50 protein-coding genes (2 of these 50 running past the window's edge) are annotated in these 57032 nt (G+C 66.2%); 31 read left to right on the top strand and 19 right to left on the bottom strand.

Going from position 1 to position 57032, the window contains the following annotated elements; all coding sequences use genetic code 11:
• From ACPEH1_RS08920 to ACPEH1_RS08885, 8 genes are all read left to right on the top strand, one after another.
• A protein-coding gene (locus ACPEH1_RS08920; protein ID WP_423715664.1) for an AMP-binding protein crosses the window boundary here: on the top strand, nt 1–505 show its end. It extends 992 nt beyond the left edge of the window; the window shows 505 of its 1497 coding nt (coding positions 993–1497); its start codon lies beyond the left edge, outside the window; its stop codon occupies nt 503–505.
• Nucleotides 502–1176 carry a TenA family transcriptional regulator gene (locus ACPEH1_RS08915; RefSeq protein WP_017354348.1) on the top strand — a complete coding sequence of 225 codons (675 nt, stop codon included), beginning with the start codon at nt 502–504 and terminating at the stop codon, nt 1174–1176. The genes ACPEH1_RS08920 and ACPEH1_RS08915 overlap by 4 nt, the downstream gene beginning before the upstream one ends.
• Nucleotides 1176–2012 carry an SDR family oxidoreductase gene (locus ACPEH1_RS08910; protein ID WP_153164593.1) on the top strand — a complete coding sequence of 279 codons (837 nt, stop codon included), beginning with the start codon at nt 1176–1178 and terminating at the stop codon, nt 2010–2012. The genes ACPEH1_RS08915 and ACPEH1_RS08910 overlap by 1 nt, the downstream gene beginning before the upstream one ends.
• A complete protein-coding gene (locus ACPEH1_RS08905) occupies nt 1993–2661 on the top strand; it encodes a hypothetical protein (RefSeq protein WP_423667174.1) in 669 nt (222 codons plus the stop codon). The genes ACPEH1_RS08910 and ACPEH1_RS08905 overlap by 20 nt, the downstream gene beginning before the upstream one ends.
• 24 nt (nt 2662–2685) lie before the next feature.
• The gene (locus tag ACPEH1_RS08900) at nt 2686–3360 is read left to right on the top strand and encodes a response regulator (RefSeq protein ID WP_312708017.1); all 675 of its coding nucleotides are present in this window, start codon (nt 2686–2688) and stop codon (nt 3358–3360) included.
• A 17-nt stretch (nt 3361–3377) separates the two neighbouring features.
• On the top strand, nt 3378–4769 hold the full coding sequence (locus tag ACPEH1_RS08895; RefSeq protein WP_051008546.1) for an ATP-binding protein: 1392 nt from the start codon (nt 3378–3380) through the stop codon (nt 4767–4769).
• A gap of 119 nt (nt 4770–4888) precedes the next feature.
• On the top strand, nt 4889–5608 hold the full coding sequence (locus tag ACPEH1_RS08890) for a winged helix-turn-helix domain-containing protein (protein WP_423715663.1): 720 nt from the start codon (nt 4889–4891) through the stop codon (nt 5606–5608).
• On the top strand, nt 5605–7584 hold the full coding sequence (locus ACPEH1_RS08885; RefSeq protein ID WP_423715662.1) for a PAS domain S-box protein: 1980 nt from the start codon (nt 5605–5607) through the stop codon (nt 7582–7584). The genes ACPEH1_RS08890 and ACPEH1_RS08885 overlap by 4 nt, the downstream gene beginning before the upstream one ends.
• Nucleotides 7585–7620: 36 nt before the next feature.
• Here the strand turns inward: ACPEH1_RS08885 and ACPEH1_RS08880 are convergent, their stop codons facing one another.
• Entirely contained in the window at nt 7621–8340 is a 720-nt protein-coding gene (locus ACPEH1_RS08880; protein WP_423715661.1) for a helix-turn-helix domain-containing protein, read from the bottom strand.
• A gap of 199 nt (nt 8341–8539) precedes the next feature.
• Here ACPEH1_RS08880 and ACPEH1_RS08875 point away from each other — a divergent pair, with 199 nt between their 5' ends.
• Both ACPEH1_RS08875 and ACPEH1_RS08870 read left to right on the top strand, forming a co-directional pair.
• A complete protein-coding gene (locus ACPEH1_RS08875) occupies nt 8540–9313 on the top strand; it encodes an SDR family NAD(P)-dependent oxidoreductase (protein ID WP_136004969.1) in 774 nt (257 codons plus the stop codon).
• Between the two features lie 153 nt (nt 9314–9466).
• Nucleotides 9467–9970, top strand: a complete 504-nt coding sequence (locus ACPEH1_RS08870) for an N-acetyltransferase family protein (RefSeq protein WP_423715660.1) — start codon at nt 9467–9469, stop codon at nt 9968–9970.
• A 21-nt stretch (nt 9971–9991) separates the two neighbouring features.
• Here the strand turns inward: ACPEH1_RS08870 and ACPEH1_RS08865 are convergent, their stop codons facing one another.
• From ACPEH1_RS08865 to ACPEH1_RS08855, 3 genes are all read right to left on the bottom strand, one after another.
• Complete coding sequence (locus ACPEH1_RS08865; protein WP_423715659.1) at nt 9992–10690, bottom strand: hypothetical protein; 699 nt, start codon at nt 10688–10690, stop codon at nt 9992–9994.
• A gap of 92 nt (nt 10691–10782) precedes the next feature.
• Nucleotides 10783–12177, bottom strand: coding sequence for an MBL fold metallo-hydrolase RNA specificity domain-containing protein (locus ACPEH1_RS08860; RefSeq protein WP_423715658.1), 1395 nt, complete (start codon nt 12175–12177; stop codon nt 10783–10785).
• 117 nt (nt 12178–12294) lie between these two features.
• A complete protein-coding gene (locus tag ACPEH1_RS08855) occupies nt 12295–13122 on the bottom strand; it encodes a universal stress protein (protein WP_136004767.1) in 828 nt (275 codons plus the stop codon).
• Nucleotides 13123–13173: 51 nt separating this feature from the next.
• On the opposite strand from ACPEH1_RS08855, the gene ACPEH1_RS08850 reads away from it, so the two are divergent.
• From ACPEH1_RS08850 to ACPEH1_RS08835, 4 genes are all read left to right on the top strand, one after another.
• On the top strand, nt 13174–14568 hold the full coding sequence (locus ACPEH1_RS08850; protein ID WP_423715657.1) for an MgtC/SapB family protein: 1395 nt from the start codon (nt 13174–13176) through the stop codon (nt 14566–14568).
• Between the two features lie 73 nt (nt 14569–14641).
• Nucleotides 14642–15412, top strand: coding sequence for a hypothetical protein (locus tag ACPEH1_RS08845; protein WP_423715656.1), 771 nt, complete (start codon nt 14642–14644; stop codon nt 15410–15412).
• A 21-nt stretch (nt 15413–15433) separates the two neighbouring features.
• A complete protein-coding gene (locus ACPEH1_RS08840; protein ID WP_312708014.1) occupies nt 15434–16270 on the top strand; it encodes a universal stress protein in 837 nt (278 codons plus the stop codon).
• Nucleotides 16260–16970, top strand: coding sequence for a DUF2238 domain-containing protein (locus ACPEH1_RS08835; RefSeq protein ID WP_423715655.1), 711 nt, complete (start codon nt 16260–16262; stop codon nt 16968–16970). Before ACPEH1_RS08840 ends, ACPEH1_RS08835 begins: the two co-directional genes overlap by 11 nt.
• Here the strand turns inward: ACPEH1_RS08835 and ACPEH1_RS08830 are convergent.
• Nucleotides 16949–17248, bottom strand: coding sequence for an ArsR/SmtB family transcription factor (locus ACPEH1_RS08830; RefSeq protein WP_026070483.1), 300 nt, complete (start codon nt 17246–17248; stop codon nt 16949–16951). The two genes, ACPEH1_RS08835 and ACPEH1_RS08830, sit on opposite strands and share 22 nt — an antisense overlap.
• Nucleotides 17249–17456: 208 nt before the next feature.
• Between ACPEH1_RS08830 and ACPEH1_RS08825 the strand changes: the two genes are divergently transcribed.
• From ACPEH1_RS08825 to ACPEH1_RS08805, 5 genes are read left to right on the top strand one after another with little or no spacing between them, the layout of a single operon-like run.
• Nucleotides 17457–18368, top strand: a complete 912-nt coding sequence (locus tag ACPEH1_RS08825) for an MBL fold metallo-hydrolase (protein WP_017354339.1) — start codon at nt 17457–17459, stop codon at nt 18366–18368.
• Entirely contained in the window at nt 18365–18805 is a 441-nt protein-coding gene (locus ACPEH1_RS08820) for a YeeE/YedE family protein (RefSeq protein WP_287251179.1), read from the top strand. Before ACPEH1_RS08825 ends, ACPEH1_RS08820 begins: the two co-directional genes overlap by 4 nt.
• On the top strand, nt 18802–19233 hold the full coding sequence (locus tag ACPEH1_RS08815) for a YeeE/YedE family protein (RefSeq protein WP_017354337.1): 432 nt from the start codon (nt 18802–18804) through the stop codon (nt 19231–19233). The genes ACPEH1_RS08820 and ACPEH1_RS08815 overlap by 4 nt, the downstream gene beginning before the upstream one ends.
• The gene (locus tag ACPEH1_RS08810; RefSeq protein WP_026070481.1) at nt 19230–19667 is read left to right on the top strand and encodes a TIGR01244 family sulfur transferase; all 438 of its coding nucleotides are present in this window, start codon (nt 19230–19232) and stop codon (nt 19665–19667) included. Before ACPEH1_RS08815 ends, ACPEH1_RS08810 begins: the two co-directional genes overlap by 4 nt.
• 27 nt (nt 19668–19694) lie before the next feature.
• Nucleotides 19695–20456, top strand: coding sequence for a sulfite exporter TauE/SafE family protein (locus tag ACPEH1_RS08805; protein WP_287251214.1), 762 nt, complete (start codon nt 19695–19697; stop codon nt 20454–20456).
• Nucleotides 20457–20650: 194 nt separating this feature from the next.
• Here ACPEH1_RS08805 and ACPEH1_RS08800 read toward each other — a convergent pair whose 3' ends face one another.
• The gene (locus tag ACPEH1_RS08800) at nt 20651–20944 is read right to left on the bottom strand and encodes a hypothetical protein (RefSeq protein WP_017354334.1); all 294 of its coding nucleotides are present in this window, start codon (nt 20942–20944) and stop codon (nt 20651–20653) included.
• Nucleotides 20945–21459: 515 nt separating this feature from the next.
• Here ACPEH1_RS08800 and ACPEH1_RS08795 point away from each other — a divergent pair.
• Nucleotides 21460–21738, top strand: coding sequence for a hypothetical protein (locus tag ACPEH1_RS08795; RefSeq protein WP_136004781.1), 279 nt, complete (start codon nt 21460–21462; stop codon nt 21736–21738).
• A 237-nt stretch (nt 21739–21975) separates the two neighbouring features.
• Here ACPEH1_RS08795 and ACPEH1_RS08790 read toward each other — a convergent pair whose 3' ends face one another.
• Together ACPEH1_RS08790 and ACPEH1_RS08785 are read right to left on the bottom strand one after the other, a co-directional pair.
• A complete protein-coding gene (locus ACPEH1_RS08790; RefSeq protein ID WP_026070479.1) occupies nt 21976–22980 on the bottom strand; it encodes an alpha/beta hydrolase family esterase in 1005 nt (334 codons plus the stop codon).
• Between the two features lie 87 nt (nt 22981–23067).
• Nucleotides 23068–24471, bottom strand: coding sequence for a GntP family permease (locus ACPEH1_RS08785; RefSeq protein ID WP_423715654.1), 1404 nt, complete (start codon nt 24469–24471; stop codon nt 23068–23070).
• A 157-nt stretch (nt 24472–24628) separates the two neighbouring features.
• On the opposite strand from ACPEH1_RS08785, the gene ACPEH1_RS08780 reads away from it, so the two are divergent.
• From ACPEH1_RS08780 to ACPEH1_RS08765, 4 genes are all read left to right on the top strand, one after another.
• On the top strand, nt 24629–26827 hold the full coding sequence (locus tag ACPEH1_RS08780) for a TonB-dependent receptor (protein WP_423715653.1): 2199 nt from the start codon (nt 24629–24631) through the stop codon (nt 26825–26827).
• An 11-nt stretch (nt 26828–26838) separates the two neighbouring features.
• Complete coding sequence (locus ACPEH1_RS08775; protein ID WP_423715652.1) at nt 26839–27717, top strand: alpha/beta fold hydrolase; 879 nt, start codon at nt 26839–26841, stop codon at nt 27715–27717.
• Nucleotides 27714–28199 carry a MaoC family dehydratase gene (locus tag ACPEH1_RS08770; protein ID WP_423715651.1) on the top strand — a complete coding sequence of 162 codons (486 nt, stop codon included), beginning with the start codon at nt 27714–27716 and terminating at the stop codon, nt 28197–28199. Before ACPEH1_RS08775 ends, ACPEH1_RS08770 begins: the two co-directional genes overlap by 4 nt.
• Before the next feature lie 72 nt (nt 28200–28271).
• Nucleotides 28272–31607, top strand: a complete 3336-nt coding sequence (locus ACPEH1_RS08765) for a hybrid sensor histidine kinase/response regulator (RefSeq protein ID WP_423715650.1) — start codon at nt 28272–28274, stop codon at nt 31605–31607.
• Between the two features lie 24 nt (nt 31608–31631).
• Here the strand turns inward: ACPEH1_RS08765 and ACPEH1_RS08760 are convergent, their stop codons facing one another.
• Nucleotides 31632–32306: a response regulator transcription factor gene (locus tag ACPEH1_RS08760; RefSeq protein ID WP_017354326.1), complete on the bottom strand. Its 675-nt coding sequence runs from the start codon at nt 32304–32306 to the stop codon at nt 31632–31634.
• Between the two features lie 88 nt (nt 32307–32394).
• Between ACPEH1_RS08760 and ACPEH1_RS08755 the strand changes: the two genes are divergently transcribed.
• A complete protein-coding gene (locus ACPEH1_RS08755) occupies nt 32395–34239 on the top strand; it encodes a 3-hydroxybutyrate oligomer hydrolase family protein (RefSeq protein ID WP_423715649.1) in 1845 nt (614 codons plus the stop codon).
• Between the two features lie 24 nt (nt 34240–34263).
• Complete coding sequence (locus tag ACPEH1_RS08750; protein WP_313218081.1) at nt 34264–35904, top strand: fatty acid--CoA ligase; 1641 nt, start codon at nt 34264–34266, stop codon at nt 35902–35904.
• Between the two features lie 74 nt (nt 35905–35978).
• Here ACPEH1_RS08750 and ACPEH1_RS08745 read toward each other — a convergent pair whose 3' ends face one another.
• The 3 genes from ACPEH1_RS08745 to ACPEH1_RS08735 all read right to left on the bottom strand — a co-directional run bounded on the left by ACPEH1_RS08745 (nt 35979) and on the right by ACPEH1_RS08735 (nt 41470).
• On the bottom strand, nt 35979–37361 hold the full coding sequence (locus ACPEH1_RS08745) for an aldehyde dehydrogenase family protein (RefSeq protein ID WP_423715648.1): 1383 nt from the start codon (nt 37359–37361) through the stop codon (nt 35979–35981).
• Between the two features lie 30 nt (nt 37362–37391).
• The gene (locus ACPEH1_RS08740; protein ID WP_136004795.1) at nt 37392–39047 is read right to left on the bottom strand and encodes an acetolactate synthase large subunit; all 1656 of its coding nucleotides are present in this window, start codon (nt 39045–39047) and stop codon (nt 37392–37394) included.
• A 92-nt stretch (nt 39048–39139) separates the two neighbouring features.
• Nucleotides 39140–41470: a TonB-dependent receptor gene (locus tag ACPEH1_RS08735; protein WP_423715647.1), complete on the bottom strand. Its 2331-nt coding sequence runs from the start codon at nt 41468–41470 to the stop codon at nt 39140–39142.
• A gap of 320 nt (nt 41471–41790) precedes the next feature.
• On the opposite strand from ACPEH1_RS08735, the gene ACPEH1_RS08730 reads away from it, so the two are divergent.
• Entirely contained in the window at nt 41791–43347 is a 1557-nt protein-coding gene (locus ACPEH1_RS08730; protein ID WP_423715646.1) for an EAL domain-containing protein, read from the top strand.
• Here the strand turns inward: ACPEH1_RS08730 and ACPEH1_RS08725 are convergent.
• Both ACPEH1_RS08725 and ACPEH1_RS08720 read right to left on the bottom strand, forming a co-directional pair.
• On the bottom strand, nt 43293–43739 hold the full coding sequence (locus ACPEH1_RS08725) for a DUF6713 family protein (protein WP_262071451.1): 447 nt from the start codon (nt 43737–43739) through the stop codon (nt 43293–43295). The two genes, ACPEH1_RS08730 and ACPEH1_RS08725, sit on opposite strands and share 55 nt — an antisense overlap.
• Before the next feature lie 134 nt (nt 43740–43873).
• Complete coding sequence (locus ACPEH1_RS08720) at nt 43874–44434, bottom strand: M48 family metalloprotease (RefSeq protein WP_026070795.1); 561 nt, start codon at nt 44432–44434, stop codon at nt 43874–43876.
• 247 nt (nt 44435–44681) lie between these two features.
• Here ACPEH1_RS08720 and ACPEH1_RS08715 point away from each other — a divergent pair, with 247 nt between their 5' ends.
• The 4 genes from ACPEH1_RS08715 to ACPEH1_RS08700 all read left to right on the top strand — a co-directional run bounded on the left by ACPEH1_RS08715 (nt 44682) and on the right by ACPEH1_RS08700 (nt 49648).
• A complete protein-coding gene (locus ACPEH1_RS08715; RefSeq protein ID WP_423715645.1) occupies nt 44682–46742 on the top strand; it encodes a TonB-dependent receptor domain-containing protein in 2061 nt (686 codons plus the stop codon).
• A 153-nt stretch (nt 46743–46895) separates the two neighbouring features.
• Nucleotides 46896–48035, top strand: coding sequence for an SPFH domain-containing protein (locus tag ACPEH1_RS08710; RefSeq protein WP_136004799.1), 1140 nt, complete (start codon nt 46896–46898; stop codon nt 48033–48035).
• Nucleotides 48036–48056: 21 nt separating this feature from the next.
• Nucleotides 48057–49403, top strand: coding sequence for a TFIIB-type zinc ribbon-containing protein (locus ACPEH1_RS08705; protein ID WP_423715644.1), 1347 nt, complete (start codon nt 48057–48059; stop codon nt 49401–49403).
• Complete coding sequence (locus ACPEH1_RS08700) at nt 49400–49648, top strand: hypothetical protein (RefSeq protein ID WP_017356252.1); 249 nt, start codon at nt 49400–49402, stop codon at nt 49646–49648. The genes ACPEH1_RS08705 and ACPEH1_RS08700 overlap by 4 nt, the downstream gene beginning before the upstream one ends.
• An 18-nt stretch (nt 49649–49666) precedes the next feature.
• Here ACPEH1_RS08700 and ACPEH1_RS08695 read toward each other — a convergent pair whose 3' ends face one another.
• From ACPEH1_RS08695 to ACPEH1_RS08675, 5 genes are all read right to left on the bottom strand, one after another.
• Complete coding sequence (locus ACPEH1_RS08695; RefSeq protein WP_423715643.1) at nt 49667–52309, bottom strand: helicase-related protein; 2643 nt, start codon at nt 52307–52309, stop codon at nt 49667–49669.
• The gene (locus ACPEH1_RS08690) at nt 52306–54225 is read right to left on the bottom strand and encodes a hypothetical protein (RefSeq protein WP_423715642.1); all 1920 of its coding nucleotides are present in this window, start codon (nt 54223–54225) and stop codon (nt 52306–52308) included. Before ACPEH1_RS08690 ends, ACPEH1_RS08695 begins: the two co-directional genes overlap by 4 nt.
• Nucleotides 54226–54287: 62 nt before the next feature.
• Nucleotides 54288–55607, bottom strand: a complete 1320-nt coding sequence (locus ACPEH1_RS08685; protein ID WP_423715641.1) for a hypothetical protein — start codon at nt 55605–55607, stop codon at nt 54288–54290.
• A gap of 182 nt (nt 55608–55789) precedes the next feature.
• The gene (locus ACPEH1_RS08680; protein WP_423715640.1) at nt 55790–56986 is read right to left on the bottom strand and encodes an MFS transporter; all 1197 of its coding nucleotides are present in this window, start codon (nt 56984–56986) and stop codon (nt 55790–55792) included.
• Between the two features lie 37 nt (nt 56987–57023).
• On the bottom strand, nt 57024–57032 hold the end of the coding sequence (locus tag ACPEH1_RS08675; RefSeq protein ID WP_423715639.1) for an MFS transporter. It continues 1197 nt past the right edge of the window; the window shows 9 of its 1206 coding nt (coding positions 1198–1206); its start codon lies beyond the right edge, outside the window; its stop codon occupies nt 57024–57026.

The raw sequence follows: 57032 nt of genomic DNA, 5'->3' as shown, positions 1-57032 counted from the left end.
CCAGGTCGAGGGGGCACGTGCGCTGGGCTACCTGGGGTCGGAACCGCTCCCGGACGGGCCGATCCGTACAGGTGATCTTGGCCACGTGGACGCTGACGGATTCGTCCACGTCACGGGCCGCCGCAAGAATGTCTTCATTACCGCGTTTGGCCGCAATGTCTCACCCGAATGGGTGGAGAGCGAGCTGCTCTCCCATCCGGACCTGGCCCAGGCGGTGGTTTGGGGCGAAGCACAGGCCGACAACGTCGCCGTGCTGGTGCCGCGTCGCGCCGACCTTGACGATGCCGCCCTCGCCCGCGCCGTGGCCCAGGTCAACGCAGGTCTGCCTGACTACGCACGCGTCTCGCGCATCGTGCGGGCACCGGCGCCGTTCTCTGCCAGCGCCGGGCTGCTTACCCCCAACGGACGCCCACGCCGCGACGCCATCCTGTCCCATTTCCAGGCCGAGGTCGATGCGAGCTATCGCCGTCCCGCCGCCGTTCCTTCCACGGGAGTATCCGCATGAGTTTCCATTCCGAACTGCTCGCCCAGACCCAGCAGGAACGGGCCACCCTGATCTCCGTGCCTATCATCCAGTCCGCGCTGGGGGGGCAGATCGCCCGCGAAGATTACGTCGCTTTTCTCGGACAGGCTTACCACCACGTGCGGCACACCGTCCCGTTGCTGATGGCCTGCGGGGCGCGCCTGCCGGCCCGGCTGGAATGGCTGCGCACGGCCATTGGTGAGTACATCGAAGAAGAGATGGGCCACCAGGAGTGGGTGCTGGACGACCTGGCGGCCTGCGGTGCCGACCGCGCCGAAGCCGCCGCCAGCCGTCCCTCACTGGCGACCGAACTGATGGTCAGCTATGCGTACGACACCATCCACCGCGGCAACCCGGTCGGCTTCTTCGGCATGGTCCTGGTGCTGGAGGGAACCAGTGTGGCGCTGGCAACCCGCGCAGCCAACACGATCCAGTCCTCGCTCGACCTGCCGCGCAACGCCTTCAGCTACCTGCTGTCCCACGGCGATCTGGACATCGAGCATGTCGGTTTCTTCGAAGGGCTGATGGACCGACTGGACGATCCGTCTGATCAACAGGCCGTCATCCACGCCGCCCGGCGCTTCTACGTGCTGTACGGGGACATCTTCCGCACGCTTCGCCCGAACGGCGTGCGCTGGGCGGAGGCCGCGTGATGAACCTTGCCGGCAGGACCGTCATCGTCACCGGCGCCAGCGGCGGCATCGGCGTGGCGCTGTGTCACGCGCTGGTCCACGCGGGTGCCTCGATCCTGGCCGTCGGGCGCAGCCGCAGTCGCCTCACCGCCCTTGCCGCAGGGCTGCCGATGGGGCGCGTGCACACCGTGGTCGCCGACCTGTCCACGTCACTGGGCCGTTCGCACCTGCTTGCTGCGATCCGACAGGCCGATGCGCCCCCGTCCGTCCTGGTGCTCGGCCACGCCCAGAGCGCGTTCGGGCTGTTCGAAGACCAGCATCCCGATGCGCTGGAACATCTGTTGCAGACCAACCTGGTCGGCTCCGCCCTGCTGATCCACGCCCTTCTTCCCGTACTGCGCCGCCACGAGCAGGCCAGCGTCGTGGCCATCGGCTCCACCTTCGGCAGCATCGGCTTCGCCGGATTTGCCACCTACAGCGCCAGCAAATTCGGCCTTCGCGGCCTCATGGAGGCGCTTGCCCGTGAACACGACGGCACCGGCCTGAGCTTCCAGTATCTCTCTCCGCGCGCCACGCGCACCGCCTTCAATACGCCTGCCGTCGATGCGCTCAACGCAGAGCTCAAGGTGGGCAGCGATGCTCCGGAGGCGGTGGCCCGTGCGCTTGTCCACGCCATCGGCCAAGGCGATCGGCGCCGCCAGCTCGGATGGCCGGAAAAGCTCTTCGCCCGCATCAACGGCATGTTCCCCGCGCTGGTCGACCGCAGCCTGCGCGCCCAGCTTCCCATCATCAGGCGCCACGCCTCGCAGGCGCAGCCCATCCACGAGGACTCCTCCCATGAAGCAACGTCACGGTAAAGCCATGTTCATCCTGCTCATCAGCGCGTTGGTCATGTTGGTCGGCATTGCCTGTGCCGCCGAGCAAGGAACGCCCATGACGGTTGCCCAGTTGCGGGACCGCTGGGCCCAGATCAACTACCAGACCAGCAAGCCGCAACGACAGGCCGCGTTCGAGGCGCTGGCCAGTCAGGCGGCGAAGACCCGGCAGACCGAGCCACGGAATGCCAGCGCACTGATCTGGGAAGGTATCGTCCTTTCCAGTCTCGCCGGCGAGAAGGGGGGCATGGGGGCGCTCAGTCTGGTCAAGCAGGCACGCGCGGACTTCGAGGCTGCCCTGAAGATGGACCCCAACGCACTGCAGGGGGCGGCCTATACCAGCCTGGGCGCCCTCTACTACCAGGTTCCCGGGTGGCCACTGGGGTTCGGCAATGACGAAACCGCGGCGGCCATGCTGAAGAAGGGGTTGGTCGTCGACCCGACCGGCATCGATGCCAACTACTTCTACGGCGACTTCCTGCGCGACCAGAAGGACTGGCACGGCGCCCAGGCAGCCTTCGAGAAGGCGCTTGCTGCACCTGCCCGCCCCGGCCGTGACATCGCCGATGCCGGACGCCGGGCCGAAGCGTCCGCCAAACTCAAGGAGGTCCGGGCCCACCTTGCCAAGTGAATCCGGGACGACGAGACTGCCTGCATGCGCATTCTGCTCGCCGAAGACGACGCATCACTGGGTGAAGGCATCCGGACTGCTCTGCGCCGCGCTGCCTATGCCGTGGACTGGGTGCAGGATGGTGCCGCCGCGCTTACCGCCATCGGCGGCGGCGACATCGACCTGGTCATCCTCGACCTGGGCTTGCCACGGCTGGACGGGATCGAGGTCATCCGGAAGGTGCGCGCAGCGGGCGGCAACGTCCCCATCCTGGTCCTCAGCGCCCGCGAGCGGGCGGCTGACCGCACCCTGGGGCTGGACGTGGGTGCGGACGACTATCTGGGCAAGCCGTTTGACACCCCCGAACTGCTTGCCCGCGTCCGCGCCCTGCTCCGCCGCAGCGTGGGGCGTGCAGCACCGACTCTGGAGGCAGGTGCGCTGTGCCTGGACCCGGCCCGCCTGACCGCTGTCTGGAAGGGGCACGCGCTGGACCTGACCCGCAGGGAGTTCGCTCTGTTGAGATTGCTCATGGAACAACACGGCAGGCCGCTTGGGCGCGAGACCATCCAGCAGCACCTGTATGGCTGGGATGAGGACGTGGCGAGCAATGCCGTCGATGTGCATGTCCACCAACTGCGCAGGAAACTGGATCCCGGCATCATCCGCACCGTGCGGGGAATCGGCTACGCCTTGGGTGACCCCTCGGATGCGGCTGCATGACGTCCATCCGTCGCCGCCTGCTGGTCGTGTTGCTGGGCGTGCTCTCCCTGCTCATGCTGCTGGCGGCCGGCCTGAGCTACCGGGCCGGGTTGCAGGAGGCCGGGGAGATGTTCGACGCCCGGCTGGTGCAGTCCTCACGGGTGCTGTTGAGCCTGGTGGACGAGCCGCTCAGCGATCTGAGCGCGTTCCCTGGCGACCCCATCGTCCTGCGCGGTTGGCACGGGCGCGCCGAGGGCGTGGGCGAGGCACTGGCCTTCAAAGACGGGCATGCCTACGAGAACAAGCTGGCTTTTCAGATATGGACGCCGGAGGGTCGCCTGCTCCTTCGATCGGACAGTGCGCCCACTGCCCCAATGGCGAGCCTGTCGCCGGGCTACGCGGATGTCGATATTGACGGGGCGCAGTGGCGCACGTTCACGCTGCGCTCGCCACAGGGTCGATGGTTTCAGTCCGCCGAGCGTTCGGACATCCGCCAGGAACTGGCCGAGGACATTGCCATCGGCACGCTGCTGCCGCTGTTGTTTGCGCTTCCGGTGATGGCCGTGGTGATCTGGCTGACGGTCGCCTGGGCGACGCGCTCGTTGCGGAAAGTCTCCACGGACATCGGTGAGCGCGATCCCGACCGCATGACGCCCTTGGATGACACCCAGCTCCCGGAGGAGGTCCACGGCCTGGTTCGCGCGGTCAACGAGCTGCTGCAGCGACTCGATCTCGCGTTGGCGCGCGAGCGCCGCTTCATCGCAGACGCTGCGCATGAGCTGCGCACGCCCATCAGTGCGGTCAAGGTTCACGCAGACAATGCACGCCTCGCCACGCTGGATGAAGAGCGCCAGGAGTCACAGCGGTTGCTTGCGCGAGGAGTAGAGCGTGTCGAACGACTGGTATCGCAACTGCTGTCGCTGAGCCGGACCGAGCGCGGTATCGGCAAGGACGCGTTTCGCAAGCTGAGTCTGGACGCCCTGGTGAGCAGCGAGGTTGAAGAGCTCCGGGGCTTGGCCGCGTCCAAGCGTCAGGTCATGAATCTCGTTCTCGACAACGCCAACGTCTTCGGTGACGAGTTCTCGCTGGGCTTGCTGGTTCGCAACCTCGTGGAGAACGCCATCCGCTACACACCCGAGCATGGCGTCGTGGTGGTGTCCACCGAACAGACGGGGGAACACTGCGTACTCACGGTGGAAGACTCTGGACCTGGCATTCCCAACGATCTGCAGGACCGCGTCTTCGACCGCTTCTACCGGGTGATCGGAAGCGGCGCGGAGGGCAGCGGATTGGGCCTGTCCATCGTCCAGGAGACATTGGACGCGCATGGCGGGGAGATCAGCCTTGGCACGTCGCAATGCCTCAACGGGTTGAAGGTGACCGTGAGACTGCATGCCAGCGCCTCGCCACACGCCCGGGACACGTCATGAGGGGTGTTTCAACCGTGCCGGACTACCCTTGAGTCTTCGCAAAGATGAATGAGGGGCGTGCCGTGTGCCGCCGTCAGCCGAGGGTATGATCATTGAAACCAAGCTTGAAGGGCGCGTCGATGGCAGTGCTCGAACGACCCCTGATCGCCCGGCCACGCATCCTCCTGGTCGAAGACGATGCTGCCGTTGCCGGCCTCACGGCCCGCTTCCTGCAGAATCACGGCATTGAGTGCCACATGGCCGCGGGCGTTGCGGCGGCGGAGCAATGCCTGTCCCGCGAGGTGGTGGATCTGATCCTGCTCGACCTCGGCCTGCCCGATGGGGATGGGTTGACGATGCTGCGACGTCAGTCCTCCCAGATTCCCGTCATCGTGGTGACCGGCCGAGGCGACTCGGTGGATAGAGTCGTGGGCCTTGAGCTCGGTGCCGATGACTATGTCGCCAAGCCGTTCGACTACCGCGAGCTGCTGGCCCGCATACATTCGGTGCTGCGGCGGGCACAGCGCCCTCTGGTCCCAGCCGGACATGTGTTGCGCTTTGACGGGTTGCTCCTCGACGCGTCTGCGCGGGTTGTATTTGATCGTGACGGCGATGCGATCCGCTTGACGTCGGCTGAGTTCGATCTGCTTTACGCGCTGGTTCAAGCCGCCGGCAAGGTACAGAGCAGAGATCAGCTGATGAACGCGCTACACGGACGCGACGCGGGCCCGTTCGATCGTGCTATCGACGTCCACATCGGCAGGCTGAGGCGCAAGCTTGAGCGTGATCCGTCGCAGCCTCAGCTGATCCAGGCGACTCGAGGGGTCGGCTATCGGTTGGCTGCCAGCGTGTCGATGTGACCGGACTGATGCTCCCGCAGTTGTTTGATATCGTTCCTGACGCGCTGCTGCTGGTGGATGCAGAGGGGCGTATCAGCCGCGCCAATGGCAACGCAGAGCGTCTTTTCGGTTATGGCAACGACGGGCTGATTGGACTCGCTGTAGAGGCCCTGATGCCGACCGACGCGCGAGGGCGGCATCTTCAGCATCGCCTGGGTTACATGGCTTCCCCGCGCGTCCGACCGATGGGCCAATCCGACCAGGTGCTGGTCGGCCAGAAGGCGAACGGTCAGCAGTTTCCGGTGGAAATCGCGTTGAGTCCGATCGAGACTGCACACGGACGACACTTCCTCGCCTCGGTGCGCGATATCTCTGAGAGTCAACGCGTTCGGCAAGCCTTGGTGCGGGCCAGCTATGATGCCTTCATTGCACGGCTGGGACAGATGGCCTTGGACGCGGGTAGCGAGCAACAGCTCGTTCGCGCATTGCCTGGCATGCTTATCGATGAGCTCAAGGCCGACGCAGTTGCGTTGGCCTTTCCTGAGTCGGATGGTCATGCGATCGATGTGCGCGTTGCCGGACAGATCAATGGTGAGGCCCTTCGCCACATACTGTCGTCGCGCTGGGACCTGCTCCAAGCATCGCTTCCAGCGGACCGTGCCACCATTCTGGATGATGGGCAGTTGGAGCTGCTGGCCGAAGCAGGTGATGGGTTTGCGTGTGGTGCGGCAACGCTGCTCCGTGACCGCGACCACCCGACAGGGATTCTGATGGTGCTTTCCGCAGATGCGCGACCGATCCAGCATGACATCCTTCATCTGATTCAGGGCGTCGCAGTCCTTGTCGCGGCGATAATGCAGCGCCGCAGAACGGCGGAGCAACTCGCCCATGCGCAACGCCTGGACGCACTCGGTCAGTTGACCGGCGGCATCGCGCACGATTTCAACAACCTGTTGACCATCATCTCCGGCAGCCTACAGCTTCTTGATGACGAGTATGCCGCTCACGAGGGTGCGCGCGATCTTATCGCAGGCGCCCTCCACTCCGTGGCGCGCGGAGCATCTCTCACGTCCAAGCTGCTTGCCTTTGCAAGACGCCAACCTCTGGCACCCCAATCGGTCAAGCTTCACCAGCTGGTTCATGATCTCGGCACCATGCTGCAACGAACCTTGGGTGAGTCATTCTCACTGACGATTGAATGCCACCGCGGCCTCCCACCTGCGCATGTTGATCCCTGCCAGCTTGAGACAGCATTGGTCAACGTGGTCTTGAATGCGCGCGATGCCCTTCCGGGAAACGGCGAGATACTGCTCTCGGTTGAGGAGCAGTGGGTCAGTCCGCAGGAGATGGAGGAGCTGCAGGCCGGGCACTACATTGTCATCAGCATCACAGACCACGGCATGGGCATGTCCGCCAGTACCGCTCGGCGCGCGGTTGAACCCTTCTTCACCACCAAGTCGATGGGTCAAGGGAACGGACTTGGCCTCAGCATGGTGTATGGCTTCACGAGGCAGAGTCGAGGCATGTTGCACATCGACACCGTCCACGGTCGAGGCACAACGGTAAGCATGTACCTCCCGGTTGCCACGTCCCAGCCAGAGCGGTCGCTGCCCCCGCGACATCGGGTGGAGGGCGCGCGGCAGACCATCCTGGTGGTGGAAGACGATCCGGGCGTGCGACGGATTGCCGTCTCGTTTCTCCAGGCTGCCGGTTACGTCACGTTGGAAGCATCTGACGCGGCCGAGGCACTTGCGATCGCACGGAAGCACCCGGAAACAGCCCTGGTCTTCAGTGACGTCATGCTCGGAGGCGCGACGAACGGCCATGCGCTGGCCTCTGCCTTGCGCGGGCAGCTGCCGGGCCTGGCGGTACTCCTGACCACGGGCCATGACGACGCGCCCGAGATCAATGCCGACACCGGGCACTGCGGCACCTTGCTACGCAAGCCGTATCGGCGCGAGGATCTCTTGCTAGCGGTCCAGCAACTGATCGCTTGACGGCGGTTCCGCATGCGACATCGGCACAGCAGGACGTCAGTTCTGTGTTTTTGACTGGGCGCGAAGGCTCGGTAGATCGACGATGCGGATATGGGAACGACTGATCTCGATCAGCCCTTGATCCTGCAACCTGTGCAACGTGCGGACAACGGTCTCGATCTGCATGGCAAGGAAACTGCCGATGTCGGCACGCGTCATGCAAAGCAGCATCTGTGTCGCGCTGAAGCCGCGCTCGGCCAGTCGCGTGGAGTAATCAAGCAGGAACGATGTCACCCGCTGCTCGGCATTCAGGCTGCCGAGCGCCAGCATCCATTGCCAGTCACGTCTTATCTCCGAGGCGAGCATCCCGCTCAAGCGCTCTTGGAATCCGGGAATGCACTGACGCAGAAGGAACGGCTGCAGCTCCCAGACCTCACCGTCGTCCAGCGCTGTCACGTGGCATGGGTAGACAGCCAGGTCCAGTGCTTCCTGCCCAAGGAGCTCGCCGCGCATCGGGAACGCCGTCACACGTTCTCGGCCATCCTCACTGATCAGAGCACTTTTGAAGACGCCCGACTGCACCAGGAACAGTCCGCGAAATGGCTGGCCTGCGCGGATGACGTGCTGCTTCCTGCGAACGCGGCGTTTGACAAGGGGCGTGCCCTGCAGCAGGCGCTCCCAGCTCCCGCCACTACCGCCCACGACGTCGCCTTGAACGCCGAGAAAGGGTGCCACACCCGCTGTGTCGAGCATGACGTGACTGGCAGTGTCCCACATATCCAATCCTCCACTTGACCCACACCCAATCTAGGCGCGGCCGGAGGCTGACGGATGGCGGTGGATGGTCGTTTTGTAACGATATGTAAAGAACCGCGTTTCTTGATGCAGGTCAACACGCCCTCTCCCGGTGCGCCGCCAAATGGACATGCGCCCCGGCGATGCCGTGCATACGTCCGACCTGAGGAGGACGCTTGAGATGAATCGATTGAAAGGAAAGGTGTGCATAATCACCGGTGCGTCTGTGGGTATTGGCCGCGCCTGCGCAGTTCGCATGGCCGAAGAAGGCGCCGCGGTGGCCCTGTTCGACATACATGACGGAGAAGGCAACGCATTGGTCAATCAGCTGGCTGGCGCCGGTTCTGCCGCGATCTACTGGCACGTCGACGTTCGGAGCGAAACCAGTGTGCAGGATGCCATCGACGCCGTCGTGGATCGGTTCGGGCGTCTGGATGTCATGGTCAACAATGCCGGAATTGCAGGCGCCAACCGCCCGACCCACGAGCTCAGTGAGGCCGATTGGGACCAGGTCCAGGCCGTGAATGTCAAAGGCGTCTTCTTCTGTACCAAGCATGCCCTGCCCCACATGCGCAGACATCGTACCGGCAGCATCATCAATCTGTCTTCAATCTATGGTTTGGTGGGCGCAGCGGACCTTCCCGCCTACCACGCATCCAAGGGCGCGGTCACGCTGATGTCCAAGACCGACGCATTGATCTACGCGAGCGACGGCATTCGGGTCAACTCGGTACACCCAGGCTTCATCTGGACGCCGCTTGTCGAGCACCACTTGCAAGACAGTGGTATCGCTGATCTGGTGGCCGGCAGGCACACGCTGGATCAACTGCACCCGTTGGGCCATGTGGGTACGCCCGACGATGTTGCCTGGGGGGTCGTGTACCTTGCATCGGAGGAATCCAGATTCGTCACGGGGTCATCCCTGGTGATCGATGGCGGCTACACGGCGCGCTGAGCTCGCACGTAGTGCCGTGTACGTTGATCTGCGTCAACTTGCCGGTTCCGCCAGGGTACTAGCCTGCATGCGTCCCCATCAGCCCTGGCTGCCATGACCACTCCAGACCTCCCGTCTCCCCTGTCCCCCGAGCTCTTTCCACGCTGGATAGAGGTGCTGCGCGACCGTACGAGGGTACTGATTCGACCCATCACGGCGGCGGACAGGGATATCGAGCGCGCGTTCATTGAAGGCTTGTCCCCGCAGGCCCGCCGTTTCCGGTTTCTGGGCCAGATTTGCTCGCCCAGCGAACAATTGCTGACGCAGCTGACGGTGCTGGACGATGCTCACCAGGTCGCCTTTGCCGCCGTCATTTCCGACGCGTCGCGTGAGCAGCTCATCGGAGTAAGCCGTTACAGCACCAATGCCTCCGGGGATGCCTGCGAGTGCGCGGTGACGGTCGCCGACGAATGGCAGGGACGCGGGCTGGGGGTGATCCTCATGAACCACCTGATTGCCATTGCCAGGTCGCGAGGAATCAAGCGGATGTATTCGATTGACGACGCCCAGAACACACATATGCGGGAACTGGCCAAGCATCTGGGATTCAGCAGCCGCGTCGATACCGAAGACCATCGTCAGGTCATTCATGAGCTGCCACTCGATCCCGGTACCTGAGATCGCGGAAGGCTCAGGCGATCACCGCATTCCTTTTCCAACCGAAAGACAGCCCGGGCACGTCCCGTCACCCTCCCCCCATCGCATCGGCGTGGGGAACAACGCACGCATCGCCTGCCTGTCAGTGACTACCGGGTAGTCCAGAAAGTGCGCGGCGACCGCATTGACCGAGTCTGTCGCAGCCAGATAGATGCACGTATCGGCCAGTACCGATGCTTGCGTCAGGGTTTCCATCGTGGTGACGGGTGCCGCATACACCAACAGCGTCGGACCATACACGCGAACCATTCGCAAGGATGACGCAATGGCGGAGGGTGTCGCCGAGCCGTCATCGAGCACGATGACCGTTCGCTGCGCCAGTCCAGCCGATGAGCAGATTCCGCAGCGCCTGCGATGCGCTTGAGCCTGGGCGAGGATCGCTCGCTGAACATCCTGAAGGTCTGCTTCGCAGGCCGCTTCTTCCGGACTGCCGAACGGCATTGATGATTCCGCGCGCTCCCTGCGGCTGGGGATCACCTCATGCCATGACGCAGAAGCCCACTCAGCGGGCAAGCCCGCGAGCCTCAGCTGCGCCCCAAGCGCATCGGCGATGAGCCGCCCCATCGGCAGTGATGCACAGGAAACGGCCAGTACTGACGCCCGGGTCTGCTTGTACGCCTCCAGCGCGTCCGCGAGCCCGAGCGCTGCTTCAAGAGAATCCCGGAAGACAAGGTGCGTCACGACGGTGTCCTGTTCTGCAGAAGGTGCCTTCCGCCGCCCATGCCGCCGGGTGGCAACGCTCTTTGGCCTCTGAAGGCCATGCCGAACCGCTCTCACCCCGAGTCGAGGTCAATGTGCTGCAGGTACTCGGGGATGCAGGCAGACCAATGCAGCTGCCGTTCGATGGCCAACCGCAGCGCGTCGGCGGCGTCTGGCTCACCGTGAGTGATGAAGACCCGCCGCGGGGTCGCCTTTGCCGTGCGTAGCCAGTTGAGAAGCTCGTCGGCGTCGGCGTGGGCGGAGGCTGCCTCCACCTGCACCACCTCGGCACGTATCGCCACATCCTGGCCATAGATGCGCAGCAGCCTCTCACCGCGGACCAGCGCTGCCCCGCGCGTTCCCCCTGCCTGGAAGCCTGGCAACAGGATCATGTTGCGTGGATCCGGGCCGAAGGCGATGAGATGATGAAGAATGCGCCCCCCGGTCAGCATTCCGCTTCCCGCGACGATGATCATGGGGCCCTGCCGACGGTTGAGCGCCTTGGATTCCTCGATGCTGTTGACGATCCGGGTTGTCGCGTGCAGCCGCTTCAATGCGGCATCATCCAGCAGATGTTCGTCCCTGTATTTCCCGTAGAGCAAGGTGACGTCCTTGGCCATCGGACTGTTCAGGTAGGTCGGGGCACGCGGGATCCGTCTCTCCGCCTGCAGGGTCGCGATCACGTGCAGCAGCAGCTGGGCGCGTCCCACCGCGAACGCCGGAATCATCACTACCCCGCCGCGCCCGAGGGTACGCCGGATCGGCTCGATAAGCAGGTCCGTCAAGGACGCGGCCGGATGGTGCCGGTTACCGTATGTTGATTCCACCACGACCCAATCCGAGGCCGGCAGCTCGGCGGGAGGGCGCATCACCGGATCGTTTGAACGGCCGACATCGCCACTGAAGGTGATGCGCCTGCCCCGGTGGACCAGCGATACGGATGCAGCGCCAAGAATGTGCCCCTGCTTGCGAAACGTAGCCGTTACGCCAGGCACCGGCTCAAAGGGGGCGGAAGCGTCGACGACGCGCATCCGCTCCAGGCACCGTTGCGCATCCTCCTCGATGTAGAGCGGCTCGGCCGGATGGTGTTTCGAGCTGCCGCGCTGATTCGCGTGGCGCGCCTCTTCCTCCAGCAGGCGCGCGGCGTCGGGAAGAAGAATCCGGCATAGATCACGGGTGGCTGGTGTGCACCACACGCACCCGCGGAACCCCTGCTTGAACAGACGTGGCAGATATCCGCTGTGATCAAGGTGTGCGTGCGTGAGCAGCACCGCATCAATGGACGCGGGATCCACGGGAAACGGCAGCCAGTTACGCAGTCGCAGCGGCTTGTATCCCTGGAACAGCCCGCAATCCACCAGGACGCGAGCGTCTCCGGCCTGTACCAGATAGCGTGAGCCGGTGACGGTATCCGTGCCGCCCAGGAACACGACGCTGAAACAGGCTGCATCGTGAGGTTGATCGTTCATGTACATGGATCACCTGGGAGGCCATTGCATCAGGTGTGCGACGCGCCAGGCCGGAGTTGCTCGGCAGCCGCTACCCGGCACGGGCGAACGGGTTGGATGGCAGGCTCCCCGCTGGTCTCAGTGGGCAAGAAGTACGGGTATCGGACTGTGCCGGATCAATGTGCGGGTGACGCCGCCAAACAGGAATTCCGAGGCTCGGGATCTGCCGTAGCCGCCGGCGACAATGCAATCAGCGCCGCTCTCCTTCAGGAAGTTCAGTATGGCCGGCCCTGCCCCACCTTCCTCATAGCCGCGGTGAACAGGCGACGCTGCTACACCGTGGCGCTGTAGATGAGTCACCAGGCGCAGACCTGCGTCGTCCTCCCTGCTCGGATCGTCCGGATCGGAATCGATATACAACAGGTGCACGCGCTGTGCTGCGATCAACAACGGCAAGGCGTCATGCACTGCGCGAATGGCTTCCTTGGTGTTCTTCCACGCAATCACAACATGACGCGGCACCGCGTCGCAGGCGTCCGGCGGGACGAGCAGCAGCGGCACGCCCGATTCCACCAGCAACGAGGAGACAAGCGTGTCTTCAATGCCAGGATCATCGCGATGCAACCCCAGGATGGTCAGGTCAACGCATCGTGCCTGAGGCAACACCTGATCCACCGGTCCCTCCCACACCCTCTCGTTCGCACACACGGTCCACTCCACACCTGCGCCCGCCAGCCGCTCCTCCAGCGTGGTGGCGAGCCCCCTGACCGTCTCCTTGGCCGGCTCGTGCAGGGCGGTGTAGACGGCTGGGTAGTACATCCAGCCCGTCGCCACCGGCGCAACTACACTGGCTCCCGCCAGTGCGACCAGGCGGCTTCCCTGCGCACGCGAAAGCGCCGTGGCCAGACCCAGCGCCTCCTCGTGCAGGCGGCCCGAGACGAAAGGCAGCAGAATGTCGCAGTACATGTTCGGTCTCCCCGGGGTGAAGGAGCCGTCAGCTTGCGCCCTGCGTGACGAATGAACTTGATCGAAGTCAATGAAATCCCTTCTGGATCATTGATCTGGATCAAGTCACCCCAGCGTGGGTTCTGCGCAAATGCCCTGACAGAATCGCCACTGACCGATTTCAATGGGCACCCGACCATGCTGAGCATCGTCCAGGATCCGGCAAGCACCGCCGCGGGACTGATTGCCGCCTCGGTCGTGGGCATCCTTGCGGGACTGGCATGGCAGCGAGCGGGCAGGAGGTCGGCGGCGGCCAACACGCGATCCGGTGCCAGTGTTCTGCTTGCGCTGGTCGCGATCTCAGGCGGGCTGGGAGCGCTGCTGGGAGACGCGGGGCTGGTAGCTGGCGCGGTGCTGCTGGGCCTGGTCATCCGCCCTCGGCCGCAACGATTCCAGGCAACCGCCGGCACGCTGACGGTCCTGCCTGCCCTGTACATGGTGGGCGCCATTGCGATGGCGTCACCTGGAACGGCAATCCTCGCCGGCAGCGCCATCCTGATGTTACTGGTTGGGGGACCTGGGCTGATCCGCAAGGTGAGTGCGACGATCTCCAATCGAGATCTTCGGGACGTCGCAACCGTACTGGTTGCTGGCTTTCTGATCCTTCCTCTGCTTCCGGACCGCCCCATCGACCCCTGGGAAGTAATCAACCCGAGTCGGCTCGGGACACTTATCGTTGCGTTGATGGCTGTCAGCACCGGGGCGCATCTGGCGCTGCGCCATCTGGGACCGAGATCGGCGTTGGCCTTGACCGGTTTCGCCGGTGGGTTTGTCTCCAGCACCGCCACTGTCGCCGCGATGGCGGACGGAGCGCGGTCGGCCCCCGAACTGGCGCCTGCCTTCGCAGGCGCGGCCTTGCTTTCCAACGTGGCTATGATCCTGCAGTTGGGCCTGGTGATGGGCACCCTCGCACCTGCCATGCTCACCTACAGCATGGTCCCCCTGGCCTGCTCGGCAATCGTGGCCTTGGGAGCCGCATGGGCGTTGGGATGGCGGGCCCTGCTGCGCACGTCAGCAGTATCCGGGCTGGCAATCGGACGGCCATTCAAACCGTTGGCGATCATGGTCTTTGTTGGACTGATCGTTCTTCTCCTTCTGGCAGCAGGTCTGCTGCGGGAATGGCTGGGAGACGAGAGTCTGCCGTGGGTTCTGGGTATCTCCGGCATTGCCGACGTGCATGCTGCCACCGCCTCCGCCGCACAGATGGTGGGGGCGGAGCGGATCAGCAACAGTGCCGCGATACAGGCGGTCACCATTGCACTTGCGGCCAACTCATTGCTGAAGTGCGTTATCGCCGCAGCAAAGGGCGGGTGGCGCTTCTCCGCACCATTGTTGATTGGAACCAGCCTGATTGTCGGAACGTTCGCTGTGGCCGCCGCGCGTAACGGATGGCCGTCAATAAGTTGACCCATGTCAATATGTCCGCGCAGGACCAGCGGAAAATCTGGTCCAACGTCGGCCTCTGTGTCCAGCTGCCAAAATGGATGTTCTTGTCCCTTTGACGAATACGCCTGCTGACACCTCTGCCATGCAGCTGGCAGCAGCACTTGTCGGCGCCCGCGGCGGTCACGTCACGCTGGTGCAGCCGGTAGAATCTCCATTGCCTGACACCGCATACGTCAAGGTCCCCCCTCGAGTTGCCACGCTCGCGCGCCGGGTCGCGCAATGGAGTGTGCCTTATGACATCCAGATTGAGGAAGGACGCGCGGAACGTCCTGTGGACGCGATTTCGATGTTTGCGCAGCGTTTCGACCAGGTGATCATGGCCTGCTCCGGGCATGACCGCGCCGAGCGCAGGCTGCAACATGCCCAGTTCTCTTCACTGGTGAGCCGATCCGGACGCCCCATCATTGCATTGCCCGGGAGAACCCGGTTTGACGGAATCTTCAAGCGAGCGGTCATCGGCTGGAGTGCAACGCCAGAGTCTGCTCGCGCGGCACATGATTTCCTGAGACTGGATTTCGAGTGTTCGCTTGTGGTTACCACCGTGGACGGAAGTGATCGAGTCCATGAGCACGCTCAGGCGTTCGTCAACAGCTTGGTGCGACAGGGCCGAGAGGCCACATTCGCTTCCTTGTCGTCGAATGGGAGGAGCGTGGCTGACGTGCTGCAGGGCCACGCGCTCGATAGCCAGGCGGATCTGCTGGTCTGCGGCGCCTACGGACATTCGCGCGCGCACGAATGGCTGCTGGGTGGGGCGACCAAGGCGCTTTTCGAATACACCCTCACGCCACTGTTCTTCTCACGATGACGCGACAGGGAGGGCGGGACCATGCTGAAAGACATTCTTGTGCCGCTGGCGGATTCGTCAACGGATGACGCGGCCATACGCTTCGCCATCGAGATCGGCAGATCGCAGGATGCGCGAGTGCGCATCATTGAAACCGTCTACCTGCCGCCACCTGCGATAGGAACGCCTGATCCGACGCCCAGGCCATCGTTCCTGGCGGCGCAGGACGCGCAGCGTAAGGAAGCCTCCGGGAGAGCGGCAAGGATCAGAGCCAGAATCACAGAACATCCCGGAATCTCTGTGGAAGTTCATGAAGCCGTAACGGAATCGCCCGCGGAGCTTGCCGCGCGACTGGCCTTCTCTGCGGACATGGTCATTCTGGGCGGCTGGTCAGGCTTCTCGACGCCCGATCCGATTGGTCTGGCCCTGTTCAACGCGTTGCTTTTTGACGCGGGAAGGCCTGTTGTGGTGGTTCCGCCACACTGGCGGCCAAGTGGGAATGCGTGCGCAGTCGTGGGCTGGAAAGACACCCCGAATGCGTGCCGCGCCCTGCATGCTGCCATTCCGTTGCTGCAGCAGGTGCAGTCTGTGCAACTGGTGGAAATATGCAGGTACCGGGACGAGATGGATGTGGCTGACACTGTGATGCCCTCTCTCATCGAACACCTCCACCGCTGGGGCATCGCCGCATCCGCCATCAAGCTGCCTGGTCAGCACCGTCGCTCCAGCGAGGTCCTTGTCGACCATGCCAACGCAGTCAAGGCATCGCTGGTCGTGGTCGGCGGTTACGGTCATTCCCGCCTCCGCGAGTGGGCAGTCGGCGGAATGACGAGAGCGCTGCTGCTGGGGGCGGCAATCCCGGTGCTGTATGCCCACTGACGATCCCGCACTGGCGACGCTCAGCCCGGCAAGGCCAGAACGCAGGTTCCGTGCCACGCTGTTGGAGCCGGGTCGCTTTGCAGTGTTGTGCCTTGCGATCTATGCGGGCTGCTGGCTGCTGGCCGCCGTGGAACCGTACCATCGACGCGATTGGTTGCTGGAGAATCTACTGGCGTTCGCTGCTGTTCCCTACCTCGTCGTCCAGCAGTGGCGGCGCCCGTTCAGACCTGGCACCAACGCGCTGCTTCTCATCTTTCTGTGCCTTCATGCTGTGGGCGCGCATTTTACCTATGCGGAAGTTCCCTATGACGCTTGGGCGCAGAAGCTGGTTGGCGGGACAATTTCCGATGTGTTTCACTGGAATCGCAACCATTTCGACAGGCTCGTCCACTTTGCCTACGGCGCATTGGTCGTGCCTGCGGCAAAGGAGCTCTATGCGAGGCACATGGTTGCCGGTGAGTTGACGCTGAACCTGATTGCCGTTGAGTTCATCATCGCCACGTCCGCTGCCTATGAACTCATCGAATGGGGCGCGGCACTGGTGGTCGACCAGGATCTTGGGATGGCGTATCTCGGCATCCAGGGCGACGTATGGGATGCACACAAGGATGTGCTGCTGGCGTCAGTCGGGGCGATCGTCAGCGTGGTGGCTGTCAGCGTACGGCGGGGCAGACGTGCTCATGGCCGCTCGTCGGGCTGATCCACGCAGAAGATCCCATGCAGGGCAACCAGCATCGCCTCAACGCGGCTGTCATCGATGCGATAGAAAACTGAACGTGACTCTCGCCGGGTCGTAACCAGACGCCGCTGGCGCAGCTCGGCAAGCTGCTGGGAAAGGGCCGGCTGTCGGATGCCGGTCGCCTCCTCGAGGGCACCCACGGTCGATTCCCCTTGAGACAGTTGGCAGAGCAAGAGCAGACGCGACGGCGTGGCCATGAAGCGCAGCAACTCTGCCACGTCAGGCACCCGCTCCTTCATGTCGGCCAGGTTGGTTGCGGTAAGACGGTCGTTCAAGAGCGGAGGCACCGGACAGGAGAGCTAGAGCGTACCCGTTAATCCGCACGGCAGCTGAACCGTACCACGGGTATACACCAATAGTTGCATAGTTTAGATAACTATGAAGTAATATCCACAATCCGACCGCCGGGAGCATGCCGTGAATACGCCTGTCATCATCGATTCTGCATTGGAGAGGGCTCAGGACATCGTACGCAGGGCGCGAGAAGGCGACACGCCTTCCCCCTGCATCAAGACGTTCTTCGATCCCGCCACGTTCACGGCCAGTCATGTGGTTCGTGATCCCCGTTCTTCAGCGTGCGCCATCATCGACTCGGTTCTTGATTTCGATATGGCCTCTGGACGCACCTCGACCGGCTCGGCCGCAGCGCTGGTCCAGTACATTCGTGACGAAGGCCTCCAGGTGCAATGGCTGCTGGAGACGCATGCGCACGCCGATCATCTTTCCGCCGCACCCTGGCTGCAGCAGCAGGTCGGTGGAAAGCTTGCCATTGGCGAGCACATCACCATCGTCCAGGACACCTTCGGCAAGGTGTTCAACGCAGGTACGGAATTCAAGCGCGACGGAAGCCAGTTCGACCATCTGTTTACCGATGGCGCGGAGTTCACCGTTGGAAACCTGCAGGCCACGGCGTTGCACGTGCCAGGGCACACCCCTGCATGCATGGCCTACGTCATCGGGGATGCGGTGTTTGCTGGCGACACACTGTTCATGCCGGACTACGGCACGGCCCGCTGCGACTTCCCCGGAGGCTCGGCCCGCCAGCTCTATCGCTCGATCCAACGTCTACTGGCTCTACCGGATGAAACCCGGGTGTTCCTCTGCCACGATTACAAAGCCACGGGCCGGGATCGCTTCGCATGGGAAACCACCATAGGCGCGGAACGAACCGCAAATGTCCATGTGCATGAGGGCGTGACGGAGGCCACGTACGTGGAGATGCGCGAGAGCCGCGATGCGACGCTCCCCATGCCGCGCCTGATCCTGCCTTCCGTGCAGGTCAACATGCGCGCGGGCCATCTGCCCGAGCCTGATGACAACGGGGTGCGCTACCTGAAGCTGCCGGTGGACCTGCTATGACCCTGCCCTCCTTGGCGTGGTACTGGCCACTCATCGGCGGCCTGATGATCGGGACGGCAGCGGGTGGGTTTCTGGCGCTGACCGGTCGCATTGCCGGTGTTTCCGGTTTGCTTGCCAACACCCTTGGCCTGTCGCGAGGGGGCGACCGCGCGTTGTCGGCTCTTTTCCTGGCGGGGCTGCTGGTGTCGTCGGGCGTGGCGCTGGCCGTCAAGCCCATTTCGCTGCCCTCTCCCGCAGGCTCCCCACCGGTGCTGCTCATCCTGGCCGGGTTGCTGGTCGGCTTCGGGACGCGGCTCGGATCTGGCTGTACGAGTGGTCACGGCGTTTGCGGCCTGGCCAGGCTGTCACCGCGCTCCCTGGTCGCCACCGGCATGTTCATGCTCATGGGCATGGCCACCGTGGCGGTTGCGCGCATGATCATGGGAGGCGGAGCGTGATCCGGTTGGCGGCATTTCTGTCTGGTGCCCTGTTCGGGTTGGGTCTGGTCGTCTCGGACATGGCCAATCCCGCGCGCGTGCTTGCCTTCCTCGACGTCGCAGGCAAGTGGGATCCGTCACTGGCCCTCGTCATGGCCGGCGCCCTGATTCCGTCAGCGATCGCCTATCGGTGGGTCCGCGCACGCAATGCGCCTGTGCTCGCTGCCGCGCTGCACATCCCCCGTCAGCGCCAGATCGATCGACACCTGGTCATCGGCGCGGCCGTGTTCGGTATCGGCTGGGGACTCGCAGGCGTGTGTCCAGGCCCTGCAGTTGCACTGTTGGCGACAGGTCAAACGTTTGCGCTCGTGTTCGCGGCCGCAATGGTCGTCGGCATGCTCCTCCACTGGCTTATCTACCACTTCCGCACAACAGAGGGTTCGCCATGAATCTCCGATCGCTTTCACCTTGCCTGCGTGTGACCGACCAGCTGGCTCCCACAGATATCCCCGCGCTGAAAGAGGCGGGCATCTCGAGTGTCATCTGCAATAGACCCGACGGCGAGCAGCCGGACCAGCCCGATCACCTTGCACTGCAGGCTGCCTGCTCCAGGGCGGGCCTGCGCTTTGCCTATCTTCCCGTCGTGCCTGGCAGCATTGCCGATGGACAGGTGCAGCAGTTTGCCGTGCTGCTGGAGCAACTGCCTGCGCCCATCGCCGCCTACTGCAGGACCGGCACCCGCTCGACGTCGCTATGGGCCCTATCCCAGGTTCGTACCGGCCGAGCGACGCCCGAACAGGTGCTGTCCGTTGCCGGCGAGGCTGGCTACGACCTCTCCTCCCTCGCTTCGCGCCTGCAGGACGCCCCCTCCTCCCCTGCCTGACGGCCAACCGACATGCAAACCCTCTCCCTGCTGCAGCTCGCGCTGGGTGGACTCTCCGGCATTCTCGTTGGTTTCATACTCGGACTGGTCGGGGGAGGTGGCTCGATCCTGGCTGTCCCGCTGATGCTCTACCTGGTGGGTATCGACGACCCTCACGTCGCCATTGGCACGAGCGCGCTCGCGGTTGCTGCCAATGCACTTTCAAATCTCTTCGTGCACGCCCGCAAGGGAAACGTGAGATGGCCGTGCGCATCCGTCTTCGCGTTGGCGGGTGTCGCGGGTGCGTATCTCGGCTCAACGCTGGGCAAGGCCATCGACGGACAGCGGCTGCTGCTCCTCTTTGCCCTGCTCATGATCGCGGTTGGCATGCTCATGCTGCGCAAACGCAATGCGGCAGGCGATGCAGGCGTCCGGCTCAGCAAAGGAAACGCACCGGCACTGCTCGGGTTGGGGGCGTCTTCTGGAGCACTCTCCGGCTTCTTCGGCATTGGTGGCGGCTTCCTGGTTGTCCCCGGGTTGGTGGCGGCCACCGGAATGCCCGTGCTCGCCGCGGTTGGCAGCTCTCTCGTTGCTGTTTCCGCTTTTGGCCTGGCGACCGCCATCAACTATGCATCATCCGGACTGGTGAACTGGCCGCTCGCCGCCGTCTTCGTCGTTGCCGGCAGCGTGGGCGGCATCATCGGCGCGCGCACATCCAGCTCGCTGGCGCAGCATCGCGGCATGCTGAACATTGTACTGGCGTCGCTCATCCTCCTTACGGCCGCCTACACGCTCTTTCGGGTCCTCTAACGTGTCCCGGGTGATCGGGGAATCGTGTCCACCGCCATCATCATGCTCCACCAGGCGCCGCGTGGTTGCCAATAGCGGCACGCGTCGCCACGCTGGCCGCAGTCCCGTTCCGGCAGCCGGAGGGCCTGCCCTGCCAGGGCGAGCGCAGGCTTCCCAGGCCCTGAGGCCCGGGAAGCCTGGCAATGGTCCGCGCTTCAGCTGCAGGACGTGACGTCGATGACACTGCACTTGTCATAGGTCTGGACATAGGCCCGGCACGACTCCTGCAGCCGGGCCCGCAGCTTGGTTGCTGCCTGGCTCTTTGCCGCGGTGCAGCCTTCGTGCGTAAGCACCCCTTTGCCGGTGTTCGCATAGCCCTTTTCGGTCTGCGTACACTTGTCCGACGGCGCCGCCTGCTTCACCGTTGCCTGGGCCTCATAGCATTGCTTCGCGTGGGCAGTCGCGATGGATGCCCACAGCAGTACCGCGACCAGGATGATCGATTTCATGGTGTTTCCCCTCGGTTCGTGTGAGTAGTCTGTCTTCCGGCAACGCCGTAGCGTGTTGACCTGCCGGTACCGGCGCGCTGCGATCCCTCCTGTCGCCTTGGGCTCCTGTCTGTCAGCGGCGATTGCACTCTAGCCAGCGGCGGGTACGCGCTCTGTTCCGGAACGCTCAGAAAGTGTGCGCGGCGTTGCACGGCCTGCTCCTGCCGCTGAAGCGCACCGGTCCCTGAGCGGTCAAAAGCGTTTTGTGGTGACCCATCCAGCGCCATCGGTGGAGGTCGCAGCGACCTGGCTCCCGACATGCGTCGCGTGCATCAACGCCGCCACAGCCACCCGGAATGACCCTTCTTCCAGCCTGCCTGCCATCGGGTACAGGCGATGATCGACCAATCCCTGCGCCCGTTGGCAGCGCCACTGGAGCGCACGCCTGCGCCTGCCGCTCCTCCGCATTGGACGACGACGTCTTCACCCGCCCGCCTTATGCTGGAATGCCATTCCGTTCTGCAAGGACGTGCACCATGACCAAGCTCCACACCCTGTTGATCACCGGCTGCCTGATTGGGTTCAGTGCCGCTGCGTCGGCTGAAACCGTGAATCTCACCAACAGTGCCGACGGCGTCAACCGCGATGCCGGCATCACGGCGGTAAAGAAGAAGCTCCAGGACGCATGCACCGAGCGGAACGGCTCGCCCGATGCGGCGTCGTTCGAGGTGGTCTTCGAAAAGACCAGCGACAGCCCGAACGTGCCCAAGCCGTACTATGTTGACGGCAAGATGAAATGTACGTTGCCCGGCTGAGCGGACGTTTCTCTCCCGTGTTCCCGGTAGACCTCCATTGAGGCCGCCACGCTGCGCGGGGGGCTCGAATGGTGGGCCTCCTGTGGGCGATCTCCCCCGCCAGGATGGCGAGGGAGTCGTAGCACCTTTCACCTTCCCGATATGTCGCCTGCAGCGTACCGCCCATCCGTTCGCGCTGGTCGTCCCGCGTTGGCAGAGGATCTCGGGCGGTTATGCGTGACGGATCTGGCGCGCTGCTCAGCGCAGGTGATCCTTCAGGAACAGCCAGGTGATCAGGGTGGCGTCCGGCCCCTGCGGGTCGGTGAATGGCAAGCCGGATTGGCTGCCGCTCCAGGCATGCCCCATCCCCTGCACGACATAGTGCTGCGCCAGCGTCCGGCCACCGTAGGTGTAGGTATCCAGCGTATAGGTGCGCCCACCCGGCACCTGTCCGGTGAAGGTGCTGGTTGGCACGTACTTCACCGAATCGTTGTCAACGCCATCGTCGGCCAGATCATTGGTCTGCAGGAACTGGCGGACGGCCTGCTGTCCGTTCACCGGGTTCACCGTGGCATCGGCGGTGCCGTGGAACACCAGTACCGGAATCGGTCGAGGCGACGGCGAGCCGGCGCACTGCCAGGCAAGCCGGCCGTTGCTGTCCGGCGGGTAGATGCTGCCCGCCAACAGCGCGTAGGCGCTGCCGGACACCGTGGTAGCGCCCTTGTACATGCCCCCGGAATGGATCGCGCCTGCGGCGAAGACATCCGAGTAGCAGGCCAGCATGATCGAGGTCATCGCGCCGCCCGCCGAGATGCCGGTGACGTAGACCCGGCGCGGGTCCACGCTGTAGCCGGCCTTCACCGCGTCCACGATGCCGGCCAGGATCGACGCCTCGCCGCTGCCGCGCGCCTGGTTGATCGGCAGCTGCCAGTTCCAGCAGCGCGCCGGGTTGGCGGTGACGTTCTGGCGCGGGTAGACCACGATGAAACCTTCGGTATCGGCGACGTCGTTGAAGCCGGAGGCCTCACCCATGAGGTTGGGGCCGGTAACGCAGCCATGCAGCACCAGCAGCAGGGGCAGCGGCCGGGTGGCCTGATAGTCTGCGGGCACCCATACCTGGTACTCGCGACTGCCGAACAGGTTGCCGTATAGACCGATGTCCCAATGGCCGGCGGGCCCAGCCGCAACGGCACTGCCTGCCGTGGCAAGCCAGGCGCACAGCACGCGCATGGCTGCCTTGATTGAACCGATTCCAGATGTCATGACCAGCTCCTCTCAGGTGAGTCGTGGATGAAGGAATACCGGGAAACCTCGTGGACCAGCCTTCCAGAGGGTGCAGCGACGCCGCGATCAAACCCAGCCGGTGGCGTAATGGATGCCGATCACCACGAACACCGCGAGGGTCTTGATGAGGGTCACCGCAAAGATGTCTTTGTAGGCCTGGCGATGGGTCAGCCCGGTCACCATCAACAGCGTGATGACGGCGCCGTTGTGCGGCAGGCTGTCCATGCCGCCGGACGCCATCGAGGCGACGCGATGCAGCACCTCCATCGGGATGCCGGCGGCCTGCGCGTTGGCGATGAAGGTCTCCGACATCGCCGCCAGCGCGATGCTCAGGCCGCCGGAGGCCGAGCCGGTCACCCCGGCCAGACCGGTGACCGTGACCGCTTCATGCAGCAGCGGGTCCCGGATCGACCCCAATGCGTTGGCCACCACCATGAAACCCGGCAATGCGGCGATCACCGCACCGAAGCCGTATTCCGAGGCGGTGTTCATGGCAGCCAGCACCGCCCCGCTGATCGCGGTGCGCGTGCCGTCGGCGAACCGGGTGACCACGGGGCGCCAGGCCAGTGCCAGCACCGACAGGATGCCCACCAGCAGCGCGCCCACCACCGCCCAGATGGCGCCGATCTTCTGTACGTCCTGCACGACGGGTGCGGCGCTGCCCAGGATCGCGGGGATGAAGCTGTGTTCGCCGCCATACCACTGCGGTATGCCCAGGGTGAACAGCTTGTTGGACACGAACGCCAGCACCAGCGGCAGGATGGCGATGCCGGCATGGGCCAGTTGGGTGCCGGCGAAGGGGGTCGGTTCGTTCACCAGCGTGGCCGGGTCGCCGTAGCCCTCGCCCGTGCGCAGTGCCGCGCGGCGGCGCCACTCCAGGTACGCCATGCCCACCGCAAGCACGAACACGCTGCCGAGAATGCCGAGCACCGGTGCGGCCCAGGTATCGGTGCCGAAGAACGCGGTCGGGATGATGTTCTGGATCTGCGGCGTACCCGGCAGCGCGTCCATCGTGAAGCTGAAGCCGCCGACGCCCAACGTGGCCGGAATCAGGCGTTTGGGGATGTTGCTCTGGCGGAACATTTCGGCAGCGAAGGGATACACCGCAAACACCACCACGAACAGCGACACACCGCCGTAGGTGAGCAGGCCCGACACCAGCACGATCGACAGCATCGCCCGCTGCGGGCCGAACAGCCGGATCGCCGCACCGACGATGGAACGCGAGAAGCCGGACAGTTCGATCAGCTTGCCGAACACTGCGCCCAGCAGGAATACCGGGAAATAGAGCTTCAGGAAGCCGACCATCCTGTCCATGAACAAGCCGGTGAACATCGGTGCCACCAGCGAGGGATCGGTCAGCAGCACCGCACCGAGCGCGGCGATGGGCGCGAACAGGATCACGCTGTAGCCGCGGTAGGCCACCAGCATGAGGAAGGCCAGCGCTGCAAGTACGATCAGTAACGACATGCGGCGCTTCCAGATGAGGAGGCGCCCAGTATCCGGATCTGACGGCCGCTGCCGACTGGACCTAGGTCCACTCGCGGCCGCAGCGCGGCACCCTTAGCCTAGGCGTCATGGGTGGCATAGGGCCACCTGCGACGCACATGCCTTGGGGGAGGACCGAATGAAACGGAATTGTCTGGGTCTTATGATCGGCGCGCTGCTGGCCTCCGGGCCGGTACTGGCCCAGGAGGCGCCACAGGCCGCACCGACGGCAGGCAAGTCTGTTGCGCCCACCAATCTGGACAGCATCACGGTCACCGCCCGCAAGCGCGAGGAAACCCTGCAGGAAGTGCCGGTGGCAGTGACCGCCTTTACCTCCGAAGCGCTGGACAGGATGAACGTGCAGGACATCGGCGATCTGGATGCGCTGGTGCCCAATCTGACCATCTACGCGGCGCGCGGCGCGAGCAGCACGGTCACCGCGTACATCCGTGGCGTTGGCCAGTCCGATCCCACCTGGGGGGCCGATCCGGGTGTGGGCATCTATCTGGACGACGTCTACATCGCCCGCCCGCAGGGGGCCCTGCTGGACGTCTTCGACGTGTCGCGCATCGAGGTGCTGCGCGGACCGCAGGGTACGTTGTACGGCAAGAACACCATCGGCGGTGCGATCAAGTACATCTCGCGCGGCCTGCCTACCCAGACCGAAGGGTTTGCCCAGATCACCGTGGGCAACTACAGCCAGCTCGATGCCAAGGCCGCCATCGGCGGCCCGCTGGGCGGTGCCGACAGCGGCCTGCGCGCGCGCGTGGCGGTGGCCAGCCTGAACCACGATGGTTTCGGCGAGAACAGGCTCAACGGCCAGCCGGTCAGCGACAAGCAGATCAATGCGGCGCGCCTGAACCTGGGGGCGTATGCGGGCGATGATGTGGATGTGCAGTTCGCGCTGGACTGGATCGACGACCAATCCGGCATGCGGGGCTCAAAGATGCTGGCGCCCAACCCGTTCACCCCGGCGTATCCGCCGATGGACGACCGCTACGACATCCGCTCGGGCATGCGCAATCTCAACAGCGTGGAAACCAAGGGCGCCTCGGCCACGGTGAACTGGCGGCCCAGTGAAGATGTGGCGGTGAAGTACGTGGTGGCCAAGCGCGAATCCGACAGCGAGGCCAACATCGACTTCGACAGCACGCCGGTCAAGGTGGCCGATGTCGGCGGTACCTATACCGACAACCAGGTCAGCAACGAGCTGCAGCTCAACTACGATGCGGGCGGCCGTGTGCGCGGCGTGGTGGGTCTGTACCAGTTCAGCGGCGAAGCTGGCGGGCAGATCCGCAACAACTTCTTCAATCTGCAGTTCGCCGACACCCGGGGCAAGGTGATCACGGACAGCATCGCGCTCTATGCCGATTGGACATTCGACCTGACCAGTACGCTCAAGCTCGACCTCGGCGCGCGCTACACCGACGAGGACAAGCGCGCGATCGTGCTGAACCGCTTCTATGCCGATGCGACGTTCACCCGGCCTGTGGCGGTGGCAGCCGATTTCGACAAGACCACCAGCTTCAGGAACGTCTCGCCCAAGGTGTCGCTGGACTACCAGATCACCCCGGACATCATGGTGTACGGCCTGGCCACCCGTGGGTTCAAGTCGGGCGGGTACAACATCCGCGCCAATGCCGTGGCGGTGCCCCGCTCCGCCGAGCCATTCGATGACGAAACCGTGGACAGTCTCGAGGTCGGCAGCAAGATGGCCTTTCTCGACCAGCGCCTGTTCCTCAACCTGTCGGCCTTCCACAACAAGTACAAGGACATCCAGCTGTCGGTGTTCACGGGTATCGATACCAATGGCGACGGCGTGGACGATGCCTTCTTCGGCGACTTCACCAATGCCGGGGCCGGCACCATCAACGGCCTGGAAGTGGAGTACCAGTACCTGCCGACCCGGCATTGGCTCGTCACCGGCAACCTGGCCTGGCTGCACACCCGCTACGACGAGTACATGGACCGCGGCCTCAACGTTGCCGACCAGATGAAGTTCACCAACGCGCCAAAGGTTTCCGGTGCCTTGAATGTGGAGTACCGCACCGACCTGGCCAGGGGAGGCAACCTGTCCGCACGGGTGGGCTACAGCTACCAGAGCGAGGTATGGCCGACCACGGATCTGAGTCCGGTGATCCGTCAGCAGGGCTACGGCCTGGTCAATGCCGGGGTGATCTGGCGGCTCGACGACGCGTGGACCTTCTCGCTGCAGGGCGACAACCTGGCCGACAAGGCGTACCGCACCACCGGCTACAACATTCCGGCGGCCGGCACGCTGATTGGCTTCTATGGCCCGCCGCGCCAGTACAGTCTCAGCGTCCGTTACGATTTCTAGAAGGCACCCGCATGACGCAGTCCCATGATGATCTGTACTGGAACAGCGACGATGGCCTGCGCCTGCACGCGCGCGACCATGCACCGGCCGCAGGACAGCCGCCCCGTGGCACGGTGGTCTGCATTCCCGGGTTGACCCGCAATGCCGCCGACTTCGATGCCCTTGCCGGAACACTGGCTGCCGCCGGGTGGCGCGTGCTTGCCGTTGACCTGCGCGGGCGTGCCGGGTCGGCGCGGGCGCCCGACCCGTCCAGCTACAACCCGCGTGCCTATGCCGACGACATGGTGGCGCTGCTGCGCGCGCAGCACATCGACAAGGCGGTGTTCGTCGGCACCTCGCTGGGCGTGCTGGTCACCCTCACCCTCGCGTCGCGCGCACCGGGTCTGGTCGCTGCGGCGGTGCTCAACGATGCAGGCCCCAAGGTGCCGCGCGAGGCCCTCGCACGGATCGGAACGTATGCCGGCAAGCCCGTGCCGCCGATGGATCTGGACCAGGCCACCGCCTATGTGGCCTCCATCGGCAAAGCCGCGTTCCCGCGCTTCACCGCCGATGACTGGCAGGCGATGGCCACACGCACCTTCCGGCCGCGCGACGATGGTCTGCTGGAACTGGACTACGACCCGGCGGTGATCCGCACCACCCGGCCTTGGGTGCTGTGGCTGCTGCGCCCGGTGCTGTGGCGCGCGGTGCGCAGGCTGACGGCGCGGGTGCCGGTGCTGGTGGTACGCGGGGCGTTGTCGGACATTCTGCCCGCCGAGGTGGCACGTCAGATGGCGGCAACCTCGCCAACTGCCCGGCTGGTCGAAGTACCGGACGTAGGGCACGCGCCCACCCTCTCCGAACCGGAGGCGCGCGACGCGATCCTCGCCCTGCTGGAGGGCGTGCGATGAGTTCGACTGCGCCGATCAAGGCATTGCCCGTGGCGCTGCAGGCGCTACGGGACTGGGCGGAGCGCGAGCGGCTGGGCCGGGTTACGCGCATTGCGCAGTCGCGCATCGACGCGTTTGCCGACGCCACCGGCGACCACAACTGGATCCATGTTGATCCGGCCCGGGCGCAGACCGGGTTGCCGGGGGGCAAGACGATCGCGCATGGGTTCCTGCTTCTCTCGCTGACCGTTGAAGACGATGTGGCGGCGCTGACGGGCTTCCCCGGCATTGCTCACGTACTCAACTACGGCTTGAACACGGTGCGCTTCCTTGCGCCGGTGCCGAGTGGCGCAGAGGTGCGGGTACGGTCGCGGCTGGTGTCGCTGGAGGCGCGCCAGCCCGGGCAGTGGCTGCTGACCCAGCACAAGGCGGTGGAGGTGATGCCTGGCGGCGCGGTGGCCCTGGTGGCCGAGCAGCTGTCGCTGATCGTCGCCGCTCCCTAGCGGCGACGCCCTCTCCCGCAACGCGGCGCCGGCCTGCTGCACGCCGGCCGGGGTTCTCTCTACACTGGAGTGATGTTGACGCCCTCCATCGTCCTGTTCGCCTGCATTGCGTGGACCGTGCTGCTGTTTGGCGTCGCCCTGTGGGGAGAGCGCCAGGGGCATCGGCTCGCGAAGGTGTGGCCGGCCATCTATGCATTGTCGCTGGGCGTGCACTGCACCGCATGGACCTACTACGGCGCGGCGTCTCAGGGCGTGCAGTGGGGCTTTCCGATCCCGCCCACGCTGATCGGCATGGCGCTGATCTTCGGCTTCGGCCTGCCCTTCCTGGCACGGCTCGGGCGGCTGGCCAAGCAGCACAACAGCGCCACCATCGCCGACCTGGTGGTGGCGCGGCTGCGCACCGACCAAGGGCTGGGCGTCACCATCACCCTGGTCGCGCTGTTCGGCATCATTCCGTACATCGCGCTGCAGCTCAAGGCCGTCAGCCAGGGGCTCGGCGCCCTGCTCGGCGATGATTTCGCGGCGAGTGGCTGGCAGCTGGACATGTCGTTCTGGTTTGCGCTCACGATGGCGGCGTTCACCATGCTGTTTGGTGCACGCAAGGCGTCGGCCACCGAGCACAACCGCGGCATCGTGGTCGCGCTGGGCCTGGAATCGGTGCTGAAGCTGGCGGCGCTGCTGGCCATCGGCCTCTATGCCGCTGTCTCGGTGCACCAGGCGGGCACACCACTGCTGGAGAGAATGGTGCATCTGCCGCCGCCGGCGATCATCCCGGACTTCCTCACGATGGTGGCGCTTGGTGCAATGGCGGCGTTCACCCTGCCGCATCAGTTTCATGTGGGGGTGGTGGAACTGCGCCAGTCGTCGCACCTGAAGACAGCGCGCTGGCTCTTTCCGCTCTACCTGCTGCTGATCGGGTTGCCGTCGGTGCCGATGGCGCTGTCCGGTGCGGCGCAGCTGCCGGCGACGATGTCGCCGGACCTGTATGTGCTGGCCCTCCCGCAGCAGCGCGGCCATCACCTGCTGGCGCTGCTGGCGTACCTGGGCAGCCTGAGCGCGGCTACCGGCATGATGATCCTGTCCGGCCTGACGCTGTCGATCATGCTGGGCAACCACGGTGTGGGCTCGCGCCTGCTGGGCGGTATCGAGCGCGGCGACACCGGTGCCGACCTGCGGCCGCGGGTGCTGGCGTTCCGTCGCGCCGGCATCCTGGCGGTGTTCCTGATGTCGTGGCTGTACAGCCGCGCGATGAGCGGCACCGAGGCCCTCAGCGATTTCGGGTTGATGTCCTTCACCGCCTTGTCGCAGCTGGCACCGGCGGTGCTGCTGGCGGTGTACCGCCCGCGCACGCCCTCCCCGGCCATCATCGCCGGCATCGTGCTGGGCTCGGTCGTCTGGCTGTGGCTGGTGCTGCTGCCGATGGTGATCCCTGCCCCGCCGCCGTCAGCCGGCCCCGACGGGCTGCACTGGCTGGCGATGTTCTCCCTGCGCATGCAGCCGGGCCATATCGCCATCAGCATGGGGGCGAGCCTGGCGGTGAATCTGGCGACGGTGGTGCTGGTGTCGCGCGCGGTGCGCCCGTCGATGCCCCTGCAGCGTGACGCGGTGGCGGCGGCCGCGATGCGCAGGACCGCCGGTCGCTTTCTGGGCCAGGAGCGCGCACGACAGCTGATGGACGGGCATGCGGGGCAGATGCTCGATGACGACCGCGTCACCGCGATCGAGCGCGAACTGACCGCCGTGGTCGGCGCGGGCATGGCGCGGCTGCTGGTGGAGGCGGCACGCGATGGCGGCGCGGCCCCGCTGGATGTTGTCACCCGTGCGGTAGGCGAAGCCACCCAGGCGCTGCGCTTCAACCAGCGCCTGCTGGAAGCCGCGTTGGAGAACATGAGCCAGGGCATCAGCGTGGTCGATGCCCAGCTCCAGCTGGTCGCCTGGAACAGCCGCTACGCCGCGCTGTTCAAGTTCCCACCGGAACTGCTGCAGGTGGGCCAGCCGGTGGCCAGCCTCACGGCATGGGCGCTGGGGCAACTGAAGATCGGTGAGGGTCCCGGCGACACGCCCGACAAGGCCCTGCTGCGCCGCGTCGCGCACATGCGACGCGGCACCCCGCACCTGGCCGAGCGCATCTTCCCGGACAACACGATCGTCGAAATCCGCGGCAACCCGATGCCGGGCGGCGGCTACGTGGCTACCTTCACCGATGTCACCGCGTTCCGCCGCGCCGAAGATGCCCTCAAGCGCAGCAACGAAACGCTGGAGCGCCGCGTGCAGGATCGCACCGCCCGGTTGGAGGAAGCCGTGCATGAAGCGGAACGGGCCAACGTGGCCAAAACCCGCTTCCTGACGGCGGTGGGCCACGACCTGATCCAGCCGCTGCATGCGGCGCAGCTGCTGACCGATGCGATGTCCCAGCACATCCACTCCGAGTTTCTCGACAGCTTCCTGCGCCAGATCCGGGGTGCGCTGGATTCCACCGACGATCTGCTGTCGGGCCTGCTGGATATTTCGCGGCTGGAAGCGGGCGGGCTGGTAGCCGATCCACGCCCGTTCGCGCTGTCGTCGGTCCTGGATCCGCTTGCACAGGAGTTTGCGGTGCTGGCCGCCGCGCGCGGCCTGCAGTTCCGCTACGTGCGCACCCGCGCCTGGGTGCACAGCGATCCGCTGCTGCTGCGCCGGGTGCTGCAGAACTTCCTGGCCAACGCCATCCGCTACACCCGTCGTGGCGGCGTGCTGCTGGGCGTGCGCCGCCAGGGCCGGACGCTGCTGATCGGCGTGCATGACAGCGGTCCGGGCATCGCGCCGGAGCATCAGGCGGTAGTGTTCGAGGAGTTCCACCGTGGCGACCGCAGCAATGGCCAGGGGCTGGGGTTGGGGCTGACCATCGCGCACCGGATTGCCGACCTGCTGCACGCGCCGCTGGAACTGCACAGCGTGCTCGACCGCGGCGCGGCCTTCTCCATTGCCGTGGCGCGGGCGGCACCGCCGGCTGCCCCCCGCGCCGAGGTTGCCACCGGTGGCACCGGCACGCTCAAGGGCGCCCGTGTACTGGTGGTGGACAATGATCCCGACGCGCTGGCCGCGATGCGGCAGATGCTGCTTGCGTGGGGCTGCGATGTCGTCGCGGTGCGCGATGCCGGGGCGCTGGATGCCTCTGCACATGAAGCCGCTCTGTGGCTGTTCGACTACCACCTAGACGAGGGCGATACCGGTGTCGCGCTCTGGAAGCGGCTGGTCGCCGTGCATGGGCCGCGGCCGACGGTGATCCTCAGTGCCGATACCGGCAGCGACACGCGTGATGCCGTACGCGAGGCGGGCCTGTCGCTGCTGAACAAGCCGTTCAAGCCTCTGGCGCTGCGCTGGGCGATCAACCATCTGCTGGCAGCGCCCGCCACGGCCAAGGCCTGAGCGGGCAACCTGCCGCGCGGTGGATCAGGCGTCCTGCGCCTCGTCGATCTGCCGGGACGGATCGGCCAGGCCCATTTCGTGCAGAACGCGGATGGCCTGCGCACGATTGCGCACACCGAGCCGGCCCATGATGCGGGTCATATGCGCCTTGACCGTGCGCAACTGCACACCCAGCCGATCGGCGATCTGCTTGTTGAGCAGCCCTTCGGCCACCAGGCTCAACACCTTGTACTGATGGGCGGACAGGCTGGACAGGCGCGCAGCCAGGTCGATGTCCCTGCTGAAGGGCGCTACCCGCGCCACCGGCTCGCGCAGCAACGCCGGGATCCAGCGCTCGCCATCGAGCACCGTCTGCAACGCGGCCTGCAGGTCGGTCAGCCCGGAACTCTTGGGGAGATAGCCTGCTGCACCGAGGTCGATGGCGCGTCGGATCACGTGCGGCTCCTCATTGGCCGAGACGATGATGATCGCCAGGCCAGGCTGCAGTGCACGGATGGTGGCCAATCCGGCGAGGCCGTGATTGCCAGGCATGTGCAGGTCCAGCAGCATCAGGTCGATCGGCTGCGCCTCGATCGCTTCGAGCACGCCGTGCAGTGAATCGGCCTCGCTGATCTGCAGATCGGCCACCGCCTCCTCTGCCGCGCGGTGCAGCGCCGCGCGGAACAGGGGGTGGTCATCGGCGATCAGGAGGGTCGGCATGTCCGTCCGAGGTTAGCAAATCGTCCGCTGCGCGGCACTGGTACCTAGGTACGCTGGCGGAACCGGCCGGGCTTGCTACGGTAACGCGATGAGCCACCTCCGTCCTGCGTCCCTGTTGTGCGCCGCGCTGCCGCTGCTGTCGGCCTGCGCGTCCGTTGCCGATGCGGCCCCGCCCCGCCCCCTCGCGGCATCGCCCGTGTTCGAGCAGTGGCGGGAAACGCTGCACCGCGGCAGTGATGATCTGCTGACCGCAGGACTGGGGATCGACGCCCTGCGTTCCAACAACGCGCCGCCGTTCGCCGCCGCGGCCCAGCCGACGGCGGACGAGGCCCGTCGCCGCGCGATCTGGAGCAGCTGGCGCGGCATCGCCGACCTCACCCCCGGCGGTGGCTTTGGCGAGGTGTATGGGTCATTGCAGGGGGTGCCGGGCCGCGAGTTCTCGGCGTATGCGCGGGTGCCCGGCGCGCGCCACCCGCATCGCGTGCTGGTGCAGGTGCCCGACACCTTCGATGGTGCGCGGCGCTGCCTGGTGGTGGCCGCCTCCTCCGGTTCGCGAGGCATCTATGGGGCCGTTGCGGTGGCCGGGAGCTGGGGACTGGCGCGCGGGTGCGCGGTCGCCTACACCGACAAGGGTGCCGGCAGCGACTACTACGATCTGGACGCCCGCGCCGGCGTCCAGGCGGACGGCACGCCCGCCACCGAGGGCGCATTGGCATTCATCCCCGCCGATGCAATGGCCACGCGCGGCATCGCCGTCAAGCACGCGCATTCGGGCGACAACCCGGAAGCGGATTGGGGCCGGCATCTGCTGCAGGCGCTGCAGTTTGGCCAGCAGGCGCTGGACCGCGCCTACCCCCGCGCCGCGCCCTTCACCAACGCCAACACCCGCACGCTGGGCGTGGGCGTGTCCAATGGCGGCGGCGCCGTGCTGCGGGCAGCGGAGCTCGACGTAGATGCGTTTGATGCGATGGTGGCCGGTGAGCCCAATGTCTCGGTGGCCGGCGCCCCGCCGCTGTACGAGGTCGTGACCCAGTCCGCGCTGCTGATGCCGTGCGCGTTGCTCGCACTTGAGGATCTGCCACAACCGCCGCCGCAGGCACAGGCAACGCAGGCCGGCACGATGCGCTGCGCACAGTTGCGCGCCGCCGGGGAGGTTCAGGGCGACGACACGGCGGCACAGGCACGGTCGGCGCGGCAGCAGCTTGCCGAGGCGGGCCTGAGCGACGGCGCCCTGCGTGCCGGCGCGTTCGCAGCGGGGTTCGATCTGTGGCGTGCCATCGCGGCAACCTATTCCTCATCCTATGGACGCTACAGCGTGGGCGCGCATCCCTGCGGCTACGGCTTCTCGGCTGCCGGCGCGGACGGCAGGCCCGGCCCGGCAGCGGTCGGCCTGCGTGCCACCTGGTGGAGCGAGGGCAGCGGCATCCCGCCGGGCAACGGCGTGGTGCTGGTGGATGGCAGCGCGGCATCGTCGGCAGAGCAGCCGTTGCGCGGCCTTGAGTGTCTGCGCGGGCTTGGCAGGGGCGACAGCGCCGATGCCCGCCGGGTGCGTGCCGGCATTGCCGAGGCCGCCGCGAAGGCACCGCGTCGCGGGCTGCCGATCGTGGTCATCCACGGCGTTGACGACGGGCTGGTGCCCATCGACCTGACCAGTGACCGCTATGTTCCGCTTGCCCGCAGCGCCGGGGCCCGGATCGCCTATTGGCGGGTGAATCACGCACAGCATTTCGACTCGCTGCTGGCCTTCCCGGACTACCGGAAGCGCTATGTGCCCCTGCTGCCCTACGTCTTCGCCGCGCTGGACCAGGTGTGGAATCACCTTGAAGATGCCGCCCTCGCCCTGCCGCAGGATGCCCTCATCCAACCGACGCCTCGGGCCGAAGCGCCACTGCGGCATGACCACCTGTCCATCCCCACGGCCGTCAGCCGCTGACGCGTTGCCCTCCAGGAAGATCCCATGTCCCATGCCCCCGACGCCCATGCCTACCCGCTGCTGATCAGGCAGCTCCTGCACACGCCACTGGCGGTCCATCCGGCACAGGAGATCGTCTACGGCGACACGGTGCGCTTCGACTACCGCACCCTGCAGGCACGCATCGGCCAACTGGCCGGGCTGCTGACATCGCTGGGAGTCAAGCACGGCGATACCGTGGCGGTGATGGACTGGGACAGCAACCGCTATCTGGAAAGCTACTTCGCCGTGCCGATGATCGGTGCGGTGCTGATGATGGTGAACATCCGTCTGGCCCCCGAACAGATCGCCTATACGCTCAATCACAGCGGCGCGCGGGTGCTGCTGGCCAACCGTGAGTTCCTGCCGATGCTGGAGAGCATCGAGGAACAGCTGCCGGACCTGCGCACGCGGATTCTGCTGGACGATGGCGATGGCCCGCTGCCAACGGGTTTCGTGACCGAGTACGAAGCCGGTCTGCGGGAGGCCACAGCGGTCACCGCCTTCCCGGACTTCGATGAAAACACCCGCGCCACCACGTTCTATACGACCGGCACCACCGGCCTGCCCAAAGGCGTGTACTTCACTCACCGGCAACTGGTGCTGCATTCCCTGGCGGCGATGGCCGCGCTGGGCAGTGCGGCCAGCCAGGGGCGCCTGCACCGCGATGACGTGTACATGCCGATCACGCCGATGTTCCATGTCCACGCATGGGGCCTGCCCTATGTGGCCACGCTGATGGGCATCAAGCAGGTGTACCCCGGACGCTATCTGCCCGAGCGGTTGCTGGGATTGATCGCCCGCGAAAAGGTCACGTTCTCGCATTGTGTGCCGACCATTCTGCACATGCTGCTGGGCCACCCCGCTGCCGCGACGACCGATCTTCGACGCTGGAAAGTGGTCATCGGCGGCGCCGCACTGCCGCGGGCGCTGGCGCAGCAGGCGCTGGCCGCTGGCATCGACATTTTCGGCGGCTACGGCATGTCCGAGACCTGCCCCCTGCTCACCCTCGCCCAGATCGATGTCGATGCCCTGACCGATGCGGACGAGGCGCTTTCGCTGCGGACCAAGGCGGGCATCCCGGTGCCGCTGGTGGACCTGCGCATCGTCGACGAAGACATGCATGACGTTGCCCACGATGGCATTGCGACCGGCGAGGTGGTGGTACGTGCGCCCTGGCTCACGCAGGGCTATCTGCACAATCCGGACGCCTCGGCAGCGCTATGGGCAGGCGGTTACCTCCATACCGGGGACATCGGCAATATCGATCCGGGCGGCTACCTGCGCGTGGCCGACCGCATCAAGGATGTGATCAAAACCGGTGGCGAGTGGATCTCCTCGCTTGCGCTGGAAGACATCATTGCGCTGCACCCGGCAGTGAGCGAGGTGGCCGTCATCGGCATCAGCGACACGAAATGGGGCGAACGCCCCTTGCCGCTGGTGGTCCGGCGTGCCGGCAGCGAGGTCAGCGAAGCGGAGATCATCGAGCTGGTCGCCGCACGCAGCCGCTCGGGCGACATCTCCCGCTACGCGATCCCGGACCGGGTCCGCTTCGTTGACGCCATCGAGCGCACCAGCGTGGGCAAGATCAACAAGAAGAAGCTGCGCAGCCTGCATGACGTGGGCACGGCCACGGACGCCGGCTGAGGTCGACGCCGCAGGTATCCACACCGAGCATAGGAACTGACGAGAGGCGGGCAAACGTTGGCGGCTGGCAGCGTTCAGCGCCGCCGCATCAGGATCATCTTCTCCTGCGACATGTCCCGCATGGTGTACGGAATGCCACCGGTGCCGTAGCCCGACTCGCGGCGGCCCGCGAAGGGCATCCAGTCGGTGCGGAATGCGGTGGGATCGTTGATCATCACGGCCGAGGCGTCCAGCCGGTTCGCGGCGCGCAGGGCGATATCGATATCCTGCGCGAACACGCTGGCCTGGAACGCGGTGGGCAGCGCGTTGGCGCGCGATATCGCCTCGTCCAGCCCGGCGTAGCGGTATACCGCCACCACCGGTCCGAACACCTCCTGCGTGGTGATCCGCGCGTCGCCGGGCGGATTGAGCAGCACGGTGGGCTGCAGTGTGGTGTCGGAGAGCCGCCTCCCGCCAGCAACCAACTGCGCGCCGCCGCGCACCGCTTCGTCGATCCATTCAGCCACGCGGTCGGCCTCGCGTGGCTGGATCAGCGGGCCCACCTCGGTGGTCTGCAGCGTCGGGTCGCCGGTGCGGAGGCGCTCCACCCGGGCGATCAGGGCCTGGGTGAAGTCCTCGGCGACGGCGTCGTGAACGAAGATGCGCTGCGTGGACACGCACACCTGGCCGGCGTGGTAGTAGCCGCCCTTGACGATCGGCTCGATGATGCCGGGCAGGTCGGCACTGCGGTCGACAATGGCCGGCGCGACCCCGCCGTGCTCCAGCGCCGCGCGCGCGCCGTGGGCGAGCTTGGCATGCAGCGACCACCCTACCCTCGCCGAGCCGATGAAACTCAGGAAGGCAATGCGTCTGTCCGTGGCAAGCGCCTCGGCCAGGTCGTTGCCTTCCGGCAGAAAACTCTGGCACCACGGTTCGGGCAGCCCCGCCTCGTGCACCATCGCCACGAACTCCAGGCATGACAGCGGGGTTGAGGAGGCCGGCTTGATGATGACCGGGCAACCAACGGCGATGGCCGGGGCGACCTGGTGGACGATCAGGTTCAGCGGATGATTGAACGCCGAGATGGCCGCCACGATGCCGATGGGTTCCCGGGTGGTGAACGCCCAGCGATTCTCGGCGGCCGCCGACAGGCCCATCGGGATCTCGCGGCCGGCAAAGTTGCGCAGTTCGTCGGCGGCGTTGTGAACGCCGTCGATGGCACGGGTGGTCTCGACGATGGCATCCGGCAGCGGCTTGCCACCCTCGCGGGCGATCTGCAGGGCCAGGTGCTCGCGCCTTGCGTCCATCAGGGCGGCGAGCCTGCGCAGGATCGCGGCGCGCTGATGAGGGTGGAGCCAGCCGTCGCGGTCCTTGAACACCCGCTCGGCGGCGCTGAGCTTGCGTTCCAGCGCGGCGGCACTGTCAACGCCGATCTCTGCGATGGGCGCGCGGTCGAAAGCCTGTACGACGGTCAGCATGTTGAATTCCTTGCCAAAGGGAGAGCGTGCCTACGCGCAGCCGACCACCGGCGTGCGATTGCGCAGCTCATCCACCAGTACGCGGGTGTTCTCGGAATAGTCGATCGGCACATCCACCACGTGAACGCCGCCACCGACGAAGGCGGCCTCGATCATCGGCACCAGCTGGTCGACGGCTGTCACCCGGGAGCCCTTGGCGCCGTAGGCTTCGGCGTACTTTACGAAATCCGGATTGCCAAACCGCATGCCGAAGTCCTCGAAACCATCCACCGCCTGCTTCCAGCGGATCATGCCGTAAGCGCTGTCATTGAGGATCACCACCACCAGGTTGAGCCCCAGCCGCACGGCGGTTTCCATCTCCTGCGAATTCATCATGAACCCGCCGTCTCCGCACACCGCCATGACGCGACGCTGCGGGTACAGCATCGCCGCCATCATGGCCGACGGCAGGCCGGCGCCCATCGTGGCGAGCGCGTTGTCGAGCAGCAGTGTGTTGGCCACATGCGTGCGGTAATTGCGGGCGAACCAGATCTTGTACATGCCGTTGTCGAGGCAGACGATGCCGTCGTCCGGCATGGACTGGCGCACGTCATGCACCAGACGTTGCGGGGTGACCGGGAAGCGATCTTCCTCGGCGCGGTCGTTGAGACGGGCGAGGATCTTCTGTCGCAGGTCGACCATGCCTTCATCGGTGGGCAGGCGTCCTTCCAGCCGGCCGGCCAGTGCGTCGACCGAGGCGCCGATGTCGCCCAGCACCTCGATATCCGGGTGGTAGACCTGTTCGACCGTGGCGGACTGGAAGCTGATATGGATGACCTTGGGCCCACCGCTGCTCTTCATCAGGAACGGCGGCTTTTCGACGGTGTCGTGGCCGATGGCGATGATCAGGTCGGCCCGGGCGATGGCCTCGTGCACATAGTCACCCTCCGAGAGGGCGGCCGTTCCCACGTACAGGTTGGAGCCGCCGGTGACGGCGCCCTTGCCCATCTGCGTGTTGAAGAACGGCAGGCGCGTGCGCGCCACAAACGCGGACAACGCCTCGGCCAGCCACGGCCGGCTGCACGCCGCGCCGATCATCACCAGTGGCCGCCTGGCTGCAAGAATGGCCGCTTCGGCACGGTCGAGCGCGGCCGGCGGCGCGATGGGACGCTCCAGCGGGTGCACCGGTATGACCGCGACATCCTCCACTTCCTCACCGGCGATGTCCTCCGGCAGTTCCAGGTGGACGGGCCCGGGGCGGTCTTCCATCGCCACGCGGAACGCATCGCGCACCGTGGCCGGAATGGAGGCCGGGCTGACGATCTGACGTGTCATTTTCGTGAGCGGCTTCATCGACGCCACGATATCCACGATCTGGAACCGCGCCTGTTTGGCGCTCATCACTGCCTTCTGGCCGGTGATGAGGATCATCGGCCACGCGCCGAGGTGGGCGTAGGCCGCGCCGGTCGAGAAGTTCAGCGCGCCGGGACCCAGCGTCGCGAGGCAGACGCCGGGCCGGCCGGTGAGCCTGCCATGCGTGGCGGCCATGAACGCGGCCGCCTGTTCGTGGCGTGTGAGAACCAGTTCGATGCGCGAGCCGCGCAGCGATTCCAGGAAGTCCAGGTTCTCCTCACCCGGCACGCCAAAGATGCGGTCCACGCCTTCGTTCTCGAGCGCCTTGACCAGTAGATCCGAGCCCTTCTGCATCGCGTCGATCTCTGTGCTGAGGATGCTCCGACTATACCCCTGGCGATGCGAAGACGCCGTGGCTGCGCCCCCCCAGGGGGGCGCAATCCAGGCTACATCCGTACCGTTACCCCGACCTGGAACCCACGGCCGGGCAACGGGGCGATGTACTTCAGCGGTGAATTGTGTGGACGCGCATCCTCATTGAGGAGGTTGGAGCCATTGAGGAATACCTCGACGGATGACGCGAACGCGTTGCGCACGGCGAATGCACGGCTGAGCTGCAGGTCCACCAGGTTGAACGCATCCAGCGGCACTTCCTGGCTGACGTTCTTTCCCAGGTAGCGTTGCGTGTCGTAGTAGGTACTGGACAGCCGCGCGGTCCAGCCCTCCCGCGCCCATGCCAGGTTCGCACCGTAGCGGTTGGTGGGCATGTTGGGCAGGTACGCACCGTCGTTGTGTGCGCGCAGACGGTCGGGATGGTCGGCCCGGTTCTTCACCAGGTCGGCAAAGGCAGCCAACGTGAGCGTGCCGGCGTGTCCAAGCGCCAGCGACTGCGCCAGGTCCACCTCGAACCCTTTGACGGTGGTATCGGTCTGCTTCCAGTACTTCAGCGGCAAGCGGTTGGCGGTCTGCAGGCCCGCGTAGCCCTGGTAGAGGAAGTCGTCGACCTTCATCCGATACGCGGTCGCCGTGGCCTGCAGCCCACCGCTGTTGAACAGCAGGGTCAGTTCGGTGGTCCGGGCACGTTCCGGCAGGAGGTTCTGGTTGCCCTCCTCCTGGGTCATGATCGAGTAGTGGCGGTTGCTGGCGTACAGCTCGTTGATGTCGGGTGCCCGTTGCGAGGACGCGTAGCGGACCTTGGCACCGAAGAGAGGGCCAAGCCTCACATAGCTGCCGACGTTGTAGCTGTTGAGCGCGTAGGACCGGCCCGCCAGTCGCATGTTGGGGGAATTGCGTGAGGGGGTGAAGCGGCTTTCCCTGATGTCGTGCGCCACACGTTCGTGCCGGTATCCGGCATCGAAGGTGGCGCGATCGAACGCCAGGGTCTGTTTGACGAATACCGCGCTGCTGTCGGTGATGACGTCTGGCAGGTAGCGATCTTTGCCCTCGCCGTCCACGTCGCGGGTGCGATGATTCAGGCCGAGCACACCGCTGAGCGGCCCACGTGGCCGCTGCGCCAGCAGCAGTTCGGCCTGGGTGGTGTCGAATCGGTACGCATTGGCCTTGGAGGTGCCCAGGTACTCGCCCGACGTATTGCTTAACCGGGAGGCCCGCAGCTCGGCGCTGTCGAGGAAGGGCAGCGGGTCCAGCAGCCGGCCTTCGATCGCCACTTTGTCCTGCGTGAGCTTGACGCCTACCGGACGGTCGCGGGTGGCATCCGCCCCGAAGGACTGGTTCTCCATCGAGAAGCCGGGTACGCCGTAGGTGCTGTCCGTGGCATCCAGGCTGACGCCCACATGGCCACGGTCGAAGAAGTACGTGGAGCCCACGCCGAGATGCGTGTTCTTTGCGTAGCTGTTGCCGAGTGTGCCGTGGTAGTTGGGCGTCACATCGCGGTTGATCCTGCTTGTCACATACGACGGCGTGCCCTTCTGATACGCAGGGTTCACCGGATTGACATAGGTCTTGCCCATCCACACCGAACGGGGTGCGTTGGTGTAGAAGGAGAAGTCACCGTCGGCCCAGTCGGGATTTTCCGTCATGAACTGATCGATGTAGGGCTGCGAGGCTTTGTTGTAGATCTGCTGCACCCTCGCCTCCTTCTGGCACGCGTCGGCGAGCGCGCTGTTGACCCCGCCTGTGGCCGGGAAAAGCTGGCTGTCGCACACCGCGGCCTTGCTGTTGCCCGGAATGTCGTAGTGCGAGATCCGCTGGACCGACATCTGCAGGTTCGTGGACAGGTTGCGCCGGTTGTTGAAATTCATGCGGAAGCCCTGGGCGTCGGCGGCGTTGAACCCTTTTCGCAGTACCAGTTCCATCGCCTGGTCCTGGTCTTCCATCGTCCGGGAGATCAGGCCGGAATCGATGTTGACGCTGCCGCCCAGCGCGTTGCCGCCATAACGGACGGTGTCCGATGACTTGTTGAGCGTGACGCTGCGGACAAACAGCGGGTCGAAGGGAATGTTGATGTCGCCGCTCAATGCGTTCAGGCCGAGGATGGACTGGCCATCCTCCAGTATCTGCACCCGGTTGCCGCTCAGGCTGCGGATTACCGGAGCGCCCGCGTTCGGTCCGAAGGCGCTGCTCTGCACCCCGGACACATGCTCAAGCAGAGTGCCGAGCGTACGGTTCTGCGCCTGGCGGTTCTGGACCACCACGATGCTGTCGATGCGTGACGGGCCATCGGCGTTGACGCGGACCGTGGCTAGCGTGATGTCCTCCGCCGCGTAGGCACTGTGGATGGATAAAAGAATGGCGACTGCAAGTACCTGACGACGCATACATCCCCCTTTTGAAAGAGGCGGGATGTTATAACATCACATTCACGGCGGCAATTGGCGTGTGCAGCGTCGCAAGACGCGGATGGCCGGCGCAATGCGGCGGCCGCTCGGTCGGCGGTCCGTCCGCCGACAACCGACTTGCCACGGGGCGCATGACCGGCGGCGCAGGCAGGAAGAGTTCCCGCGTCCAGCCTGCACGCGGCCATGCCCCGCAGGGCTCAAGGCGAGCGGCGCCGTCGCCGATAAGAACGACGCAGATGACACCGGTTACTGATACGGTCTCATCCGAGGCAGATTGGCATCCAGACAGGGAAGTACAGATGCGCCAGACAGTGCGTTCGCGGTGGGGCAGCTTGGCGCCAGGTGCCGGTATCGGTCGCATTCTGTGTGCCGCCGCGCTCGGGGCGGCGGTGACCCTGGTGGGCGCGCAGGTGGTGGTGGTGCAGCGCGATGATCGCGCGCTCAATGCCTATGCGGACCTCGTGCTGGACCATGCAGAGCTGGTCGCATCGGCATCGGTGAAGGCACTGGACCGTGCTGCGGCACTGCCGGGCCCGGCGTGCACCGAGGAAGATCTGTCGGATCTCCGGCAACTGGCGATCCAGTCGCACTACGTGCGCGATGTCGGACGCGTGGCGGACGGCGCGGTTCGCTGCACGGCCTCCTGGGGCGTCTTTGCCGTGCCCTCGCCGTTGCCCCCGCCAGACCGGCGCGTACGCGGTTTCGCCCTCTGGCACGCGTTGCCGGGGGTCTTCGGTGCCGATATCGCCGCTGATCTGGCCGCCCGCGACGGCGTGGTGGTGACAACATCACCCATTGCATTCGATCGGGTCAGCCGTGCGCCGGCTGGCATGGGCGTGGTGGTTGCCACGCGCGACGGCAAGCACCTGTTCCAGCGCTTTGGCGACTCGCAGGGCGTGACCGTCGGTGAGGCGGCGTCCGCGCTGGACGTCGGGGCAACGCGTCTGGCGTGGCGCTGCAGTACCGCGTTCGATATCTGCGTGTCGGCCCGCAAATCCGGATCGAGCGTGCTGGTGGAACCGTGGTGGTTCTCCCTGTCGCTTGCAGTGCTGGGCGCCCTGGCGGGCGCAGGCATCGCGCTGGCGGTCCACGAGTATCGGGAGCGTCGTCGCTCCCTGCTCGCCCAGCTCCGGCGCGCGATCGATGGCCAGGGGCTGTCGATGGTGTATCAGCCGATCCGCGCACTGTCGGACCGGCAGCTGCTGGGCGTGGAGGCACTGGCGCGGTGGCGAACCGAGGATGGGCGCGAGATTCCGCCTGACCGGTTCGTTCCGCTGGCCGAACGCGACGGCCTTGGCACCTGCATGGCCAAGCGGCTGGTGCGCATCGCACTGGGCGAGATGGCCGGGCGGCTGCGCGGCAACGCCGCCTTCTACCTGAGCATCAACCTTACCTCGCAGGACCTCCTGGACCGTAACTTCCGGCGCTATGTGCACGATGAGGTGCGCCGCCTGGGCCTGCGCCCGCACCAGATCGTGCTGGAGCTGACCGAACGCGCGACGGCCGACCATCACGACCTTGCCGCCTGCATGCTTGAGCTCAAGTCACTCGGGTATCGCTTCTACGTGGATGACTTCGGCACCGGCTACTCCAACTTCGCGTATCTGACCGAACTGCCGATCACCGCCATCAAGATGGACCGCCGCTTCACCCGGGCGATCGGCACGGCCTCGGCGGTGACCCAGGTGGTGCAGTCCATCGCGGCGATGGCCGCCGCCCTGGATCTGGACCTGATCGTTGAAGGAGTCGAGACCGAGGAGCAGGCATCGCACATGCTGTCACTGGTGCCGGGTGGGATCGGTCAGGGTTGGCTGCTTGGGCGGCCGGTGGCGTCGGACCGCCTGCCACTGGAGTGATCACGACCCGTGCGGCGGTACGCCACGGCCACCAGCGCCACCCCCAGCGCAAAACACAGCAGCAACGTCAGCATCGACAGCGGCAGGCCGAACGCCGGATGCCCGGCCACGGCAAACGCGGTGTGCAGTGCCGCCGTGCCAATGCCAAGCGCACCGCAGCCCATTGACCACCGTCGCGCGGAGCGCAGGCCGAGTGTCACGCTGCGGTAGCCCCACAGCACGGCACCGACCGCGACGAGATTGAACACCAGAAAGCCCTGGATGCCGCCGGGGACGGCGAACATGTCCCATTCGTGCCAGAACGCGGCATCGATCTGATGCAGCACGAGTGCGAGGGCGGTGCCGAAGTACAGGTGTTCCATTGCAGCGCGTGGTGGTGCCTTGGTGTCCATTACATCATTCCCCCGGAGCATTCCTTGCGAGGGGGAATGATAGCGGCGACCCGCCATGCGCGATACGGATCGCGATCCCTGCGACCTGGCTTCAGCGCATCGGTGTCCTGTTCTCCCTGCGCACCGCGCTGTTCTCAGGAACGCGGCAGCGGGTTGCAGATCTGGTAAGCGGCATCCTTGAACGCCACTTTCTTCCCGATCAGACCCTGCAGCGCCCGCACATGGGCGACGCGCTCGTCGCCCGGCGGATGGTGGCCGCTGGCATGGGCATCGAAAATATCCGTGTCGCGCCAGGTGCTGATCGATCCGATCACCGCGTCCCAGGTGCTGCCGAGCTGCACGAGGATATAGGCCGCGCTCAGATCGGCGATCACCTCGGTGGCCTGCCCGCTGATGCCTTCCAATCCCACCTGGCTGAGGATATGCAGGCTGGTGCCATGCCCGAGCTCATGGCCGAGGGCGAACTTGATGGTGAGATCGTCGTGCAGCGCCAGCAGGCCCTTGCTGACCACCAGACCCATCTCTTCGTCGATCGGGGTCAGGTTGCCATTGGGCTGCTCACCCTCCTCGGTGATGACCTTGCCCACCATCGGCATATCGAAGGCAGTTGGGGTGGCGCCGGCATAGAACAGTTCGGAGATTTTCGACAGCGCGGCGGTGACGAAGGCGCCCGCCTGGTCGGTGGTCATGGACATGGAATGCTCCCGGGTGATGCAGCCCTGCGCGTGCGGGACTGCGGAGCGTTCTTTCTACGTCGTGTTGGCGGCCGCGGTTTGGCGTGTCGTTGCAGGATGTTTGCCGCACGCATCCGCCGCGCGCCATGTGTCGTCGTGTGTCAAATGCGAATGCGTCGTGATACCATTGTTAACGTTATCTAAAGCCCTCGTTACACGGACGTCCCAGCCATCGCCAGCGGACCCTTATTTTTCAGGAGTTTGCCCGATGCGCGTTGCTTCCCCCACGCTTGCCCACACCGCCGCCACGCTTGCCACCGCGATTGCCATTGCCCTGTGCAGCCCGGCGCAGGCGGCCGTCAACGGCGATGCGTCCGCGTCAGCCGCTGCCAAGGACATGGATACCGTCGTAGTCACTGCGACCGGTGCCCAGCAGTGGATCAAAGATGCCCCGGCCAGCATCACCGTCATCTCCCGCGAGGAGATCGAGCGCAAGCCGGTCTCCAGCATCGGCCAGCTGTTGAGCACGGTGCCCGGCGTGACCGGCGGCTACGCGCTGTCCGGTGCCCAGTCCAAAATCCGCCTGCGCGGACTGCCCGAGCAATACACGCTGATTCTCATCGACGGGCGTCGCCAGGGCAATTCCTCCGGCGTGAACTACCGCGACGATCTCGGTCCGCAGGATCTGAACTGGCTGTCGCCGGACATGATCGAGCGCATCGAGGTGGTCCGCGGTCCGATGTCCTCGCTGTATGGCTCCGATGCGATGGGCGGGGTGATCAACATCATCACCCGCAAGATCGCCCCCGAATGGGGCGGTTCGGTGACCTACAACTACAGCGCGCCGGATTCGTCCACCCGAGGCGATACCGTACAGGCGGGCGCGCTCTTCAGCGGCCCGTTGACCGAGAGCCTGGGCCTGCGCGTGGGTGCCAACGTGACCGATCGCGCGTCCGATCGGGTCCGTGGGCAGACACCGGGCAACAAGGCCGAGAACGCCAACGCGCTGCTCAACTGGGCGATCAATGACGACCACACCGTGGGCGTGGAGGCATCGCGCGGCGTGCAGCGCAACAAGGGCGCCGGCACGCTCGGCGCCTGGGGCCTGTCCAAGCTGGTGCACACCGGCTATGCGGCCACCCATGATGGCCGCTACGGCGATGCCAGCACGTCCAAAAGCACCTTGACCTGGAACGACTACAAGGACAAGGGCAGCCAGGTGGGCAACCACTCCAGGGAAACCGTGTTCGACACGGCGTTCTCGACCGGCTTCGAGTGGGGCGTCGAGCATCGTCTGAACGTGGGCGGCCAGTGGAAGCGCGAGGCGCTGACGAACAGCGACACCATCGGCACGGTGCCGGTGACGTGGAGCGGCAGTGGCCGCATCAGCCCAACCAACGAAGCCGATGCCTGGGCCCTGTTCGCTGAAGACCATATTGCCCTGCACGAGCGCTTCACCCTCACCGTGGGCCTGCGCTGGGACAACACCGAGAACTACGACGACAACCTGAGCCCGCGCATCTACGGCGTGTGGCACCCGTCGGATGCGTGGACGATCCGGGGCGGCGTGTCGCAGGGCTTCCGCGCGCCCAACCTCAAGCAGGGCAGTGCCGGCGCGGCCACGCAGTCGGGCGGCAACGGCTGCCGCAGCCTGACCGTGGAAGGCTGGACCAGCCGTTCGGTCAGCGCCGACGGCACCACCGGCTGCTACATGGCGGGCAACCCGAACCTGGAGCCGGAAACCAGCACCAACTACGAGCTGGGTGCCGGCTTCGACCGCGACGGCTGGTCCGCGTCGGCGACCTACTTCCTGACCGACTTCGACGACAAGATCGAACAGGTGCCGCTGCGTGACATCCCGGGCTACAGCTCCAGCTTCGTCAACGGGTTCTGGTGGACGGTGGCGCAGAACATCCAGAAGGCGCGCACCCGCGGCGTGGAGGCGAGCGTGACGGTTCCCCTGCACGAGCGGCTGCGCTGGACCACCAACGCCACCCGCATGCTTGAATCGAAGAACCGCACCACCGGCGCCAACCTGCTGGTGGTGCCCAAGCTGACCGCCAACACCTCGCTGGACTGGCAGGTGACCGACGCGTGGTCGCTCAACCTGAGTGCGCAGCATATCGGCAAGCAGCTGGTGTCCAGCACCAGCCCCACCTTCGCCAAGGCGTACACCACCTGGGATCTGGTCACCGGCTACGACGTCAATGAGAGCCTGACCCTGCGTGCAGGCGTGCTCAACCTGGGCGACGTCTCCACCGTGGACGAGGGCAACAATTACGACGGCGGTGCGCGCACCTTCTTCGTCGGAGCAACCGCGCGGTTCTGAGCTGCGCGGTGCCGGCGAGCGGCTGGCATTCCCGGAAGTTGCCGGCCGGCAACTTCCGGGCCACGCGGGCATCGATGGACCGCCCTCACCTGCTGATATAGTGCGATTCAATGACGGGCGCGGTGCCCGTCCGTCGATCACAGGGAGCGCAACATGGGTCTTGTACAGGCAGTGAAGGGTGCAGTGGGCGGCGTGTTGGCCGACCAGTGGAAAGACTTTTTCACCGTGCCGGCCGGCCTGCCGTCGACGGCCGCGCTGTTCGCCGCCGTCCCGCGCGGCACCAATGCCGGGCGCGGGTCGAACACCAGCGCATCGTCGAACATCATCACCAACGGCTCGAAGATCGTCGTGCCTGAAGGCTACGGCCTGCTGCTGTTCCAGGATGGCGCGATCACCGGTTTCGTCGCCGAGCCCGGCGGCTATGAATGGCGTTCGGACGACACCAACTCGCAGTCGATCTTCGCCGGCGACGGCCTGGTCGGCCCGCTGATCAAGCAGAGCTGGGAGCGTTTCAAGTTCGGCGGCCAGCCGGGTGCCCAGCAGGCGGCCTTCTTCGTGTCGCTGAAGGAACTGCCCGACAACCGCTTCGGCACGCAATCCGAGATCTACTGGGACGACGGCTTCCTGGGCACCCAGGTTGGCGCGATCACGCGCGGCTCGTACACGCTGAAAATCGTCGATCCGATCCTGTTCGTGAAGAACTTCGTCCCGGCCAGCTACCTGCAGCCGGGCCAGGTGTTCGACTTCACCGACCTGGACAATGCCGCGGCCAGCCAGCTCTTCAACGAGGTGGTGGGCTCGCTTGCACCGGCGTTCAGCCTGTACACGAACGATCCGGCCAAGGGCAACCGCATCACCAAGCTGCAGCAGGATTCGCTGGGCTTCGCCAGGAGCCTGTCCGATGCGGTCGAACAGGGTTACCAGTGGAAGTCTGATCGCGGCCTGGCCATCGTCAAGACGGCCATCGTGTCGATCGAGTACGACGCCAACACCCGCGAGCTGCTCAAGACCGTGCAGCGCGCCGACGCATTGGCCGGCGCCCGCGGCAACTCGAACCTGCAGGCCAGCGTTGCCCAGGGCATCCAGTCCGCCGGCGAGAACGGCGGTGCGGCGGGCCTGGTCGGCGTGGGCATGGCATCGGGGATGTTCGGTGTCGGCGGGATGCAGCAGCCGGTCGCACCGGCCGCCGATGATCCGGTCGCCAAGCTGAAGAAGGCCAAGGAGATGCTCGATCTGGGCCTGATCACCCAGGACGACTACGACGCACTCAAGGCCAAGGCGCTGGGCCTGTAAGGCCGGGGATACGCTGCGACCATGTCCGACTCCCGCACTCCGCCGCCGCTGCCGGCAGCCCCTCCTCCGTTGCCGCCCTCGCCGGAGGCACCGGTGACCGGTCCCGGTTCGCCCCGGGACGTTCCGCCGTTGCCCGGCAGCTTCCCGGTCGATCCTGCCACGCTGCCCGATCCGATCCGCGAAGAAATCCAGGCGCCCGATCCGGTGGCCATCGATACCTCGGCCGCCGAGCTGAAGGACGGCCTCAACCGCTGCCCGAAGTGCGGCTCGACCGACATCCGGCCCAAGCTCGGTACCGATATCCTGGTCTGCCAGTTCTGCCGCAACGAGTGGCATGGCACCACAGTGGAGGATGCGTTCGGGCTCGGCGAGGGCCTGGACCAGCTTCGCGGCACGATCATCGCCTCGGGCGCGCGCGACATCGCGGCCGATGCCGCCAGCCTGATGAGCTTCAAGTGCACCGGCTGCGGTGCCGAGGTGACGATCAATACCGAGAGCACGATGACGGCACGCTGCCACTGGTGCCGCCATGTGTTCGGCGTCAATGAGCAGGTGGCCAACGGTGCGGTGCCGGATGCGGTGCTCCCGTTCCACATCACCAAGGACGACGCGGTGGCGCGCATCCGCCAGTTCGTGGACAAGCGCCGCCTGTTCGCGCTGAAGGCGTTCAAGGAGCAGTTCACGCCGGAGAACGTGGTGGGCGTGTACCTGCCCTACATGATCGTGGACAGCAATGTCAGCGCCAGCGTGGCCGGCAAGGGCGAAATCAAGACCCGCGAGTACACCCGCGGCACCGAGAAGAACAAGCAGACCTACTACGACGCCGATGTGTACCAGGTCGAGCGGCACGTGGACTTCACCGTGGACGATCTGCCGCTGGAGTCGTCCACCGAGCGCGGCAACCTCGATACCCGCGCCAATACCAACAACATCATCAACACGATCCTGCCGTTCGACACCAAGAACGCGCTCAAGTGGAACGCCTCGTATCTGAACGGCTTCACCTCGGAAAAACGCAACGTCGATGTGGAGCAGCTGCGTCCGCGCCTGGAAGATCAGCTGCTGTCGATCGCCCGCGCGCAGGTCGAAGGATCGGTGCGTCGCTACGACCGTGGCGTGCGCTGGGAACAGGAGCGGCTGGACGTGCACGGGTCGCGCTGGGTGTCCATGTATCTGCCGGTGTGGCTGTACTCGTACCACCAGCCCGGCCGCAACGGCGGCATGCTGCACTACATCGCGGTGAATGGCCGTACCGGTGAGACGATGGGCAGCGTGCCGGTCCAGCAGTGGAAGCTGCTGCTGGCAGCGCTCACCACCGGCACGATCATCGAAGCCCTCGTCCTCTTCTTCCTGGTGGCCTCCTCATGAGCGATGACAGTGGTCTCTGGTTGCTGGCCGCCGGCCCCGCCGGCGCCACGGCGCTGTACTGGGCCTTGTACCGGTACTACCGCAATACCGACAAGTCACACGCGTTCGAGCGCGAAACCACGGTCGAGGCCAAGCCGGTGACCGGCTCGGACCGGCTGGTGGATACCGTGACGGGGACGCAGGAACGGCAGATCCCCGGCAACAACGTCGGGGCCTACCGGGCGCGGGTGAAACGGGAGACCTGAGCCGGTCTCCCGCGTCGCTCACCGCGCCGCCTTCGACGGCGAGAACTGTGGCGCGGCCTCGGCGATGCGTCTGCGCAGTGCAATGCCTTCCTCGTCCCCGGCCGCGCACGGCGGCAGGATGTCGCCGTGCAGCTGCGCCCGCAGGTTGTCCCAGCGCCGGGTCAGCACGGCCCAGTGTGTTTCGTCGTAGGTCCCCTCGAACACTACGGGCCGGATCTCGATCCGCGGCAGCTGGCCGGGCGCAACATTGTCACGGATCGCGTCGGCGAGCTTGCGCTCCCACAGGCTGCCCAGCCGGTCCACGCGGCCGATCTGCTGTTCCACCACGGCCGGGTTCCATTCCGAGTGCAGCAGCACCACGGTCCGGCACGCCAGGTGCAGGTTCAGCCCTTCGCGGCCCACCATCGACTGGGCAATCAGCACGCGCGGGAATGCATGTTCGCGGTTGAACGCCAACTGCAGCAGCCGCCGGGTGCCCGCTCCGGTACCACCGTGCATCAGCCGGGCGAAGCCGCCGCGATTGTGCGCGTAGTCTTCCGTGACGCGCTGCGCGGTGACTGACCATGTGTCGGCACCCCCCCCTTCGTCGTCGGCCTTGTCGGCGCGTTCGTCTTCGTCATCGCTGCCGGGGTCCAGGTTCGTGGCAGCCTGCACCAGTTCGATGAATGCCCGTGCCACTTCCTCGGGCGGCACGGCATCGAGCTGTTCGCCGAGGTGGTCGGCAAGCGCGCGCGCAACGGCGGCGAGCACACTGACTGAGGCCCCGTCGGTGTCCACGTGCTGGGCGTGCTGCGCCTGCTGGAACGCTTGGAACGTGGGCATGAAACGCCTGCGCAGCGGTGCGTCGAGCAGATGCATGCCCTCCCCGATCGTGGCCACCAATGCGGTGCGGAAACGCTGGCGGCTGTTCTCCAGCTGCTGGTAGTTGGCCGCCAGCTGCGCGTCGAGCGCCGTGCGGTCGAGCGGCCGGTCTGGATGGAGGGTCGCGTGGACCGCCTGGACCGCCGGCCATTCGTCCTGGTGAATGCGTTGTTGCGGCCACGGCAGGCCGGCGTCGAGCGCACGCAGCAGGCGGCGCGCATTGAGCAGGTGTGCCAGCGCGTCCATCGGCGCCCGGTAGCGTGCGAACACCAGCACCTTCTCGCCCTGGTCGCAGATGGCTTCGATGGCCTGCGCCGCCGCGAGGATCGCCGGGTGCTGGTACAACGCACCGCCGGCATCGCGCGGCGGGCGCACCGCGTTGCGCAGCGCGGTGGTCCACCACGCGGTGCGCGCGATGCGCTTGGTGTGGGCGGGCGATGCAGACGTGTCGTCTTCCACCGCGTCCGCAGCGGCAGCGCATTCAGCCGGATCGACGGCCCGATCGATCATCTCGGCGATGCCATGCCCGTTCCCAATGGTCAGGCGCTGCCGCTTGGCGTGGGCGTCCTCGCGTTGCCGGCTGGCGAGCGAAAGGGCTTCGGCGGCGCATACCGCCCGCTTCCATTCGCTGGGCAGGGTGTCGAGGGTGACACGGATGTCTTCGATGCGGCGATAGGCGCTGATGTCGCCTCCGGCGTGTTGCCTGAACGACTGTACGGCGGCATCTTCGCGTTTGTCGCGGCGCAGGACGTAGGGTGCCAGCGCGGTCTGGTAGGTCTGCGATGCCGTGGTGAAGGCCTCGACCATGCCTTCCTTGAACGGGAAGCGGCGTACGTTGGCCACCGCAGCGACGTAGCCATCGATGGCCTTCTGGATGCGTTTTGCGTCCTCGTCGGGAAGGCCGATGCGCTGCAGCGTCTGCGTCCATTGCGAGGCGTCCAGCTCGACCGGCGTGGCGCTCATGGCCAGGCGCCGGCTGCTGCCCCCCGGCGCAAGCAGTACGTCGTTCAACAGCTGGTTGAGCAGACTGCTGTCGCTGCGGCTCTTGTGCGCCTCATCGATGATGATCAGATCGACGCTGCCCAGCCCAAGACCGGTGGCGCGCTGCAGGGACTGGCGCAGCGGCGTGTCGTTGCCGTAGCCGTCCGGTGCAAGGGCGTGTACCCACGGGTCGTGGATGTCCGCCAGTCTGCGCAGGGCGGCTCGTTCCGCCCGATGCCCCGGGGCGGCGAGGCGCTCCACGATGGACGCGGCGGCGTGGTTGACCCACGGGTCGGTCAGCAGCGGGTGGTCCTTGTAGCCCCACGGTGCAGCGCCCGTCTCGTGCTTGCGCCAGCAGGCGATCAACTCCGGCAGCAGCGCCCAGCGCCAGGCGTGCGATGCGCCGCCGAGCCGCCAGCGGGCGAAGTAGTGCGAGAGCAGGACGACCGGCTCGTCGAACCAGGGGGCCGGCGCATGCGGGTGCTCCCATGCCTGCAGGTACTGGTAGACGCTGCGCAGCAGCGGTCGCGCCGGAAGACCGCCACGCTGGAGTTCGCGTCGCCACTGGTCATCCAGGCCCGGCGGCGCCACGATCGCCACGCGCCCGCCGGCCTGTACGACGCAATGGGCCAACGCCACGGCAATGCGCGTCTTGCCCATGCCGACTTCGTCGGCCAGGATCGCACCGTGCTCTTTCAGGCGCGTGGTCAACTGCAACAGGCTCGCGGCCTGGCCGGGGTTGAGTTCGATCCGCTTGTCGCGGACGACGTCGTGCGCGTGCGTGTCCACGTCCTGCCATCCACGGAACCGGGTGCTCATTGCCTGCCCTCCAGGGGCGCGTAGTCGTGTGTTTCCCACGCCAGCTCGATCCGGCGCAGGGTCTGCTCGTAGTGCCGCCCAGCCGCGGTGCCGGCGTCTTCGGCGAAGTCCGGGCGGAACGCAGGCGCGCGCAGCGGGCTGAGCGGGTTGAGCTGCATCTGCACGAAGCAGGTCACGGCAGGACACTGCCGCGCCTGGAACAGGGACTGCTCGAGCCGGTTGCACCAGGCTGTCCAGTCCACGGCGTCGACAGCGGTCTGCTGCGCGGCAATCTGTTCAATGAGCATCATCATCTGGCGGATCGCCGTGCCCGGCGTCAGGTTTCGCGGCGTGCGCCGCTTCGGACCCGTGTGTCGGTCGTCCGGGAAAATCCCCGGATCCCCCTCCCCTTCGCCCTCCTCCTCGTCGGGCAGGCCCGGGAACGCGGCAAGCTGCGTCCAGGCGTGATCGAGATCGATGGCCGGTAGCGGCGTGGCGGCCACGCGCCCGTACGCGTCGATCACCGGCACCCAGGCCAGCCGGGCTTCCGCGCCCGCCACCCAGCGCACGCGCACCAGGCGCGGCGCAGGACCGGACCAGGTGTAGCCGTCCGCCGTGATCGCGCAGGGAGTACCTGCTTCGTCGAGTACCTCCACGTCTCCTGCCGTCGGGTCGGGACGGGTCAGCCGGCCGTCGGCCGTCCAGACCAGGTAGGCGATGGGCGCGGCCACATGCTGCGGCGGGGGTGGCGCCCACGGATCGCCGGGCTGGAGTGAAGGCAGATCGTCCAGGGTGTTTCCGCCGATCGGCAGCAGATTTTCGATCCACCGCGACGGGTCGGCGCTCTTTTTCCAGGACAGGCCTTCGGGGAACTCCAGGATGCCGGCTTCGAGATTGCCTCCCGCCTGCGAGGCCGCATTGAGCAGGCCGGCGGTGGTCAGGTTGCCCGAGCCCAGATAGAGCCAGGCGCTGTTGCACGCGCCGGTGGTCGTGCTGCGGTTGGACGAGAAGAGGAACTTGGCATGCAGCGTACGCTCATGTCCTGCACCAAACACCGCTGCAGGCGCTGCCGCCGCCCTGACATGGATGGGGTGATCCGCATCCAGCCGCAGGTGATCCACCGCCCCGGCGATGGCCTGGCAGGCCTGCGGATTCACATACAGATCGACGCGCGCGCGCGGGGACAGCGCCTGGCTTGCCTTCAGGCGTTTGACGATCTTGTGCGGCAGCACGGGCGTCCCAGTGCCGCCCTTGCGCACGGTCGCTGCTTCATAGAAGCCCGAGCCCATGCACAGGTGGCTGCGTGCCACACCGCCTTCGCGCTTGAGCCCGGCGATGATCTGGTCGAGCAGCGATCGGCTGCGCGTGTCCAACAACCGCGGCCGCGCCCGGGGAGCGCGGTTGCAGCGGGCAATCCACTGATCGACATGATCGGCAGCGTCCCGGCCCGACAGCGGCGTCTCCGCTTCCAGAAGTCGGGTGTCGTGCAGGTCCAGCAGCCACGCGAACAAGCCCTGCGCGGCCATCATGTCCGCACGACTGACCGCGTCGTCCGCGACGTCGGGCGCCACCTCCAGATCGACGCGCCATGCCAGGTCCAGGCTTTCCTCGAGAGTCTGCCGCGTCCAGTTGCCGGTGGAGACGACCAGCCGCAGATGATGTCGGTCTGCCGTCGCAGCATCCCGGAACCCCAGCAGGGCCACCTTGGCGTGCAGCAGGCGGAACGGCTTGCGCGACAGGTCCTGCAGCGGCAGATGCGCGACACCGGGGACCACGGTGGGAAGCAGCACTGGCTGGCTGGGGTCCAGCATCAGTGCGAGGCGGATCTGTCCGGCGGCAGCGCGCTGCGCGGCAGCGTACGTGGTGAAGCGTTCTGCGGCCTGATTGATGAAACCGGCATCGGCCGAGAAGCCACAGATCCAGCCGAACTCACCCACAAAGCCTTCGGGCGCGGTGAAGTGATCGAGCAGCGAGGGCAGCTGCAGTCCAGGCGCGCGGCTCATGCCGACGCTCCTGCACCGGCGACGCGGCTGGCATCGATCTTCGGGCCCAGCAGGCCGTGCACGTCCATATGCAGCAGATACAGATTGCGCAGGCGGTACGAACAACCGTCGGGGAGTGAGGTCACGTATGCACCCAGGCCGGTCTCTTCCTGCGGGTCGCCGTTGTCCTGCGACAGCGCCGGCGGGTGGCCCGTGTAGGCCGGGCCCGGCTGCGCGCCGTCATCGAGCAGGCGCAGCACGTGGTCGTCGCGGCGCAGCAGGGCCCGCAGCGCGTCCGCGTCTCCGGCCTCGCATTCGCGGCTGAAGCGGTTCGCCTCATCATCGCCGTGGCCGAGTGCCAGGAAGGCGCGGGCATGGCCGGCAAGCTGGGCGAGGTGCACGGCGACGTCCTTATGCAACGGGCCATCCAACGGCAGACGCGCCTTGCCCTGGCGTGTTGCCAGGATGCCTTCGACACAGTCGAGGACGGCATTGGCGGCGTCGCGCACGCGGAACAGGTATGCACCCGCGCGCACGTCATGCCAGTGATCGGCGTCGAGCTCGGCCGGCCCGGCGTGATGGTCGATGCGGTCGGCGGCGGACGCCGACTGCTGCAGGCGCGCCACCCAGCGCCAGGCGTTCTGGCGGCGGGCGCGGTCGGCGGGGTCCAGGCTGCCGCCCTCCTCCAACGCACGCTGCAGCAGCTTGCAGGCGCTGACCGGCAGCGGCCGGGTGGGATCGAGCGCAGCCCGCAGCCCCCCGCTGCCCAGACTCAGCCCACTCCCGTCGGCCCAGTACTCCAGGTGCTCGACCACACTATTGTTCCTGCCCACCTTCGCGCCATCGGCGCAGGCGTCGATGAAGGCCACGGCGGCATCGCTGCTGCTGAACGCGTTGAAGCGCGATCCCGCCGCATGCGCCAGGCCCAGCGAGGGCAGCGCCTGTGCAGTGGACATGCGCATGGGCTGGGCGACATGGAAGCCGCGTTGCCGCGCGACGGCGAAGGAGGGCGCCCCACCGGCCGGCAGCTTGTTGCGGCCGCGCAGGCGCGGGTCCGCCGCCCGTCCGTTGGACGCATAGCCGATCATGCAGGCGACGGCCTCGATGGCATTGGCCATTTCGATGTTGCTGCAGCGCTGGCCACGGACGGTCACGCGTTCGGCCACCACCACGCTGAGCGCGGTCAGGTAGGCCTGCCGGCCAAACCACAGACCACCGGTACCGGGAACAGCGCGTTCGTTGAACCGCCGCACCACCCTGCCCAGGTCCAGCGTGCGCGTACGACGCGTCGTTGCCAGCTTCTCCGGTCCCAACAATCCCCACAGACGTTCCGTCACGCGCGCTCCTTGGCAATGGCCTGCCGGCGTCCGTTCCAGTACGTAACGCAGCGTCACAGGCGCATCCCAGCATTATGAGCATTACGTCACACAAACTAAACGCGCTGGGACGCCGGATCCTGGGCCGCGGGAGGCGCGTGGTCGCGCGGTGCGACAGACTGCGTCGCAGCGCATTGCGTGCGTCACGATACGACGCGTGCGCGTGTCTCCGTCAGGCGACAGGCAAGCGCCACCACAACCGCCAGTGCAGCGCATGTCCCCACGGCCCACAGCACCGCGGTGATGCCGTGGCGGTCCACGAGCTGCCCGCCCGTCCAGGCGCCGAGTGCAATGCCGACGTTGAAGACAGACACATAGAACGCCGCCGCAATCTCCATCGCGTGCGGGGCCGCGCGCATCATCCAGGTCATCAGCCCCACCGATACGCCGCCATACGCCAGACCCCAGGCGATCAAGGCCGCGCCACCGCCGGCCGGCGTGCCGCCAAGGGTCAGAAACAGCACAGGCGTGAGCAGCAGACCGAGTGCGATCGCAATGATGGTGCGCGTGGTGTGCCGCGCTGCGACCGTGCCGGCCAGGAAGTTGCCGGCAATGCCCGCCAGACCATAGCCGAACAGCAGCGCACCGACCCATTCGGCCGCGACGCCGGACCGGCTCACCAGCAGCGGGCGCACGAAGGTGAAGGCAGCGAAGTGTCCTCCCACCAGCAGCAACGTCAGCAGCAGGCCGATCTGCAGGCGGCGGTTGCGCAACTGCGCGGCAACGTGACGCAGCGAGGTGGAGTGGCTGACCGGCAATGCAGGCAGGACGATCATATGCAGGGCCAGCACCAGCGCACTCACGATGGCCATGCCGCCGAAGGCCCAGCGCCACCCCGCCATCCCGCCGATCAGCGCGCCCAGCGGAACCCCGAGTACCGATGCCGCCGCCACCCCACCGAAGATGAGCGCGGTCGCCAGCCCGATGGACGCAGCCGGTACCAGGCGCGCCGCCAGTCCGCCGGCGATGGCCCAGATGCCGCCCATGCAGAACCCGACCAATGCACGTGCCGCGAGCATCCAGGCCATGTCGGGCGCCAGCGCGCACGCCACGTTGGCCAGCGCCAGCAAGCCAAGCAACGCGCACAGGATGTGGCGCCGATCCACGCGCCCCGCGCCGAGCACCACCACCGGCGCGAGCACGGCCGCCAGCAGCGCCGGCACCGAGATCATCAGCGCAGCGGTGCCGGGGCTGCTGTCGAGGGCAGTGGCGATCGGCGTGAGCAGGCCGACCGGCAGCATCTCGGTGGTGACCACGGAGAACGTGGCCAGGCCGACGGCGATGACCGCAGCCCACGGATGGCGCACGGCCGGCGCGTTGAGGGAGGAAGCATGGTTCATGCGGAGGGTCCGTACGTGGGAGGAACGAAGGGCGGTGTCATGCAGC

It is taken from the genome of Stenotrophomonas sp. NPDC077421 (genome assembly GCF_049545505.1).
Lineage (GTDB): Bacteria > Pseudomonadota > Gammaproteobacteria > Xanthomonadales > Xanthomonadaceae > Stenotrophomonas > Stenotrophomonas nematodicola.
The sequence above is the reverse complement of the archived record's forward strand: the minus strand, read 5'-3'. Positions and strand labels throughout refer to the sequence as shown.

Excerpts from the sequence above, each read along its gene's own strand:
- ACPEH1_RS08835 (WP_423715655.1), top strand. The coding sequence starts at position 16,260 with ATGCCCACTGACGATCCCGCACTGGCGACGCTCAGCCCGGCAAGGCCA.
- ACPEH1_RS08820 (WP_287251179.1), top strand. The coding sequence starts at position 18,365 with ATGACCCTGCCCTCCTTGGCGTGGTACTGGCCACTCATCGGCGGCCTG.
- ACPEH1_RS08780 (WP_423715653.1), top strand. The coding sequence starts at position 24,629 with ATGAAACGGAATTGTCTGGGTCTTATGATCGGCGCGCTGCTGGCCTCC.
- ACPEH1_RS08700 (WP_017356252.1), top strand. The coding sequence starts at position 49,400 with ATGAGCGATGACAGTGGTCTCTGGTTGCTGGCCGCCGGCCCCGCCGGC.
- ACPEH1_RS08850 (WP_423715657.1), top strand. The coding sequence starts at position 13,174 with ATGAACTTGATCGAAGTCAATGAAATCCCTTCTGGATCATTGATCTGG.
- ACPEH1_RS08710 (WP_136004799.1), top strand. The coding sequence starts at position 46,896 with ATGGGTCTTGTACAGGCAGTGAAGGGTGCAGTGGGCGGCGTGTTGGCC.
- ACPEH1_RS08715 (WP_423715645.1), top strand. The coding sequence starts at position 44,682 with ATGCGCGTTGCTTCCCCCACGCTTGCCCACACCGCCGCCACGCTTGCC.
- ACPEH1_RS08910 (WP_153164593.1), top strand. The coding sequence starts at position 1,176 with ATGAACCTTGCCGGCAGGACCGTCATCGTCACCGGCGCCAGCGGCGGC.
- ACPEH1_RS08785 (WP_423715654.1), bottom strand. The coding sequence starts at position 24,471 with ATGTCGTTACTGATCGTACTTGCAGCGCTGGCCTTCCTCATGCTGGTG.
- ACPEH1_RS08750 (WP_313218081.1), top strand. The coding sequence starts at position 34,264 with ATGTCCCATGCCCCCGACGCCCATGCCTACCCGCTGCTGATCAGGCAG.
- ACPEH1_RS08770 (WP_423715651.1), top strand. The coding sequence starts at position 27,714 with ATGAGTTCGACTGCGCCGATCAAGGCATTGCCCGTGGCGCTGCAGGCG.
- ACPEH1_RS08795 (WP_136004781.1), top strand. The coding sequence starts at position 21,460 with ATGACCAAGCTCCACACCCTGTTGATCACCGGCTGCCTGATTGGGTTC.
- ACPEH1_RS08860 (WP_423715658.1), bottom strand. The coding sequence starts at position 12,177 with ATGAACGATCAACCTCACGATGCAGCCTGTTTCAGCGTCGTGTTCCTG.
- ACPEH1_RS08775 (WP_423715652.1), top strand. The coding sequence starts at position 26,839 with ATGACGCAGTCCCATGATGATCTGTACTGGAACAGCGACGATGGCCTG.
- ACPEH1_RS08695 (WP_423715643.1), bottom strand. The coding sequence starts at position 52,309 with ATGAGCACCCGGTTCCGTGGATGGCAGGACGTGGACACGCACGCGCAC.
- ACPEH1_RS08800 (WP_017354334.1), bottom strand. The coding sequence starts at position 20,944 with ATGAAATCGATCATCCTGGTCGCGGTACTGCTGTGGGCATCCATCGCG.
- ACPEH1_RS08790 (WP_026070479.1), bottom strand. The coding sequence starts at position 22,980 with ATGACATCTGGAATCGGTTCAATCAAGGCAGCCATGCGCGTGCTGTGC.
- ACPEH1_RS08900 (WP_312708017.1), top strand. The coding sequence starts at position 2,686 with ATGCGCATTCTGCTCGCCGAAGACGACGCATCACTGGGTGAAGGCATC.
- ACPEH1_RS08740 (WP_136004795.1), bottom strand. The coding sequence starts at position 39,047 with ATGCAGAAGGGCTCGGATCTACTGGTCAAGGCGCTCGAGAACGAAGGC.
- ACPEH1_RS08730 (WP_423715646.1), top strand. The coding sequence starts at position 41,791 with ATGCGCCAGACAGTGCGTTCGCGGTGGGGCAGCTTGGCGCCAGGTGCC.
- ACPEH1_RS08720 (WP_026070795.1), bottom strand. The coding sequence starts at position 44,434 with ATGTCCATGACCACCGACCAGGCGGGCGCCTTCGTCACCGCCGCGCTG.
- ACPEH1_RS08705 (WP_423715644.1), top strand. The coding sequence starts at position 48,057 with ATGTCCGACTCCCGCACTCCGCCGCCGCTGCCGGCAGCCCCTCCTCCG.
- ACPEH1_RS08735 (WP_423715647.1), bottom strand. The coding sequence starts at position 41,470 with ATGCGTCGTCAGGTACTTGCAGTCGCCATTCTTTTATCCATCCACAGT.
- ACPEH1_RS08725 (WP_262071451.1), bottom strand. The coding sequence starts at position 43,739 with ATGGACACCAAGGCACCACCACGCGCTGCAATGGAACACCTGTACTTC.
- ACPEH1_RS08810 (WP_026070481.1), top strand. The coding sequence starts at position 19,230 with ATGAATCTCCGATCGCTTTCACCTTGCCTGCGTGTGACCGACCAGCTG.
- ACPEH1_RS08905 (WP_423667174.1), top strand. The coding sequence starts at position 1,993 with ATGAAGCAACGTCACGGTAAAGCCATGTTCATCCTGCTCATCAGCGCG.
- ACPEH1_RS08915 (WP_017354348.1), top strand. The coding sequence starts at position 502 with ATGAGTTTCCATTCCGAACTGCTCGCCCAGACCCAGCAGGAACGGGCC.
- ACPEH1_RS08880 (WP_423715661.1), bottom strand. The coding sequence starts at position 8,340 with ATGTGGGACACTGCCAGTCACGTCATGCTCGACACAGCGGGTGTGGCA.
- ACPEH1_RS08830 (WP_026070483.1), bottom strand. The coding sequence starts at position 17,248 with ATGAAGGAGCGGGTGCCTGACGTGGCAGAGTTGCTGCGCTTCATGGCC.
- ACPEH1_RS08745 (WP_423715648.1), bottom strand. The coding sequence starts at position 37,361 with ATGCTGACCGTCGTACAGGCTTTCGACCGCGCGCCCATCGCAGAGATC.
- ACPEH1_RS08845 (WP_423715656.1), top strand. The coding sequence starts at position 14,642 with ATGGATGTTCTTGTCCCTTTGACGAATACGCCTGCTGACACCTCTGCC.
- ACPEH1_RS08760 (WP_017354326.1), bottom strand. The coding sequence starts at position 32,306 with ATGCCGACCCTCCTGATCGCCGATGACCACCCCCTGTTCCGCGCGGCG.
- ACPEH1_RS08840 (WP_312708014.1), top strand. The coding sequence starts at position 15,434 with ATGCTGAAAGACATTCTTGTGCCGCTGGCGGATTCGTCAACGGATGAC.
- ACPEH1_RS08680 (WP_423715640.1), bottom strand. The coding sequence starts at position 56,986 with ATGAACCATGCTTCCTCCCTCAACGCGCCGGCCGTGCGCCATCCGTGG.
- ACPEH1_RS08875 (WP_136004969.1), top strand. The coding sequence starts at position 8,540 with ATGAATCGATTGAAAGGAAAGGTGTGCATAATCACCGGTGCGTCTGTG.
- ACPEH1_RS08755 (WP_423715649.1), top strand. The coding sequence starts at position 32,395 with ATGAGCCACCTCCGTCCTGCGTCCCTGTTGTGCGCCGCGCTGCCGCTG.
- ACPEH1_RS08890 (WP_423715663.1), top strand. The coding sequence starts at position 4,889 with ATGGCAGTGCTCGAACGACCCCTGATCGCCCGGCCACGCATCCTCCTG.
- ACPEH1_RS08765 (WP_423715650.1), top strand. The coding sequence starts at position 28,272 with ATGTTGACGCCCTCCATCGTCCTGTTCGCCTGCATTGCGTGGACCGTG.
- ACPEH1_RS08855 (WP_136004767.1), bottom strand. The coding sequence starts at position 13,122 with ATGTACTGCGACATTCTGCTGCCTTTCGTCTCGGGCCGCCTGCACGAG.